Annotated in this window: 47 protein-coding genes and 1 tRNA gene (1 of these 48 running past the window's edge); 37 read left to right on the top strand and 11 right to left on the bottom strand. The window is 39.0% G+C overall.

Annotated elements, in window-relative coordinates; all coding sequences use genetic code 11:
- The 4 genes from thrS to rplT form a co-directional block, all read left to right on the top strand.
- Positions 1-804, top strand: the 3' portion of a protein-coding gene (gene thrS / locus Q1K78_RS09870) for a threonine--tRNA ligase (RefSeq protein ID WP_300177580.1). Its footprint begins 1,125 nt before the window's first position; 804 of the gene's 1,929 nt are visible here — the last part of the coding sequence; the start codon falls outside the window, past its left edge; the stop codon is at positions 802-804.
- A gap of 3 nt (positions 805-807) precedes the next feature.
- Positions 808-1,359: a translation initiation factor IF-3 gene (gene infC / locus Q1K78_RS09865; protein ID WP_083190274.1), complete on the top strand. Its 552-nt coding sequence runs from the start codon at positions 808-810 to the stop codon at positions 1,357-1,359.
- 107 nt (positions 1,360-1,466) lie between these two features.
- Positions 1,467-1,661, top strand: coding sequence for a 50S ribosomal protein L35 (rpmI, locus tag Q1K78_RS09860; protein ID WP_012550352.1), 195 nt, complete (start codon positions 1,467-1,469; stop codon positions 1,659-1,661).
- Between the two features lie 40 nt (positions 1,662-1,701).
- Entirely contained in the window at positions 1,702-2,055 is a 354-nt protein-coding gene (gene rplT, locus Q1K78_RS09855; RefSeq protein WP_012550351.1) for a 50S ribosomal protein L20, read from the top strand.
- Positions 2,056-2,201: 146 nt separating this feature from the next.
- Here rplT and Q1K78_RS09850 read toward each other — a convergent pair whose 3' ends face one another.
- Positions 2,202-2,666 (bottom strand): TonB-dependent receptor plug domain-containing protein, encoded by a 465-nt coding sequence (locus Q1K78_RS09850; protein WP_366899804.1) that lies wholly within the window; start codon positions 2,664-2,666, stop codon positions 2,202-2,204.
- Positions 2,667-2,898: 232 nt separating this feature from the next.
- On the opposite strand from Q1K78_RS09850, the gene pheS reads away from it, so the two are divergent.
- The 5 genes from pheS to Q1K78_RS09825 all read left to right on the top strand — a co-directional run bounded on the left by pheS (position 2,899) and on the right by Q1K78_RS09825 (position 10,283).
- The gene (gene pheS, locus Q1K78_RS09845; RefSeq protein WP_300177574.1) at positions 2,899-3,882 is read left to right on the top strand and encodes a phenylalanine--tRNA ligase subunit alpha; all 984 of its coding nucleotides are present in this window, start codon (positions 2,899-2,901) and stop codon (positions 3,880-3,882) included.
- 17 nt (positions 3,883-3,899) lie between these two features.
- Positions 3,900-6,287, top strand: coding sequence for a phenylalanine--tRNA ligase subunit beta (pheT, locus tag Q1K78_RS09840; protein WP_300177571.1), 2,388 nt, complete (start codon positions 3,900-3,902; stop codon positions 6,285-6,287).
- Between the two features lie 600 nt (positions 6,288-6,887).
- Complete coding sequence (ihfA, locus tag Q1K78_RS09835) at positions 6,888-7,184, top strand: integration host factor subunit alpha (protein ID WP_012550336.1); 297 nt, start codon at positions 6,888-6,890, stop codon at positions 7,182-7,184.
- Between the two features lie 217 nt (positions 7,185-7,401).
- The gene (locus tag Q1K78_RS09830; protein WP_300177558.1) at positions 7,402-8,415 is read left to right on the top strand and encodes a succinylglutamate desuccinylase; all 1,014 of its coding nucleotides are present in this window, start codon (positions 7,402-7,404) and stop codon (positions 8,413-8,415) included.
- A gap of 86 nt (positions 8,416-8,501) precedes the next feature.
- Positions 8,502-10,283: a M3 family oligoendopeptidase gene (locus tag Q1K78_RS09825; protein ID WP_300177555.1), complete on the top strand. Its 1,782-nt coding sequence runs from the start codon at positions 8,502-8,504 to the stop codon at positions 10,281-10,283.
- Between the two features lie 134 nt (positions 10,284-10,417).
- Here the strand turns inward: Q1K78_RS09825 and Q1K78_RS09820 are convergent, their stop codons facing one another.
- Both Q1K78_RS09820 and Q1K78_RS09815 read right to left on the bottom strand, forming a co-directional pair.
- Complete coding sequence (locus Q1K78_RS09820; RefSeq protein WP_300177552.1) at positions 10,418-10,900, bottom strand: YajQ family cyclic di-GMP-binding protein; 483 nt, start codon at positions 10,898-10,900, stop codon at positions 10,418-10,420.
- A 17-nt stretch (positions 10,901-10,917) separates the two neighbouring features.
- Positions 10,918-11,970: a 3-deoxy-7-phosphoheptulonate synthase gene (locus Q1K78_RS09815; protein ID WP_300177549.1), complete on the bottom strand. Its 1,053-nt coding sequence runs from the start codon at positions 11,968-11,970 to the stop codon at positions 10,918-10,920.
- A 208-nt stretch (positions 11,971-12,178) separates the two neighbouring features.
- On the opposite strand from Q1K78_RS09815, the gene Q1K78_RS09810 reads away from it, so the two are divergent.
- Positions 12,179-13,063, top strand: coding sequence for a putative PEP-binding protein (locus tag Q1K78_RS09810; RefSeq protein WP_300177546.1), 885 nt, complete (start codon positions 12,179-12,181; stop codon positions 13,061-13,063).
- Positions 13,064-13,161: 98 nt separating this feature from the next.
- On the opposite strand, the gene Q1K78_RS09805 is transcribed toward Q1K78_RS09810, so the two are convergent.
- Positions 13,162-14,517, bottom strand: coding sequence for a hypothetical protein (locus tag Q1K78_RS09805; protein ID WP_300177543.1), 1,356 nt, complete (start codon positions 14,515-14,517; stop codon positions 13,162-13,164).
- Between the two features lie 89 nt (positions 14,518-14,606).
- Here Q1K78_RS09805 and Q1K78_RS09800 point away from each other — a divergent pair, with 89 nt between their 5' ends.
- Complete coding sequence (locus Q1K78_RS09800) at positions 14,607-15,455, top strand: S1-like domain-containing RNA-binding protein (protein WP_300177540.1); 849 nt, start codon at positions 14,607-14,609, stop codon at positions 15,453-15,455.
- Between the two features lie 179 nt (positions 15,456-15,634).
- On the opposite strand, the gene Q1K78_RS09795 is transcribed toward Q1K78_RS09800, so the two are convergent.
- Positions 15,635-17,188 (bottom strand): diguanylate cyclase, encoded by a 1,554-nt coding sequence (locus Q1K78_RS09795; RefSeq protein ID WP_300177537.1) that lies wholly within the window; start codon positions 17,186-17,188, stop codon positions 15,635-15,637.
- A gap of 197 nt (positions 17,189-17,385) precedes the next feature.
- Here Q1K78_RS09795 and Q1K78_RS09790 point away from each other — a divergent pair.
- Positions 17,386-17,462, top strand: a tRNA-Val gene (locus tag Q1K78_RS09790).
- A 177-nt stretch (positions 17,463-17,639) separates the two neighbouring features.
- On the opposite strand, the gene Q1K78_RS09785 is transcribed toward Q1K78_RS09790, so the two are convergent.
- Complete coding sequence (locus Q1K78_RS09785; RefSeq protein ID WP_300177534.1) at positions 17,640-18,491, bottom strand: WYL domain-containing protein; 852 nt, start codon at positions 18,489-18,491, stop codon at positions 17,640-17,642.
- Positions 18,492-18,684: 193 nt separating this feature from the next.
- Here Q1K78_RS09785 and Q1K78_RS09780 point away from each other — a divergent pair, with 193 nt between their 5' ends.
- The 13 genes from Q1K78_RS09780 to Q1K78_RS09720 all read left to right on the top strand — a co-directional run bounded on the left by Q1K78_RS09780 (position 18,685) and on the right by Q1K78_RS09720 (position 40,066).
- On the top strand, positions 18,685-22,431 hold the full coding sequence (locus Q1K78_RS09780; RefSeq protein ID WP_300177531.1) for an ATP-binding protein: 3,747 nt from the start codon (positions 18,685-18,687) through the stop codon (positions 22,429-22,431).
- A 1-nt stretch (position 22,432) separates the two neighbouring features.
- Positions 22,433-23,077 carry a hypothetical protein gene (locus Q1K78_RS09775; RefSeq protein ID WP_300177528.1) on the top strand — a complete coding sequence of 215 codons (645 nt, stop codon included), beginning with the start codon at positions 22,433-22,435 and terminating at the stop codon, positions 23,075-23,077.
- A gap of 2 nt (positions 23,078-23,079) precedes the next feature.
- Entirely contained in the window at positions 23,080-24,339 is a 1,260-nt protein-coding gene (locus Q1K78_RS09770) for a hypothetical protein (RefSeq protein WP_300177525.1), read from the top strand.
- On the top strand, positions 24,311-25,204 hold the full coding sequence (locus tag Q1K78_RS09765; RefSeq protein ID WP_300177522.1) for a hypothetical protein: 894 nt from the start codon (positions 24,311-24,313) through the stop codon (positions 25,202-25,204). Before Q1K78_RS09770 ends, Q1K78_RS09765 begins: the two co-directional genes overlap by 29 nt.
- Positions 25,205-25,355: 151 nt before the next feature.
- Positions 25,356-28,820: a type I restriction-modification system endonuclease gene (hsdR, locus tag Q1K78_RS09760; RefSeq protein ID WP_300177519.1), complete on the top strand. Its 3,465-nt coding sequence runs from the start codon at positions 25,356-25,358 to the stop codon at positions 28,818-28,820.
- Positions 28,821-28,901: 81 nt separating this feature from the next.
- Positions 28,902-30,392, top strand: a complete 1,491-nt coding sequence (locus Q1K78_RS09755; RefSeq protein ID WP_300177516.1) for an N-6 DNA methylase — start codon at positions 28,902-28,904, stop codon at positions 30,390-30,392.
- Entirely contained in the window at positions 30,389-31,732 is a 1,344-nt protein-coding gene (locus Q1K78_RS09750) for a restriction endonuclease subunit S (RefSeq protein ID WP_300177513.1), read from the top strand. The genes Q1K78_RS09755 and Q1K78_RS09750 overlap by 4 nt, the downstream gene beginning before the upstream one ends.
- Before the next feature lie 7 nt (positions 31,733-31,739).
- A complete protein-coding gene (locus tag Q1K78_RS09745; RefSeq protein ID WP_300177510.1) occupies positions 31,740-32,891 on the top strand; it encodes an AAA family ATPase in 1,152 nt (383 codons plus the stop codon).
- A gap of 14 nt (positions 32,892-32,905) precedes the next feature.
- A complete protein-coding gene (locus tag Q1K78_RS09740; protein WP_300177507.1) occupies positions 32,906-33,601 on the top strand; it encodes a hypothetical protein in 696 nt (231 codons plus the stop codon).
- Positions 33,602-33,632: 31 nt separating this feature from the next.
- Positions 33,633-35,249, top strand: coding sequence for an AAA family ATPase (locus Q1K78_RS09735; protein WP_300177504.1), 1,617 nt, complete (start codon positions 33,633-33,635; stop codon positions 35,247-35,249).
- A gap of 181 nt (positions 35,250-35,430) precedes the next feature.
- A complete protein-coding gene (locus Q1K78_RS09730; protein ID WP_300177501.1) occupies positions 35,431-36,561 on the top strand; it encodes a hypothetical protein in 1,131 nt (376 codons plus the stop codon).
- Between the two features lie 14 nt (positions 36,562-36,575).
- A complete protein-coding gene (locus Q1K78_RS09725) occupies positions 36,576-38,768 on the top strand; it encodes an AAA family ATPase (protein WP_300177498.1) in 2,193 nt (730 codons plus the stop codon).
- The gene (locus tag Q1K78_RS09720; RefSeq protein ID WP_300177495.1) at positions 38,765-40,066 is read left to right on the top strand and encodes an McrC family protein; all 1,302 of its coding nucleotides are present in this window, start codon (positions 38,765-38,767) and stop codon (positions 40,064-40,066) included. The genes Q1K78_RS09725 and Q1K78_RS09720 overlap by 4 nt, the downstream gene beginning before the upstream one ends.
- On the opposite strand, the gene Q1K78_RS09715 is transcribed toward Q1K78_RS09720, so the two are convergent.
- Both Q1K78_RS09715 and Q1K78_RS09710 read right to left on the bottom strand, forming a co-directional pair.
- The gene (locus Q1K78_RS09715; protein ID WP_300177599.1) at positions 40,063-40,569 is read right to left on the bottom strand and encodes a GNAT family N-acetyltransferase; all 507 of its coding nucleotides are present in this window, start codon (positions 40,567-40,569) and stop codon (positions 40,063-40,065) included. The genes Q1K78_RS09720 and Q1K78_RS09715 overlap by 4 nt on opposite strands.
- Positions 40,566-40,838, bottom strand: a complete 273-nt coding sequence (locus Q1K78_RS09710; protein WP_300177492.1) for a DUF1778 domain-containing protein — start codon at positions 40,836-40,838, stop codon at positions 40,566-40,568. Before Q1K78_RS09710 ends, Q1K78_RS09715 begins: the two co-directional genes overlap by 4 nt.
- Before the next feature lie 235 nt (positions 40,839-41,073).
- On the opposite strand from Q1K78_RS09710, the gene Q1K78_RS09705 reads away from it, so the two are divergent.
- From Q1K78_RS09705 to Q1K78_RS09685, 5 genes are all read left to right on the top strand, one after another.
- The gene (locus Q1K78_RS09705; protein ID WP_300177489.1) at positions 41,074-41,526 is read left to right on the top strand and encodes a LysM domain-containing protein; all 453 of its coding nucleotides are present in this window, start codon (positions 41,074-41,076) and stop codon (positions 41,524-41,526) included.
- 257 nt (positions 41,527-41,783) lie between these two features.
- A complete protein-coding gene (locus Q1K78_RS09700) occupies positions 41,784-42,635 on the top strand; it encodes a MurR/RpiR family transcriptional regulator (RefSeq protein ID WP_300177486.1) in 852 nt (283 codons plus the stop codon).
- Between the two features lie 130 nt (positions 42,636-42,765).
- A complete protein-coding gene (dcuC, locus tag Q1K78_RS09695; RefSeq protein WP_300177483.1) occupies positions 42,766-44,127 on the top strand; it encodes a C4-dicarboxylate transporter DcuC in 1,362 nt (453 codons plus the stop codon).
- A 96-nt stretch (positions 44,128-44,223) separates the two neighbouring features.
- Positions 44,224-45,477 (top strand): peptidase T, encoded by a 1,254-nt coding sequence (pepT, locus tag Q1K78_RS09690; RefSeq protein ID WP_300177480.1) that lies wholly within the window; start codon positions 44,224-44,226, stop codon positions 45,475-45,477.
- Between the two features lie 183 nt (positions 45,478-45,660).
- On the top strand, positions 45,661-46,533 hold the full coding sequence (locus Q1K78_RS09685) for a DMT family transporter (RefSeq protein WP_300177477.1): 873 nt from the start codon (positions 45,661-45,663) through the stop codon (positions 46,531-46,533).
- Between the two features lie 84 nt (positions 46,534-46,617).
- Here Q1K78_RS09685 and Q1K78_RS09680 read toward each other — a convergent pair whose 3' ends face one another.
- On the bottom strand, positions 46,618-47,640 hold the full coding sequence (locus tag Q1K78_RS09680) for a Mal regulon transcriptional regulator MalI (RefSeq protein WP_300177474.1): 1,023 nt from the start codon (positions 47,638-47,640) through the stop codon (positions 46,618-46,620).
- Between the two features lie 248 nt (positions 47,641-47,888).
- On the opposite strand from Q1K78_RS09680, the gene malX reads away from it, so the two are divergent.
- The 3 genes from malX (at position 47,889) to manA (ending at position 51,823) form a co-directional block, all read left to right on the top strand.
- On the top strand, positions 47,889-49,466 hold the full coding sequence (malX, locus tag Q1K78_RS09675; RefSeq protein ID WP_300177471.1) for a maltose/glucose-specific PTS transporter subunit IIBC: 1,578 nt from the start codon (positions 47,889-47,891) through the stop codon (positions 49,464-49,466).
- Positions 49,467-49,547: 81 nt separating this feature from the next.
- Complete coding sequence (locus Q1K78_RS09670) at positions 49,548-50,717, top strand: MalY/PatB family protein (RefSeq protein WP_300177468.1); 1,170 nt, start codon at positions 49,548-49,550, stop codon at positions 50,715-50,717.
- The gene (manA, locus tag Q1K78_RS09665) at positions 50,717-51,823 is read left to right on the top strand and encodes a mannose-6-phosphate isomerase, class I (protein WP_300177466.1); all 1,107 of its coding nucleotides are present in this window, start codon (positions 50,717-50,719) and stop codon (positions 51,821-51,823) included. Before Q1K78_RS09670 ends, manA begins: the two co-directional genes overlap by 1 nt.
- A 71-nt stretch (positions 51,824-51,894) precedes the next feature.
- Here the strand turns inward: manA and Q1K78_RS09660 are convergent, their stop codons facing one another.
- Entirely contained in the window at positions 51,895-52,803 is a 909-nt protein-coding gene (locus tag Q1K78_RS09660) for a DMT family transporter (protein ID WP_300177463.1), read from the bottom strand.
- Positions 52,804-52,870: 67 nt separating this feature from the next.
- Between Q1K78_RS09660 and Q1K78_RS09655 the strand changes: the two genes are divergently transcribed.
- The 4 genes from Q1K78_RS09655 (at position 52,871) to Q1K78_RS09640 (ending at position 57,379) form a co-directional block, all read left to right on the top strand.
- Positions 52,871-53,674 carry a helix-turn-helix transcriptional regulator gene (locus Q1K78_RS09655; RefSeq protein ID WP_300177460.1) on the top strand — a complete coding sequence of 268 codons (804 nt, stop codon included), beginning with the start codon at positions 52,871-52,873 and terminating at the stop codon, positions 53,672-53,674.
- Positions 53,675-53,838: 164 nt separating this feature from the next.
- The gene (locus tag Q1K78_RS09650; protein ID WP_300177458.1) at positions 53,839-54,831 is read left to right on the top strand and encodes a 3',5'-cyclic-nucleotide phosphodiesterase; all 993 of its coding nucleotides are present in this window, start codon (positions 53,839-53,841) and stop codon (positions 54,829-54,831) included.
- 457 nt (positions 54,832-55,288) lie between these two features.
- The gene (yciA, locus tag Q1K78_RS09645) at positions 55,289-55,699 is read left to right on the top strand and encodes an acyl-CoA thioester hydrolase YciA (protein ID WP_300177455.1); all 411 of its coding nucleotides are present in this window, start codon (positions 55,289-55,291) and stop codon (positions 55,697-55,699) included.
- Positions 55,700-55,942: 243 nt separating this feature from the next.
- A complete protein-coding gene (locus Q1K78_RS09640; protein WP_300177452.1) occupies positions 55,943-57,379 on the top strand; it encodes an amidohydrolase in 1,437 nt (478 codons plus the stop codon).
- Positions 57,380-57,432: 53 nt separating this feature from the next.
- On the opposite strand, the gene Q1K78_RS09635 is transcribed toward Q1K78_RS09640, so the two are convergent.
- Positions 57,433-57,671 (bottom strand): DUF417 family protein (locus Q1K78_RS09635; RefSeq protein ID WP_300177449.1); only part of this gene is annotated, 239 nt, incomplete at its 5' end.

Below are 57,671 nucleotides of genomic sequence, written 5' to 3'. Positions count from 1 at the left end.
GTTCGTGGCTTTACTCAAGATGATGCTCATATCTTCTGTACTGAAGCTCAAGTACAAGATGAAGTGAAATCATGTATTGAGATGGTTTACGATACATACACGACATTTGGTTTTGAAAACATTGTTGTTAAATTGTCTACACGTCCTGAACAACGTGTTGGTTCTGACGAAATGTGGGACAAAGCAGAAGCAGATTTAATCCTTGCTCTAGAGTCGATGGAAATCGCTTATGAGATTCAAGAGGGTGAAGGTGCGTTCTACGGACCGAAAATTGAATTTACTTTGCATGATTGTCTGGACCGTGCGTGGCAATGTGGTACAGTGCAGCTAGATTTTGCATTACCAGAGCGTTTAGGGGCAACTTACGTAGGTGAAGATAACGAACGTCACACACCAGTGATGATTCACCGCGCGATTTTAGGTTCGCTTGAGCGTTTCATCGGTATCCTAATTGAAGACTACGCAGGCTTTTTCCCTACATGGTTGGCGCCAGAACAAGCGATTGTGATGGGCATTACAGACAAACAAGCCGATTATGTACAAGAAATTGCAAAAAAACTGCAAAAAAATGGATTTAGAGTCAAAGCGGACTTGAGAAATGAGAAGATTGGCTTTAAAATCAGGGAACATACTTTGAAACGTGTTCCGTACATGCTTGTTTGTGGTGACCAGGAAATGGAAGCTGGCGAAATAGCAGTACGTACTCGTAAAGGTAAAGATTTGGGTAAATTTAAAATTGATGATTTTGTTGCATTCCTGCAACAAGAAGTTAGTACCCGAACGCTCAATACTGTGGAGGAATAAGGTATTAAAGGCGGAAAAAGAGCCCAACAGCCGGCAAAACAAAATGCTCATCGTCTAAACGGTGAAATTATTGGCGTTAAAGAAGTGCGCCTTACAGGTCTAGATGGCGAGTCAGTTGGTGTCGTTTCACTAAATGAAGCGTTAGACGTTGCACTTGAAGCAGGTGTCGATCTAGTTGAAATCAGCCCGAATGCCGAGCCACCAGTCTGTCGTGTGATGGACTATGGCAAATTCCTCTTCGAGAAGGCCAAGGCTGCTAAAGAACAGAAGAAAAAACAGAAACAGGTCCAAACTAAAGAAATCAAATTTAGACCTGGGACAGATATTGGAGACTATCAGGTAAAACTACGCAACCTGACTGGTTTCCTTGAAGAAGGCAACAAAGTGAAGGTAACAATTCGCTTCCGTGGCCGAGAAATGGCTCACCAAAACATCGGTGTTGACGTTCTTAATCGTTTGAAAGCGGATACTGAAGAATTTGCAGTAGTCGAATCATTTCCAACGAGAATTGAAGGTCGCCAGATGATTATGGTGTTAGCCCCTAAGAAGAAGTAATTTAGCGCATTCAAGTAGTAAAGTGGGGTAGCTGCTCGCAGTTATCCTGTTTTATTCGCCTAATTACTATATGTTTAATCACGCAACAATGCGGAGTTATATTCATCATGCCTAAGATGAAATCAAACAAAGGTGCTTCTAAGCGTTTTAAGAAAACTGCTGGTGGTATCAAATTTAAGCACGCTACGAAACGTCACATCCTGACTAAACGTACGACTAAAAACAAGCGTCAGCTTCGTCCTAACTCTCTACTTGCAAAGTGTGAAGTAGCAGCAGTTTTACGTATGCTTCCATACGCATAATTTTTAGTTAATTTATTATATTTAGTTTAGGAGAGACACAATGCCTCGCGTAAAACGTGGTGTACAAGCTCGTGCACGTCATAAGAAAGTACTGAAACAAGCTAAAGGTTATTACGGAGCACGTTCACGTGTTTATCGTGTAGCTTTCCAGGCAGTTACTAAAGCAGGACAATATGCTTACCGTGACCGTCGTAACAAAAAGCGTGTTTTCCGTCAACTTTGGATCGCTCGTATCAATGCTGCTGCTCGTCAGAACGGCCTATCTTACAGCCGTTTCATTAACGGCCTTAAGAAAGCATCTATTGAAATCGATCGTAAGATCCTAGCTGATATCGCTGTATTCGACAAAGTAGCATTTGCTGCTCTTGTTGCTAAAGCGAACGCTGCTCTTTAATTAGAACAGTTTCAAGGCTTTAAGACTAAACAAGGAGAGCTCTAGCTCTCCTTTTTTTATGCCTGTAATTTATGATTATTTAAATGATTTATTTCGTCGTGTACAGATACTGATTTAAATTGGTATTGCTTATCAAGACAACATCATTAAGCGGCATAGACGACAGGAAACTTATACATAGGATGCGCCTGTATCATCGTTTTGTGACCATACACATCTTTAATTATCTCTATTGTAATTGCCTCCCAAGGTGTCCCATCCACTTGCAGTTTTCCATCTTTTAATACAATCACTCTATCTGAATATTGAGCGGCTAAATTCAAATCATGTAATTCCACCACTGCGGCTAAGAAAGCCTGATCTTGTGCAAAACGACCAGCACCATTTGCACTAACACCGCGCGTATATTTTAATGCATCTTGAATGTCAGTTGGCATTGTTTGTTCGATATCAGCAGCCGTTACTTTAGAAATCGAGATCGATACATCCTTAATATTTTGATCTGTTCGAGTCGCCGAAACAACGACTTCATCAAATATGGTTCTGTTTGCATTAGAGAAGGTTTCTGCGTAAATATTGGGTGAAAGAGCCGTTAAGATAGAATCGGCCAAAAGTATTTTTTGTTCTAACGCCCGAAAATTTGAGGTAAATAAAAGAGATAATGAGTCAGTGAGAGGGGAGTTAGCTCTGTGTGAGGAGGCAATTGGTTAATAAAAGCACTTTATTTCTATTAGATTGATTATTTTATCCAATTCAGTTTGGATTTAGCGCTGTGATTTATTACTATGTGCTGATATGTATTTTACTCGCAACGGATACCACCAATAAGTGGATGAGGAAACGATGCAACATCTAGACGAGATCATTGCCAATGCAACGGCAGAAATTGAACAAGCAGGCTCTTTAGTCGCTCTGGACGAAGTCCGTGTTCAATACTTAGGTAAAAAAGGGCATTTGACACTTCAGCTTCAAGGTCTAGGTAAACTAGATCCGACAGAGCGTCGTGAAGCAGGTCAACTGATCAATAAAGCAAAGCAAGCGGTTCAAACGTTATTAGTTGAACGTAAAGACTCTCTTCAAACTGCAGAGCTTGAAGCGAAACTTGCTGCTGAAACTATCGATGTAAGCCTTCCAGGCCGTCGTATCGAGAACGGTGGTTTACACCCAGTTACTCGTACCGTTGAGCGTATTGAGCAATTCTTTGGTGAATTAGGTTTCAGCACAGAATCTGGCCCTGAAATCGAAGATGCATTCCATAACTTCGATGCACTAAATATTGCAGACGATCACCCAGCACGTACTGACCATGATACGTTCTTCTTTAACCCTGATTTAATGCTACGTACGCACACGTCAGGTGTTCAGATCCGTACAATGGAAAATGGCAAACCACCATTCCGTTTCATCGCTCCGGGCCGTGTTTACCGTAACGATTACGATCAAACTCACACACCAATGTTCCACCAAGTGGAAGGTATGTTAGTTGATGAGAACGTAAACTTTGCACAACTTAAAGGTATTCTTCACGATTTCCTTTGTAATTTCTTTGAAGAAGAAGTTGAAGTGCGTTTCCGTCCTTCATTCTTCCCATTCACAGAACCTTCTGCTGAAGTTGATGTGAAGCGTAAAGATGGCAAATGGCTAGAAGTATTAGGTTGTGGCATGGTTCACCCTAACGTACTTCGCTCTGTTGGCATCGACCCTGAAAAATACTCAGGCTTTGCGTTTGGTATGGGTGTTGAGCGTCTAACTATGCTTCGTTACGGCGTAAATGACCTTCGTGCGTTCTTCGAGAACGACCTTCGTTTCCTTAAACAATTCAAGTAATTCGGGGCTAGAAATTTATGAAATTCAGTGAATCTTGGCTACGCGAGTGGGTTAAACCTGCTATTAACAGCGAAGAGCTAGCTCACCAAATCACAATGGCTGGTTTGGAAGTTGATGAAGTTGCACCTGTTGCTGGTGAGTTTACCGGCGTTAAAGTAGGTAAAGTGGTTGAGTGTGGTCAACACCCAGACGCAGACAAACTTCGTGTAACTAAAATTGATATCGGCGAAGAAGAGCTTTTAGACATCGTTTGTGGTGCATCTAACTGTCGTCTTGGTCTAACGGTTGCAGTTGCAACGGTTGGTGCTGTACTTCCTGGTGACTTTAAAATTAAGAAAGCAAAACTACGTGGTGTTCCATCACACGGTATGCTTTGTTCTTTCTCTGAGCTAGGTATTGATGTTGAATCTGACGGTATTTTAGAATTACCAGAAGGCTCTACATTAGGTATGGACGTGCGTGAGCTTCTTGAGCTTAACGATGTTGCTATCGATGTTGACCTAACAGCAAACCGCGCTGACTGTTTCAGCATTCGTGGTTTAGCTCGTGAAGTCGGTGTTCTTAACCGTGCAGACGTAGTTGAACCAACGATTGAAGCAGTAGCGACAAGCATCGAAGATACCGTTTCTATTGACGTTAAAGCAACTGAAGCGTGTCCACGTTACCTTGGTCGTGTTATCAAGAACGTAAACGCAAAAGCGGAAACGCCAATTTGGATGCAAGAGAAACTGCGTCGTTGTGGTATTCGTTCAATTGATGCGATTGTAGATATCACAAACTACGTAATGCTTGAGCAAGGCCAACCAATGCACGCGTTTGATCTATCTAAGATCGACGGCGGCATTGTGGTTCGTATGGCTGAACAAGATGAGAAATTAACTCTTCTTGATGGCAACGAAGCAAAACTAAACAGCAATACACTTGTGATTGCTGACCAAAACAAAGTACTTGCAATTGCAGGTATCTTTGGTGGTAAAGAATCAGGTGTAACGTCTGAAACAACAGATATTATGCTTGAGTGTGCGTTCTTCGCACCAGATCACATCCGTGGTCGTGCTCGTGCATACGGTCTACACACGGATTCATCTCTACGTTTTGAACGTGGTGTTGACTCTACATTACAAGCAACAGCGATGGAGCGTGCAACACAGCTTCTTGTTGAACTTTGTGGTGGTGAAGTTGCGCCTATTTCTGCGGCTGAATCTGAAGCAGATCTTCCAAAAGAAAGCACCGTTGAATTACGTCGCAGTAAACTAGACGGTCTATTAGGTCATCACATCCCATCAACAGATGTGGTTGAGATCCTCACTCGTCTAGGTTGTGCAGTTGAAAGCACTGACACAGGTTGGACAGCAACATCTCCATCATGGCGTTTTGATATTGCAATCGAGCAAGACCTAATTGAAGAAGTAGGTCGTATCTACGGTTACAATAACATTCCAAACCAAGCACCTGTTGCTGCACTAAACATGAACGATCACAAAGAAGCAAACCAACCGCTTAAGCGTGTTCGTGATCTTCTTGTTGACCGCGGTTACCACGAAGCAATTACCTACAGCTTCGTAGAGCCTGAGCAACAAAAATTGATCGTGCCTGAGATTGAGCCGTTAATTCTGCCATTCCCAATTTCAGCAGACATGTCAGCGATGCGTCTAAGCCTATGGACTGGTTTGATCAACACAGTTGTTCATAACCAAAAACGTCAACAACCACGCGTTCGTTTATTCGAATCTGGTTTACGTTTTATTCCTGAAGAATCAGCAGAAAACGGTATGCGTCAAGAAATGATGCTTGCTGGTATCATCGCTGGTACTCGTGGTGAAGAACACTGGGATATCGCAACAAACACAGTTGATTTCTTCGACCTTAAAGGCGATTTAGAAGCCGTTCTTGAACTAACTGCTAACGAATTAGCGTATGAGTTTAAAGCAGCACAACACCCAGCACTTCACCCAGGTCAAACAGCAGCTATCGTTGTTGGCGGAAAAGAAGTTGGTTTCATTGGTACAGTACACCCAGAGTTAGAGCGCAAGTTTGGCTTGAACGGTCGTACAATCATGTTTGAAATCGAGTGGGATGCAATCAACACTCGCGTTATCCCTGAAGCGGCAGCAGTATCTAAGTTCCCTGCAAACCGTCGTGATATCGCAATCGTTGCAGATGAAGCAATTGCTTCTGGTGACATCGTTGCTGAATGTTTAGCATCAGGTGGCGAGCTATTAACTAGCGCGAAATTGTTTGATGTTTATCGCGGTCAAGGCGTTGAAGACGGTAAGAAGAGTCTTGCAATCGCACTGACACTTCAATCTATTGAACGTACACTAGAAGAGGCTGACATTACTTCAGCTGTTGACGCGATTGTTGCGGCAATTGGTGAGAAGTTCTCAGCAACACTGCGTGACTAATTAGCTCTTTTTAGCTAAATAGAACAATAAAGATCCAGTATTGATGTAATTCAATGCTGGATTTTTTTTTACCTAAATATAGTTTTTTTATTGAGATGCCCTCAAGTATCAAAAATCATGGATGAATACTTAACCGTTAATGACCGTATCAAATGAGAAGAGTGCAATGCAATTGCAGTATATAATTCTGAAACAGAGCAAAGCATATGTATTTGAATAAGGTGAAGCCTGATACTGTCGATAGCTAAGTTCTTCACAATCAACTAGATGGCTTATTTTTAATTTTATTAATAACAATCTGGCAGCGATCACTGATTTATATACAGATGAATAACCCAAAATTTATTCATTTACTAGTGATATATTTCAAATCAATGACTTAGCATAGGTCGATATAAGATATCTTAGCGTAATTAGCTTATAAGTTTGATCGCTATCTCATAAATAGATCATGATTTTTAAGAAAAAAGTTGGCGAAAATCAGTCGGTTGGCATACACTGTCAAGAGTTGAGCGAATGTTAAGTCATTGTTCTAACTGTTCAGTTTTCAGTTACAGTAAATACTGTAACTCTGTCTAACGTAACTTGAGGGTAGTTTTTATGGCACTCACTAAAGCTGATTTGGCTGAGACCTTATTTGAAAAAGTTGGATTAAGTAAACGCGACGCCAAGGAAACGGTAGAAGTATTTTTCGAAGAGATTAAGCAAGCTCTAGAGAGTGGCGAGCAAGTAAAATTATCTGGATTTGGTAATTTTGACCTACGCGAAAAGAGTGAGCGACCTGGACGTAACCCAAAAACTGGGGAAGATATTCCGATTTCTGCACGTCGCGTGGTAACATTCAAACCGGGTCAGAAACTGAAAGCTCGTGTTGAAGATTTACCAGTAGAAAAATAATCTTGCCATCTTTGGCTAAAGATAATGAAAGCTGTATAGCAGATATCCTGTTGTACAGCTTTTTTATTATCTGCATCTTGGCGTTACTGGGCATAGTAATAGGGTTAGGATATAGTAAGAGGGTTAGCTCACACAGTTGTTCTTAAAATGTTAATTTAGCATGGCTTAAATGGTACAGTTTTTTGGTTGAATATTTTACCAAGGAAGATAAGTACCAATGGATCATATTTCATTTATTCAAAATACCTTAGATTTGTCTGCTCCTATAAACAAAAAAACGTGGCTTCTTGAGAATGGCACTCGAGTTATCCAACACAGCCGTGGGGTTGTAGAGTTTGTCCCCAAATTAGTTAATTTCCCCCAATGTGCCGCCGTATTATCCTCAGGTATTCATGGTAATGAAACATCGCCGATAGAATTGCTTGATGCGATTATTGACGATATTCAAAGCGGTGAATTGTCACTGTCACATCCATGTCTATTTATCTATGGGCATCCAGCTGCAACTCATCAAGATACTCGTTTTATTGATACCAACTTAAATCGTTTATTTAGTCATCATCAAACCCCCAATGACAGCATTTCAGAAATTGCATTAGCGAATCGTTTGATGAAAAGTGTGGATGCTTTTTTTACTAAGCACAATACAGAAGAAAAGTGGCACTTAGATTTGCATTGCGCCATTCGCTCATCTCAGCACTACACCTTTGCGATACACCCATATAATCATCACTATAAACGTTCAGAACTATTATTAGATTTTCTATCTCGCAGTCATATAGAAGCGTGTTTATTTTCAGATGCGCCCGCATCCACATTCAGTTGGTACAGTGCCGAGCATTATGGCGCACATGCTGCTACCGTCGAGTTAGGTAAAGTATCAAAAATGGGAGAAAATGACTTATCTCTACTTTCTGATTTCGACCAACAATTAAGAGCATTAATTAGCAATGCCGATTTTTTTGATATAGAAAAAGACAGTTCATCTTTGGTTGAGTATCAAGTCACCCGCAGTATTATGAAGCAGAGTGATCAGTTTGCTTTTCATTTCCCAAGTGATCTCGCTAACTTTACGTTATTTACCGAAAACGAGCTACTCGCTACCGATGGTGAGGTGGAATATGCAGCACAAACAGGAGGGGAGAGTGTCGTATTCCCAAATGCGAAAGTAGAGAAGGGTCATCGAGCATGTTTATTAGTTCAGAAAATAGAAAAAACTAAGACTCAATAGAGTGAATAGTGAGATTTAGTCATTGAGTGCTTTACCCCATTAATTGAATTGCTATGATGATGAAAACAAAATAAAAGGACATAACCATGACTGCACCAAGTTGGGATCTTTCTATCGCCTTTCAATCACTTGATGATCCAAAGCTCACCGAGACAATTGGTTCTATTGAGCAGCGAATTACTGCCTTTTCAGTCTCTGAAGTGATTCTTGATGTGACTCATCTACAACAAGCCATTCTTGAAAAAGAATCAATATCGGTACAGTTAGCAACAGTCGCTAGCTATGGTAATTGTATTGCTTCTGTAGATGCCTCAAACGCACAAGCCAAAGCCTTAGTAAACCAGATGACAAAGCTATCTTCTGATCTATCTCAAGCGTTCAGCCCCTATCTAGATGCGATTGTGAATGCACCAGAAGTCCTGTTTGAAGAGGTATTGACACTGAATGAGGATCTTGCCGCTCAGAGATTTTTATTAGAAGAAGAAAGAAAATTGGTTGCAGCACGTTTAAGCGTGAAAGAAGAGCAACTATTATCAGCCATGAGTGTCGATGGTAAGAATGCGTGGGGTCGTTTGTATGACAACATTACTGGTTCAATGAAAGTGACACTGCAACTTTCTGATGGCACTGATGAAACAATAGGATTATCACAAGCCGCCAGTATTCTTTATGGCAGTGATATGCTTCGCAGAGAGCCTGCGTGGCGTGCCATTCAATTAGCGATGAAGCAAAACCAAGAGAGCTTTTCTGCCATTTTAAATGCGCTCTCTGGTTGGCGTTTAACTGAATACCAAAAGCGAAGCTCAGCCGCCCCTGTACATTTTCTTGAGCCAAGCTTACATGGCAGTCGAATTGAACAAGCGACGCTAGATAGCATGATGTCAGTAGCGAAGAAGAATCGTTCAGTAGGGCAAAAAGCCGGACGTTTAATGGCAAAAATGTTTGGAACAGAAAAGCTAACCCCGTGGGATCAACAGGCGTCTATGCCACCGTTAGTGGGTGACGCATCGAGCTACAGTTTTGATGAAGCCATTATTATCATTAAAGAAGCATTTGCAGGTGTTTCACAAGAGATGGCTGATTTTGTTGATCTCATGGTGACGAATGGTTGGATTGATGCCGCGCCACAAGAAACCAAACGTCTTGGTGCGTATTGTACAAAGTTCGCAGATTCTCGTACGCCATTAGTCTTTATGACATGGGGCAATAGTATGTCAGATGTGCTTACGTTAACACATGAACTAGGTCACGCTTTCCATAACTGGGTAATGCGAGATATGCCATTGTGTACAACTAAGTATCCAATGACATTGGCTGAAACAGCGTCGATCTTTGCTGAAAATGTCGTACGTGATGCGCTGCTTGCTAAAGCAAAAACCAAAGAAGATAAAATCGAAATGCTGTGGGAGGAATTATCTTCGGCATTAGCATTAACCATTAATATCCCAGTGCGTTATGAGTTTGAAAAAGCATTTTATGAACAACGTGCAACTAAAGAATTAGGCCCAGAGCAGCTGTCTGATTTGATGAGTAAAACGTGGAGTGAATGGTATGGTGATGCAATGTCAGAATCAGATCCTCTGTTTTGGGCAAGCAAACTGCATTTCAGCATTCCAGAAGTAAGCTTCTATAACTATCCATACTTGTTTGGTTACTTATTCAGTATTGGTGTTTATGCACAGCGAGAAGCAAAAGGTGAACATTTCTATAGTGATTACGTAAGTTTACTGCGTGATACTGGCTCTATGCGAGCTGAAGAGGTGGTGCAAAAGCACTTACAGATGGATTTGACAGAAGAGGCTTTTTGGCAACAGAGCTTAGATAGAGTGAGCCAACAAATTGATGAGTTTGAACGATTAATTGGCTAGTTTTAAACTAGAGTCCAACGAACAATATAATCGAAAATAATAAAAATGCGCCTCACTGATAAACAGCAGAAGCGCTTTTTTTTATATCTATTAAACAGGCGTGTTTATTAGATAATTATTGTGTGTGAGCTAGATTAGTCACGGAAGTTCGTGAACTGGAAAGGTTGACCAAAGTCACCTTCACGTACAAACGCCATCGCCGCTTGAAGATCATCACGGTTCTTACCAGTAATGCGAAGTTGTTCACCTTGAATTGCCGCTTGAACTTTAATTTTTGATGCTTTGAGCTCTTTTACTAATTTTTTAGCAATCAGCGTATCAACACCTTGCTTAAAGTCGATATCTTGGTAAAAGTTCTTACCAGAGTGAACGGCATTTTTGACTTCCATTGAACGAGCATCAACACCACGTTTTGCAAGATTACCACGTAAAATATCGACTAACTGAGACAGTTGGAAGTCATCTTCCGCTTTAATCTTGATATTTTCGCCTTTTAATTCAAAGCTTGCATCAACGCCACGAAAATCGAAACGAGTAGCTAATTCACGAGTAGCATTATCTACCGCATTTTTTAGTTCAACATTATCAACTTCAGAAACGATATCAAAAGCAGGCATAGTTTTTAATCCTTAAATTAACGAGATGTTTTAATTGTATTTGATAACATGTCTAACATAGTCACGGTATCTTCCCAGCTTAGGCATGGGTCAGTAATTGACTTACCATAAGTTAGGTTAGTTAAATCAGTCATTGGTTGGTTACCTTCAACAATAAAGCTTTCAGCCATAATACCAACGACTTTATTACTGCCAGACTCGATTTGAGCACAAATATTTTTGGCTACATCAAGCTGACGGCGGTGTTGTTTCTCACAGTTCGCATGGCTGAAATCAACAATCAGGTGAGGTAGTAAACCTACATCATCCAAGCGCTGACACGCATCCGTTACTGAATCAATATCATAGTTTGGTTTATCACTGCCACCACGAAGAATAACATGACCAAATGGGTTACCCGCAGTGCGGTATACCGTCATACGGCCTTGTTTATCTGGAGAATAGAAGAAGTGTGAGGCTTTCGCTGCACGGATCGCATCCATCGCAATTTGCGTATTGCCATTTGTTCCGTTTTTAAAGCCAACAGGACAAGATAGGGCAGATGCCATTTCACGGTGAATTTGAGATTCAGTCGTACGAGCACCAATAGCGCCCCAGGTAATTAAATCTGAAATATATTGGCCCGTGATCATATCTAAAAACTCAGTCGCAGTTGCTAAACCTAGTTTGTTGATATCAAGCAACAATTTACGTGCTTTATGCAAGCCCGTTTCAAGCGCATAGCTACCATCTAAATTAGGATCAGTAATTAACCCTTTCCAACCCACAATAGTACGTGGTTTTTCAAAATAAGTACGCATAACAATGAAAAGTTCATTTTTATACTGATCTTGAATATTGGCTAAGCGTTGCGCGTAATCTAATGCAGCTGCTGTATCATGAACAGAGCATGGGCCCACAATCACTAAAAGACGTTTATCTTTGCCAGTTAAAATAGCTTCAACCTGTGCGCGAGATTGCTCAATATGCTCAGCAACATCGTCGGTAATAGGGTAAGCGGTCGTTAGCTCAGCAGGCGTTGGCATTGGGCCTAAAGGCTGAGTACGAAGTTCATCTGTTTGAAATGGCATAGTTTCGCCTGTTAATTCTTTAATACACCTCAATAAGATAACGGAAAATTCAAAGGGATGAAACCCAAAACTTAATAGAGATAAAGAAGTGAGCGTATAAAGTTACATTATTGTATCTTTTAGACTTGAGTTGTTGCCCGCGAATAGGTATGTTCACATAAATAACATTTAATAATGAAACCAAATCAATGAGTTCATTGGAGCAAGCATGACTGATACTATTTTACCAACGCTGACACGCATGGCGAGTTTGCCTTCTTATCAATCTAAAACAGACTCAGAAGCATCATTGCATGTTTCTATTGCAGGGTTAATTCAAGAGCATTTATTTTATCATCCTAAAGCGGTGATTAAAGCCCCTATAATGAGCGATATTGATGCACAAAGTTTTGCGCTAATTATTGACGGTGCAGTAGATGGAAAAGCGCATTTTGTTGATACCTTAACAGAGGTGATTTTAGCCGCGACAAATGAAGCAACAAAAGAGATCAAAATATCGTTCTCTGATGCAGACAGTGCCGCATTTGCAGGGTTACTTGCCGGTCAACTTGAAACCACAGAAGCAAATCCAGCAATGGGTGTTCGTGGTGTGACTCGTTTTGCCTCTGAGGCAAGCTCTGAGCAATTTGCCCTTGAGTGTGCTGTGATTAAAAAAGTAATGGCAGCAACCACGGCCAGTGTACAACTCGTAGTGCCATTCGTACGTAATTTAAGTGATGCAGCAACCATTATTGACCGCTTAGCCATCTACGGCTTACCGCGTGGCTTAAATGGCCTTAAAGTGCATTTTGTTTGTGATGTACCAGCCGCCGCGTTAATGGCAGATAAATTACTTCAGTATTTTGATGGCATGATAATCAATGTAGATACGTTAACGCAGTTTACCTTAGGGGTAGATAAGCAAAATGAAGCGTTAGAGCATCACTTTGATCCACAAAATGAAGCGGTTCTACATCTTGTAGGTCAGGCGATTCAATCAGCGAAAAAAGCCAATAAGCCAGTAGTCACAACAATTGACGAATTAGCGCAAAACCCTCGTATTCAAGAGTTATTAGATCAGCTAAGCGCAACGGATGTAGTCGTTACCGCGTAACAATACATCAATGTGAATAGTTACAACTAGAGTCTAGTTAATGACTCAAACAAAAACGCCTTTAGATTGCATTATCTAAAGGCGTTTTTTATTTGAATCTATTTATCAATCGCAATCTTTTCAATATCGATAATTTTTGAACGGTTAACAATAATTTTCCAACGATGAAGTCGAGTACTGTAGTCATCCATGGTTTCTCGTACAATCAAATTGATTAAGTGACGCTTCTCTACCGATTCTTTAGTGACTTGGCCATCATTTAATTGATAAATCTTTTGAGAGCCTTTTTCCATTAAACGAGCAATAGGGCGCAGATCAATCAGCATGGTTTCACGAGTTTGTTCATAACCACTCATAAACTTAGTGATTGCCATTTTTGTTTGGCTCTTATACGAAAGAATAACTTCTTCACGCTGTACTACACGATGCTTACGCAGTTTCTGAATATCAGAATCTAATTCAGAAAACGTCATGTAATCAAGCCATTCTAGTTTTCTACCGACATAGGTGTTCGAGGTTGGGTCAAAATAGCGTTTACGCCACTTAGGTTGACCTTTGCGTATCCAGCGCCACATAACATCACGTAAGTCATCTTTAAATACCTCTCGCATGGCATAAATAAATGAAACCGCAAAAATGAAAGAGGCGGTAATCTCACCCAAAAACCCACGAGCTTGTATCACCATTAAAGAAACGAAGATCATAACGACTGCCGTTGCGCCACCTTTTACCACTCGTTTAATGTGTTTACCCAGCGCTAAGTTCCTCTCTTTAAGCACGATAGGAAACTCGATTAAACGACGTAATAGGCGCATCTTATTCGACATTCGAGTCATGTCTTCACGTGCTTTACCTGAGTTATAGCTTTTATCAAGACGGTGCAGAGCTTCTTGCTCACAAATATCAACAAGACGTTCTTTAACTAGTTTGTATTCTTCATTTCTTGGCATATGAGCAAGTAAAGAGAGAAAGCGTTGCTCTGTATACCAAGATAAATAGTTATCAATGTTGGCGTAATAACGCTTTAACGTATCATCATAAGGCACGTTACGACGTAATCTTCTTAGGATATCGATAGCGAGATCTATTGCATCATCTACTTCTTGATGAGTGATTTCTTCACGAGACGTATCATTAAGTTGCTGTACTGACTTTTCTAACGCCAGTGCATATTGATAAGCATATAGACTTAAACTTAAGCGATATTGTTCAGTAGACAGACGGCCACGTTGAGCAAGACGAGAGTGCACAAGAGGGAGGTGATTTTTATCACTGAAATACGTACGTTGGCTCTGAATGGAGTTGTAATAAAACTCAGATTCAGAAACCATGTCTTTGTTCAACCCAAGCTCACCAGGAACAAAAAGAAACATCTCCAGTTCGTGCTGCTTAGATTCTTCAACAATATGTGAGATCTTTAGTGATAAGCCATCTTTCTTACCAACTGTAATCACAGGAAATTCCTATAAAAATGGTAATTCATAAAGCAAGCATATCAGAGTTCAGGTATAATCGACGAGTATTTTATTTAGGAATTGAAGTAATGATTAAAATTGGTCAAATCAACAAATTAGAAGTAACAAAAACCGTAGATTTTGGTGTCTTTTTAGATGGCGGAGATTATGGTTCTATTCTTCTTCCAAGTCGTTTTGTTCCAGAAGGCACAGCAGTCGGTGAAGCGCTTGATGTGTTTATTTATCTTGATTCAGAAAATGAAGTGGTAGCCTCTACAGAAACACCAAAAGCGCAAGTAGGCCAGTTTGGTTTAATGAACGTGATTGGCACCAACAGCATTGGTGCCTTTGTAGATTGGGGTATCGCTAAAAAAGACTTATTGGTTCCATTCAGTGAGCAACGTGGCCGCTTAGATGAAGGCCAAACCATCCTTGTGTATGTATACATCGATAAAGCGTCTAGCCGTATTGTAGGGACTACTCGTTTTAACAAATGGTTAGATAACACGCCTGCTAATTATGAGAGAGGCCAACAGGTTGATATCTTAATTGCAGAACGCACAGATCTTGGCTACAAAGCCGTTATCAATGGCGAGCATTGGGGTTTGATCTTCCACTCTGATGTATTTGGTAAGCTTTTCATTGGTAAGCAACTAAAAGCCTTTATTGCTGAAATGCGTGAAGACGGCAAAATTTCACTGTCTTTACAGCGTCCAGGTGTGGCTCGTATGGATGAGTTAAGTGAGAAAGTAATCGCAACACTAGAGAAAAAAGAAGGTTTTTTGCCTCTAAGTGATAAGTCAACGCCAGAAGCTATCTTTGCTGAGTTCAGAACAAGTAAAGGAACCTTCAAAAAGACGATTGGCGGTCTATATAAAGCAGGAAAAATTACCATTGAAAAAGATGGTATTCATCTAGTAGCGACTCAAGCAGAGTAAGTGACTAGATAATTGCCCTAAAAAAATAGCCCGTAACGATTCCTAGTTACGGGCTTAGGGAAATGACTCTAAGAATGAGCCTTGCGCTAATAAATGGAGAACATTACTTTATTGAGCGTAGTACAGCACCATCACTTGTCCAGTTTCCTCTTTCTATCTCTTACTTTATTTTCTAAACGCTACAATTCACGATAATGAGTGATCTTATCTCGTCCTGTATTTTTTGAATGGGACAGCGCTTTAGCTGCTTGCTCTATCACATCATCTAACAATACATTCGGTTTATTTATTGTTGCTATTCCCGCACTTAAAGTGATTTTTTCATGCTGCGTATTATATTTATCGATTTGATGGCGTACTTCTTCAGTAAAAGTAATGACTTTATTGGTATCACTTTCATTAATAAAGATAATAAACTCCTCACCACCATATCGTGCAGCTAAAGTATTTGGGTATTGTGAAAGCGCTTTCCCAACAATGGCAATGATTTTATCCCCAACAACATGCCCGTAGCTATCATTAATACGCTTAAAGAAATCAATATCTAATAAGATAATAGAGTAGGGCGAAAAAAACGTGGGTTGATGTTTATCACTGATTAATTTAGTGGTTTGTTGATGAAAAGCTCTACGATTTAATAACCCCGTTAGATAGTCGCAATTAAGAACGTTAGCGAGTTTTTTATTCCGATGGCTAAGCAAAAGTAAAAGAATGATGATGAGCGTTGTTAAGCTGGCGATCAATGTTATCAAACTATAAAATAATGTATTCGTTGGGTGATTAAGTTCATCACGTGAAATACCCGAGACAATGACCCAATCTAAATAAGGGTAATAGACATACAATACGTCTTTTTGATACGTATTGTTATCTATTGTTATTTGGTAGCTGTAGTCTTCAACTCTTGCACTATGCGTTGTCGTTTTAGATGAGCCGTTCACCAAGTTCATGTGTAAGTTATAACTATTGGCGGATTGTTGGATCTTGCTTAATAAGCCATCCGCATTTTCACCAATCAAGCTGCGTATGTTTTCACCTTCATAACTAGGGTGAAGGATAAGCTCGCCACTTAAATTTATCACATAGACATAGCCAGTTTTTCCATATTGATATTTATTTAATTTGCCTTTTAATATGGCTTTATCGATGAAGTGCAGAAACTCATTTTTATAAGCACTGGCTGAGATAATAAAATCAAGTTCTTCTATATGAATAGAGTAGGCCAGTTTTTTACGTGGTTTTTCTTCACCAGGATTAGTCCAAAGGTACTCTACAAAGTGATTGTCATTATCAATCTGTTCTTGAATATGACGATATTCATTCAAGTTTCGACCTTGAAAAATAGGATGGAATAGAAGATCACCTTTAGTATTTAGTATGTATGTATAGCCACTGTCTCCTATCTTACTGGAGTTTATATAGTCCTGAATAAGAGCGTTTTTTTGCTCTTTTGTTAGGGTGTCAGAGTTTTCAATTTTAGAAATAAACTCAGTGGAGGTGGAGGCAATACCTCTTAAATATCGCTTGATCGATTCGTTTAACGCGGTATCCACAATATCATAGCTGGCTTCTATCGAGTTGTTGAAGGATTGAAATGAAGAGGTGTGGATCGCCTTCTCTACTGATTGAAAGCTCTGGATGCTAAATGTCAAAGAAGTGATTGCTATTCCAACTAATAATATAATGAGAATAGATTGCAAAATGAAGAATCGTTGGAAACGAGTATGGGGCATAAATAAGTCCTTTTAACAGTATGTGTGATTCTATTTTAAAAGACGCTCTCAAGCAAGTTGTTCTGGTTTTATACTGTTTGCACATAAAATAGCCAAACGATTGATAATCATAAAAAAAGGCTTGCAGAGATAAAAAGAACTCGATATTATCTATCCCGTTCTCAAGGAGAAGTTAATTACTTCCCGGTTAACGATTTGCCCGCTTAGCTCAGTTGGTTAGAGTACTTGCATGACATGCAAGGTGTCACTGGTTCGAGTCCAGTAGCGGGCACCACATTATACGAAAGAGCCCACCTAGTGTGGGCTTTTTTGTGCCTGTAATTCCTGCCTAATTAAACATTTAGCTATTCTTTGTCTATTTCTGTTTTGTGAGATTTATTATTTGAAGCAACACCGTAAGTAACCTTTTATCAATCACATATTTTCGGTGTTACTTCAGCAATTTAAATAACTAAAAAATATTTTTGTCGAAACGTGCGGTTAATTGATGAACTTCCGGTTCTTTTTTGAGTAGCCCTTCATCTTGTGTTGTTCCCATACGACGTAAGTAATAATGTACTAAAGCTTTACGAGTTGTGATTTCTAACTCTTTATTTTCCATAGCATAATCGTCAGCAACGATACATTGTTGTTTTTCAGATAAGTAGGGATTAGGTGTAATAGTTAACTTAACTTGGTGATTCCAATCATCATCATATTCTCGTGTATTTGGTGATTTATCCATTAAGTCAGGTTCATTCCTAAAGCGGCTTAATACGAAGTCGCGATAACTACTTCTATCTTCACAAAATGCTCTCACATGCCATCTAATACCATCATAGACCAAGGTATGAGGGGCAATTATACGGCCTCGAACTTCAGGTGTAGAAAGCGACACGTAATCAATATCGATGCGAAGATTAGCCCTTGCGGCAGCAATTAAACTTCGAACGATTTTTGGTGATATAGCCCTTTCAGGAACATTTAATACTGTCGATTGAGCTTCCCCCCAATTAAAGAATTCAAATGTTTCTTCTTGATTATACTGTTGATGAAGCATCATAAGATATTCATGAGCAGTACCTTGAGTAAATAGAGGCTTAAAGCTATCTGCTGGCCTGTAACCCTTAATTGTCCTATCTAGTATCAATTGATCTTGGCCTGTAAGACTAATGTATTTATTGATATCTCTAGAAGCCTGTTGGCGGCCTATATGAAAAGCGTCACAAAGGTGATTTGTTGTCAGCCGACCTTCCCATTGAGCGATAATTTCAATTAGTCGAAATCTTACTTGTTGGTCCCATTTAATATCTACTTTAATCATGTTCCTGCTCACAAATGTTACATGTTAATGCGTACAGTATATACATGTACACAAAAAGTACATATATTTATTGTGGATATTGATTGGATTGTTTCAGAGTATGACTTAGATTGACCTACTCAGCTCACTGGTGATAGCGGTGATGCAAAACATCTTAACAAGAACGTATAACGCTAAAACACGGAGTAGGGACATGGATATATCAAAGCATAAAAATACGCTCGTAAGAGTCATTGTTAACAAATCACACTTTGGAAATCGACTTGTTGAAATAAAATCTGATGGTCACACGCTATTTACCGGAGAAAACGGAGATGGTAAGTCAACCACACTCAGTCTTTATGGTGCTTTCTATGGTGCAGAGCCGAGCAAACTTGTTGATAGAGATGCAGGAAAACTTCCTTTTGCTAAGTTTTATCTACCACAAAGCAAGTCATTTATTGCTTACGAATATTTAAAAAAAGGACAGCCAAAAATAGCCTTTATCTACAAGAATGGCTCAAGTGGTATTGCTTACCGTTTTGCTGATATATCTGCTGAAGATTTACTATCGCAAGAAAACATTAGTGCACTTGATAACGATTATGAAAGTACGCGAGATTGGTTATCACAACATATAAAAAAACAAGTGGATGTGAGTCAACCAATCACTACGACTCAAAACTACCGATTTGTTATCCAAAATAATCGCCCTCAGCTTGGTAAACGACGTAACTCCAATGGTCAGCTACTCACCATTGCGCAGCGTTATTCACTGTGCGATCCTGAACATTCAATGTTACATATTGATGTTCTAGTATCGACAATGATGCGTAACAACAACATGCTTGATAACTTCCGACATATGATTACTGATGCATTTATCGCTCCTCAGGTGTCACTTTCTAAATCGCCTTACAGTAAAGCAGATATTGATCATCTTGACGCCCTAAAAGCTATTCGTGAACTAGAAAAGCATAAAAAGACGTTTGATAATGCATTAATGCTTAGTCAGCGCATGGATGATTTATACAGTGAAGCAGCAATTGTTCTTAATCAGATGCTTGCCAAACGTGATAGTGAAATTCAGCGTAGAGCTGGAATATTGGACCAATTAGATAAGGCACAAAAGCAGCTAAGAGAATTCAAAGAAAAAGTTGAGGTGCGTCGCTTAGAACTCAATGAATCATTGAATGATATCAACAAAAATCTGCAGTCGATTGACCGTGATCTTACATCAATTCATCGAAAACGTGACCGATTTGAGACAAAAGAAAATATTCAAAAAGTGATTACTGAGAGAGAGCAATCAGAGGTAATTCGTACTCAGCACAAACAAGCGGTCGAGCACTTAAAGATGCTTAGTGAAGGCTTTTATTCAGAAGAGAAACAATTAGAGTCTGAACTTCAAAAGATCAATAATCAGCATCTAAAAATGGCAATCGATATTTCTGAAAAGACCGACTGGCACAAAGAAGAGTTACGAAAGTATCAAGACGGCACTAAAGCGATTGTGAAACAAGCAGAATCTCAGCATTTCAAGAATATTGGTGATATTAACAAGAAGTACCGAGACCTAAGTGGGAAAGCGACTAGCAACCTAGCAGATGCTAAGGTTAACGTTGTGTGTGCTGGTAATATTACTCAAGAAAACAAAAATGAGCTTGAATCGTATCAACAGAAAATTAACTCGATTCGAGAAGATATTGATGAAGAACACCAAAATCTAAGCGTTGCCAACGATAAGGTAATTTCGCTTACTAAAGTTCATAAAGACCTCCTTAATGATATTGATACGGCAGTAAAGACGAAAGCTCGTTATCAAGAAAAGATCAATAAGATTCAAGAAATCTTGAATCCTGCGTCAAATACTTTTGCAGCATTTTTGAATAATGAAGTAGCAGATTGGAAGTCAACCTTAGGTAAAACTATCAATCCTGCTCTATTATCCAATACCAAACTGTCTCCGCAGTTGGGTGATAATTGTGAATACAATCAACACTTTATTTATGGTATTCAACTAGATTTATCTAGTGTTAATTCTGAGCTCTTTCGAGAAGAAGATCAGTTAATTGATGATCTACAAACACTAGAAGCTAAAATTGCAAGTACAACGAAAATTGAAAAAGATCACGAGCGCCGAGCTAAAGAAGTCTATAACGAGCTTATAGGTTTTAAACAAATGGTGTTAATGAAAAGCGATGTCATTAAGAAGCACAACGAGAACGTGAAGCAATTTCAGTTTCAGCTTGACACTAACAAGCAAATATTTGAAGAAGAAGCACGCAAGCGGAGTATGGTTGCGAAGAAGTTTATGAACGAGTGTGAACTTACAGTTAGCAGTATTTCAACGGAGCACGATGATAACATTGCTAATGTAACGAACACTCACAACAATACGGTTCTACAAATTGAATCTGATGCGACACTTAAAGAATCAGAAATCGAAGCGGTGATCGATGGCCTTAAAGAAAGTGTTAAAAATGACAAGAAAGTAACGAATCAACGTATATATCAGCTTAAAGGCGCTCATGCCGATAAGTTAAAGTCTTATGGGATTGACTCAGAGGTTATTTCAAAGGCGAGAGAAATTGTTAGTGACCTCGAGTATCGTATTGATTGTATTGAAAAATCACATGATATTATCTCCGAGTACAATACTTGGCTTATTAAGGATTGGAGCCGTGTTGACATATTGACTCGTCAGGAAAAAGACTTTAACGATCACCAAAAAGAGGTTATTCGCTTAATTGAAAGTCACGTGAAAAAGAAAGCTGAAGACGAAAAATTGTATAAAAGCAAAACCACTCGGTTGAGCCAAGAAAGCCATTGCTGTAATACTAACGCAGATGAATTAGAGAAAGCAGCGACTCGATTGAAAGACATCATTTTACAAAAGTACGTTACTGAAGAGATCGTTCCGGAGCTAGTGAGTGTTGAGGTTACAATCGACCACTCTAGGGGGTTAGTGAAACAAATTAGTTCGAACCGTGACGCAATTATTAAGAGCGTAGATAAGGTTACTGAGGTGTTAAGTGAACTCGGAACCACAAATGATATCTCCCAGTTCTGGGAAGAGGTTAAGCGCAAGCGTAAACAAGAATTAGAGCAGGACTCTCCGGAAAGAGCCTTTGGCAGTGATTTGAAAATTGCATTATTACCGTCGCTGGATCAATTAATTAATATTGTGATCCCAGAGAAACAATCGATCATTCTTGAAGCGATCCGTTCTGTATCGATGAAGTATTCTAATTTCTATCTCACGCTTGAAGATATGAACAAGAAGATCCGTAATGTATCGAATCTGCTTGGTCGTTCGGTAGGGACGTCAAACCCGTTTCCTGCGATTGAAGATGTGCAACTTGGCGTTGTCAGTAAAATCGAGAAATTTGAGAGTTGGAATTCGCTTGGAACATTTAACCATGAATGGGAGAAATGGGCAGAAGCGACAACAGCAACAGTCCCAAGTGATGCGTTTATTAATAACTTTGAGTCAGCATATCGTTCACTATCACTCCTTAAGCTCAGCACCAGTTTAAGCTCACTAGTTGATCTGGAAATTCATATGACTGAAAACGGTACAGAGAGAACTATACGCAATGATTCTGATTTAGCAGGGGTAAGTAGTGAGGGAATATCTAAACTCGCCGTTATCGTAGTGTTTTGTGGCATGGTTCGTTATTTATGTCCAGATCCACAAACAGTAATCCATTGGCCTGTTGATGAATTAGGTAAAATTTCGCTTTCTAATACGAGACTTTTGTTCAATATGATGTCGGAAAAAGGCATCACGCTTATCACTGCTGAGCCTAACTATCGAAGAGAAACGCTAAAGTATTATGTGAACAAACTTCATATTGATCGCCGTTACGGGATAATGACCTATGTAGATGTGCGTAAAAATCAGGGATCGAGCCGATTATTCTCGGCAGTTAATACCCAAAAAGAAAAGGAGGCTTGATATGTCTAGCTTTGAAAGAACCGTTGAACTCCTGATGCAAGACGAAGTGATTTGCAGAACAGCTTATAGTGCTGAGTTTGCATTCTTAACGGATAACATCAAGCGAAGTGAGGTTGATCAATATCTACGTCAAATAGGTCGTTCGCTAGCAAAAACAAGTGATAACCTTGGTTATCTCATGGTGTATTCGAACCTAGATGACAGCGGAAAGAAGCGTCGTGTGGCTGCGCAGTTCAAGAAAATTGAAGGCGAACTATCGACTCTCGTAGATTGGTTATGTTTTGCACGGAATATTAATGAAAACTCAAACCCAATCAGTGCTGGAGAAAGAATTACCGAATCAGAGTTACTTGCTGCTATTGAAACCTCTAGACCTCTTGCTGAACAGCTCACTTCAATTGCGAATAAGCTTGGTCGTTCTATGAAATCCCGTGAGGTAAAAAAGAAGCTGACTTCAGTTCTTAACTATCTTACCGAATCAGGCTACTTTGTTCAGTTAAACACTACAGGTTCGGTTTACGAGGCGACTGCAAAATGGTCATTTGTCTACGATGCGCTCGAGTTTTACATTCAACGACAAGATCCTGAAAGCATTGAAAACGATCAGGCTACCCTTGAAGAATCTCAACAACAGTTAGAGCTCTAAGTATGAATCGACAGCACGAATCAAAACGCGCACTTTCAGCACTCAGTAATCATTGGGAAGCCATTGATTCGGCGTGTTATGAAAATGGGGGAATCATCCCCAACACTGAAGGGGGTGAAGCGGTATCTAAGGCTCTCCTTTCGTCTAAGCTTGCTTATCTCACAGATGATGAGGTAAGTGTTCAGATCCACTCATCGGTGAAGAGAGTGCTTAATCGCGCGACCTCTCGCATCCGATTTAGAGAGAAGCACGGTGAGTTCTCTGGTTTTATTGAGTCCATTGATTTTGCTATCGAACACTATCGTGCGACGAAGCATAACGACACGATGCATGAAGAAGCATTTGAGGAAGTGCGTGATATCGTCGTAGAGATGATTGATGCACTCACCGAAGCTATGCAGATGTTTCACTATGTGGTTAACGATGAGTTTTCAACGGTCTATGATGTTGACAGTAAGATCCATCAGATCACTCGATGTAAAAACGAAGTGGTTAGGCTTAATGATATTCTCGAAAAACTCTCAGTTAAGAATTTACGTGAATGGGTCGTGACTGACCTGCGCCTTGAAAGTCTGATCATGAAACGGCTAAAGGCAAGCGTCGATGAAGCGCTGAGCGATATTGGTGTTTCTAACCGAAAGTTAGTGGAAATGCTTCTTAAAGTCCAACGCAACGAAGAGCGAAAGAAGAAAAATCGACTTATAGATAGTTCTAAAATCCTGTTCGGAGATAATGGTATATTTTCAAATCCGCTTGTTGATCCTGATGACTTACCAGAAAGCTTACGGGTTGGCGGTGTCTTGGAAATTGGTGGGTATCCTTCGATTTATACTAACTTTGATTGCGAGGACCTATATGACATTATTCAATCTGTCGCCAGACAATCTCAGAATAGTAAATTTGAACCAGTAGAAAAGAAATCGAGCGCGACCGAAGATAGCCGAGGAGTCACTAAGTCAATCGAAATTGATGAAATTGATGAAACCCTCGAGGATCTTTTTTCTGCTCTTGGGGCAGGAGCTATCATTGATGATATTACCTCATCTGTAGATCTTCAAAAACGACTAGAATTAGACATTCCTGTTGATGAATGGCTCATGCTTATTGCAACTTACATTAGCGCACAGGGTAAGGCTTCTATGCCGGAATACTATATTGAATATGACTCTCAAGTTTCCATGCCGATGGATGGTAACCTGCAAGTGACTGACATTAAATTTGTAAGGAAATCGAATGAATATCAAAGTCACTATGCTGGCTAAGAAGATCGTAACCTTGCGATTAAGAATGTTTTCTGTCTCTAAAGCGTCTGACCAACTCGTGAATGAAACAGGTATCGAACATTATAAATCCAATGGTCAATACGTTATTAAGCATAGCGAACTCTCTGAAATAGAGCGTTATTATGATGAATTACTAGGTGCTTCATTACGATCGTTTACGTATGAGTCCAACCGGATTGATGCTTCGAAAGTATCTAAAGATGAGAAATCTGCAAAAGGAGGGGTCTTTGAAGCACTTCTTTCCATCGTACCGCTTTGTGATCTTCATTTAACCTCGGGTATTATTCCTAAAGGTATCAAAGCTATCATTTCTGTTCCTTTTGAAAATATTGTTACCGATAAGATCGACAAGCTAATGGTAATAGAGAACTCAGAACTTCTAGTGCAAAGTAGCCGCTTTATTGAAACACTACCGGAAGCATGGAAAATAGATACTCTATTGGTTTATCGAGGTCACGGTGAAAGTCAGAAGCAAATCAAATTATTATTAGAAAGCCTTAAACCTAAAGCGCAGGTTGGATTCTACTTTGATTATGACTTCTCAGGGATGAAGTTTATCAACGCCTATATGAAATATGTAAACTGCCAAGCGAGTATCATTACCCCCAGTTTTGCAAATAAACAGCTCAAGCGTTTAACCAGTAAAGAGAATTATGCTAAGCAGTATATCGAAGGTACACACCTACTGACTAAGACCGGCGATTCCTGTAGAGATTTTGAAACCGTCATCCATCAAGCAACGTTAAACTTGCGAAACTATGAACTTTCGGTTACTCAAGAAAGTTTAATTGCACATGATATCGAATTATTAAGTACGCCATTAAATTGGACCGATGTCAGCTGACATTAGGGCTGAACAACAGAATAGAAAATAGTATTCAGATTAATCTATGAATTGTGTTAACTCTATGAATTAACTAACAGTATTAAAAGTAGTATTATGATAACTTAGTGGTATTAACCGTTGGCTAAAATTAGTGAAAAGGGACTTTTGAGTGAAAAAGAGTAATTTTGAATTTTTAAAGCATCATGATGAATTACTGTTTAGGTTAGCTAACCGAGCAGAGCAATGTTATGTCCCTGATCCAAATACCACTCTAGTCAAGATACGCCAATTAGGTGAAGCATTAGCGCAAAACGTGGCTGCCCGTGTTGGGGTTGAGTATGGCCGTGATGAAAACGGACGAGATATAAAACAGATCGACTTGCTGCGTAATCTCGAATACAAGTTAACGCTTGATCCTCGTATCAACGACTCTTTCCACACCATTAGAAAGCTTGGCAATACCGCTAATCATGACTTCACTTCTTCAAGTCACCGAGATGCACTTAAAGCATTAATGTTAGGACATGCCCTTAGTGCTTGGTACCACACTTTATTTGGTGGCTCTCATGCCAAAGGCTTTAAGCCAGAACCTTTTATAAAACCAGAAGATCCTTCAGAACATGTTCGTCAACTTGAAGACAAACTACAAGCTTTAGAAGTAACACAGAAACGAACCTCAGAACGCCTGCAAGTTGCTGAAGAGCTCAAACAAGTTGAAGCAGAAAAAGCGGAAGCTTTGAAACATCGAGCAGATCAAATGCAGGCGGAAAGCCAGCTTTGGGAAGAGGTAGCAACGGAACACGAATCAACATTAACGAGTTACCGTAAAAAGATGGATGAGGCCAATTTAGACAATTTAGCCAACTTCAATCAACAAGATAAACCAACACAAGCCAAGATTATTGAGCAAGTTGAAAAATCGCGCCTAGAACTCAATGAAGAAGAGACTCGTGTACTTATTGACGAGCAGCTTAATGACGCCCAATGGAAAACCGACACGGTTAATTTAAGATACTCAAAAGGCTCTAGACCCGTAGCCAATGAGAACCGCGCTATTGCTGAATGGCCAACCTCATCAGGCCCAGCGGATTATGTCTTATTCATGGGCTTAACGCCTGTTGCGGTGGTAGAGGCCAAAAAGAGTGCTAAGAATGTTTATGGCGCAATAGATCAAGCTAAGCGTTATGCAAAAGGGTTAACCGATAAAGGTGGAATCATAATTGAAACGACCTACGGTGAGTTCCAAGTCCCGATTGTGTTTGCTACCAATGGTCGTCCCTATTTAGAGCAGCTAGAAGACGAAAGTGGCATCTGGTTTTTAGATGTGCGCGATAGCACTAACCGACGTCGTGCCCTGAAAGGTTGGTATACCCCTCAAGAAATCAAAACCTACTTAAGACAAACGCCACAGCAGGCTGAGCAAGAACTGGATCAAATGGGATTTGATTATGACCTGAAGCTACGTGATTATCAGGTAGAAGCAATTAAGTCTGTTGAAGAAGCCATCAAACAAGGAAAAACCAAAGCGTTGGTAGCGATGGCAACAGGAACCGGTAAAACCAAAACGTGTATAGCATTGGTGTACCGTTTACTCAAAGCCGAACGTTTTCGCCGTATTCTATTTCTTGTCGACCGCTCAGCCCTTGGTGTACAAGCCACGACTGACTTTGGTGAAGTGCGCCTAGAAAACCTAAATACCTTTGCAGATACCTTTGATGTCATTGGCATGGAAGCAGATAAATCGCCCATTACCAAACCAGAAGATGATACCAAGGTTCATGTAGCAACTGTACAAGGCTTGGTCAAGCGTATTTTGTACCCGAACGACGGTGATACCAAGCCGGGAGTTGGTCAATACGACTGTATCGTTGTCGATGAATGTCACCGTGGTTATCTGCTTGATAGAATATTAAGTGACACCGAATTAGAGTTTCGTGATCAAAAAGATTATCAATCTAAGTATCGCGCGGTATTAGAATATTTTGATGCATTCAAAATAGGATTAACCGCAACACCAGCACTGCACACTGTCGATATTTTTGGTGAGCCAATCTTTAGCTACAGCTATACCGAAGCGGTGTTAGATGGTTATCTTAATGATCATCTTCCGCCAGTTCGCATTCATACCAAGTTGGCAGAGCAAGGCATTCATTACGAAGTCAATGAAGAAGTACAAGCTTACAACGTAGAAGACAACACGGTAGAAAAATACAATACGCCCGATGAGCTCGATTTTGATGTCTCGCAATTTAACCGTAAAGTCATTAGCCCAAGCTTTACCAAGCAAGTGACTAAATGGTTGATTGAGAGTGATTCGATTAATCCATACTCAGAAGCGAAAACCTTAATATTTTGTGTCACAGACAAACACGCCGACCAAGTGGTCGAAGCGCTAAAAGAAGCCTGTGAGCATTATCATGGTGAAGTGGAAGACGATGCGATTCAGAAGATCACCGGAGCCAGTGATAAACCACTAGAAAAAATCCGTCTGTTTAAAAATGATCGTCTACCTAATATCGCAGTTACGGTTGATTTATTAACAACAGGGGTGGATGTACCAAAGATCTGCAATCTTGTCTTTTTACGCCGAGTAAATAGTCGAATTTTGTTTGAGCAGATGTTAGGCCGCGCAACGCGTTTGTGTGATGAAATAGGTAAAGGGCCGTTTAGAATTTATGACGCCGTGGATATTTATACCCAGTTAGAAGACGTCAACAGTATGAAGCCAGTCGTTACAAACGTGAATGTGACCTTTACTGAACTTGAAAACGAAATGAAGCAAGTTGACGAAGATGAGCTGCAAACACTGGCTAAAAATCAGTTTATTGCTAAGTTGCAAGTTAAGCGCCGTCACTTAACCGATACTCAACGTGAAAACTTTGAAACCATCGTCGGACAATCGCCAGAAGATTTTATCCAAGACTTAAAGAACCGTCCTTTAAATGAAGTTGCCGAATGGTTTACTCATCATCCGGGGTTGGGGGAGTTATTGGATGCCAAAGTCACAGGAGGCGGAAACCGACCACCCGTGATCATCTCTGAGCATGATGATGAAATTACTGGCATTACTACAGGTTACGGTGATGGACAAAAACCAGCCGATTATCTGCAAGCGTTCAGTGACTTTGTAAAAGCCAATAGCAATAGATTGATTGCTATTCAAACAGTCGTGCAAAAACCGTGGGAATTAACAAGAAAAAGCCTAAAAGAGTTAGCGTTAGAGCTTGAAAAAAACCGCTTTAGAGAACAAGATCTGCAAGTCGCGTGGAATGAAGTAAAAAATGAAGATATAGCCGCCAAAATAATTGGTTTCATTCGCCAAGCCGCACTGGGTGAGGCTCTTATCCCATTTGAACAGCGTGTTGATAAAGCACTCGAAACCATGTTGGCGAGCCAGCAATGGAAGACACCACAAAAGAAATGGTTAGAGCTTATCGCTAAACAAATGAAGGCAACCACGATTGTAGATTTACCCGCGTTAGACCAAGGTATTTTTAAACAGCAACAAGGTGGCATTAAACGCGCCAATAAACTCTTTGAACAACCTATTGAGGATGTTCTACTCCAATTTAATAAAGCACTGTGGTTAGCGCCTCAACAATCAGCGCCACAACAGCAAGCAAAAACGGCTTAGTCATCAATCTAGTTCTGTAATAAACACAGTGCTAGATTGTTGTATTAAAAGCCATTGCATTAATAACAAGGTACGTAATAAATGAGCACTCAAGATCTCGTCGCTAAATTGTGGAATCTATGTAACTTACTCCGAGATGACGGCGTGACTTATCACGAATACCTTAATGAGTTAACGTATCTGGTTTTTCTAAAAATGGTCGATGAAACGGGCCAAGATGAACTGTTGCCAGAAGGCTACCGTTGGGAAAACCTAGAAGCGTATAACTCAGCGACTCGTTTAGAAGCGTACCAACAATTACTTCTTCATTTAGGCACTAATGGCTCACTGATCACCAAAGCCATTTTTAAAGGCGCTAATACCGTTATTCGTAAACCTGCCACATTGAATAAATTGGTGGTGGAAATTGATAAGCTTGATTGGTACAACGCCAAAGCCGAAGGGTTAGGTGATATGTACGAAGGCTTGTTAGAAATCAACGCAGGTGAGAAAAAATCAGGCGCAGGACAATACTTCACACCACGAGTACTTATTGATGTGATGGTTGAGCTAATGAAGCCAAACCTTGATGATGTGATTGTTGATCCAACCGCCGGTACAGGTGGTTTCTTGATCAGCGCGCATAATTATCTAAAAGAACACAACGATATTGACGGGCTAGATACCTTGCCATACGACAAATATCAACATGATACTTTCTTTGGTATGGAATTGGTGCCAGACACTCGTCGTCTAGCCATGATGAACTTAATGTTGCATGACCTAGCGGTTGATGATGAAAACTCAGGGATTCTGTTTGGTGATACCTTATCCAACGAAGGTAAAACGTTACCACCAGCTAGCCTAATTCTTGCTAATCCGCCATTTGGCACTAAACAAGGTGGTGGAGTGCCAACTCGTGATGATCTTGTTTATTACACCAGTAACAAGCAGCTCGCGTTCTTACACCTGATGTACCACAAAATGCTTAAACCGGGCGGCCGTGCAGCGGTGGTATTGCCAGATAACGTATTATTTGAAGGCTCAACAGGCCAAACCATCCGTAAAGACTTGATGGATAAGTGTAACCTACACACCATCTTGCGTTTGCCAACGGGGATTTTTTACGCCGCTGGGGTAAAAACCAATGTGCTGTTTTTCTCTAAATCAGAGGATGTGAAACAAGACAAAGGCCAAACCAAGAACGTGTGGGTGTATGATTTACGCTCAAACATGCCAAAGTTTGGTAAACGTACCGTACTGACTAAAAAGTATTTTGAAGAGTTTTACCAAGCGGTAGGCAGTGATTTAACTCAAGTAGATGAGAAAGCTCGCCAAGCGTTCATTTGCAGTCACAAAGATGATGCTGATGGCTGTCGCTTACGTTGCTTTAGCCGTGAAGCGATTAAAGCCAAAGATGAGTCACTCGATCTAAGTTGGATCCGTGATGAAAACAATGAAGATGCCTCAAAACTACCTGCTCCAGATGTATTAATAAACGAAGCATTGCTAGAAATGGCAGGGGCAATGGAAGAGCTAAAAGCGATTTTGGTGGATTTAGATTCAGCGGGAAATGATGAGGTGACTCTGTGAGTGAGTTACCGAAAGGTTGGGCAACATTCAAACTCGGGGATGTTGCAAGATTTATAAATGGTAGGGCTTATAAACGTTTTGAGATGTTAGATAGTGGGACTCCCATTTTAAGAATTCAAAACTTAAATGGAGGAGATAACTGGTTTTATTCTGATCTAGAGCTGCATGACGATAAATATTGTAGTAAAGGTGATTTACTATATGCATGGTCAGCAACATTTGGTCCATATTGGGCTAGATGGGATCGAGCTATTTATCATTACCATATTTGGAAAATTGAAGAAAAAAACGGCTACTATAAGAGTTTTGCTTATTACCAGCTAATGCATATTACTGAAGCATTAAAAGCCTCCTCTAGGGGCGTAACGATGCCACATATTACAAAGTCTGGAATGGAAAACTGGGAAGTTAGTATTCCTCCATTACCTGAACAAATCCGCATTGCCAACAAGCTAGATTCTATTCTTTCCAAGGTTGATAAAGCACAGGCTCGTTTAAATAAAATTCCAGCAATCCTTAAACGTTTCCGCCAATCGGTATTGGCTGCTGCTACGTCTGGGGAGTTGACGCAATCTGGCTTTACATCTTCAGAATGGCAAAGTGTAAAGTTAATAGATCTTGTTGAAAACAAACCAAGAAATGGTAAATCACCAAAAGGGGTTGATTTTGATACTGGCATTAAGAATTTAACTTTATCGGCTATTACTCCAGGTTATTTCGTTGAAAATAAATATAAATTTGTCGATCTGGATGTCCCAACTGACTCCCACTTATGGCTGAAGAACCAAGATATCCTAATTCAAAGAGCGAACTCTATCGAATATGTTGGGGTAAGTGCCTTATATGAAGGTGAAGATGATCAATATATCTATCCTGATCTGATAATGAAATGTAGATCTAATGCTCGTGTGTTATCAAAATACTTATATTACGCATTGTCATCAGAACCTGTTAGAAAGTATTTTAGAGATAATGCAACAGGTACAACAGGTAATATGCCTAAAATCAATCAGACAGTGGTTTCTGCGGCACCAATAAATTTGCCGCAAATAGACGAACAAAAAATCATTGTTAATAAGGTTGAGAGATTATTTAAGAAGGCCGACAAACTAGAACAACAATACCTAGACGCGAAAGCTCGATTAGATCGCTTAACTCAGTCTATTCTAGCTAAAGCGTTCCGAGGTGAGTTAGTACCACAAGATCCAAACGATGAACCTGCTGAACAACTGTTAGAGCGTATCTTGAAAGAACGCCTTTCTCAGCAACAAAAAGCAGATAAACCAAAGAAAACAGCTAACAAGCGCGCAATCAAAACCAAAGTTGCAGACAAAGGGTAATATGGATATGAATCAATCACTCTCACTAGTCAATATCAAAGCCAACAACTTTAAGTCCTTGGTGGGTTTCTCACTGCCGTTCAGCAAGTTTAATTGCTTGGTTGGCCTAAATGGTTCAGGTAAATCGACGGTATTGCAGTTTATTGATTTTCTCTCTCAGCAAGTGAGTGGAGATATTGATGAGTGGTTGGAAAGCCGTCAGTGGAGTGCAAGAGATCTTAATTCAACGCTTACCAAGCAATCCAATATTACTTTTACAGTAGATCTTGATTTCGCAGGCAAGCCTGTTACTTGGGAAGGCAGTTTCAACCGTAAGGACTTGTACTGTACGACTGAGAAAATCACATGGGGTGGGAAAACGCTGCTTAATGTTGCGGATGGTAAGTTCTCGCTGCCAACAGAAGGTCTTCAAGCGCCTATTACCTTTGATTATCAAGGTTCGATTCTGTCTCAACTAAGAAAAAATCAGCTACCGTTTGAATTAGAAGAGTTTAAAAACTTCTTCAAAGAGCTAAATGCATTAGACATGCTTTCACCCGATATGCTTCGTGACCAACACATCAGTGGTAAAACATTGGGTGCGGGTGGCAAGATGCTATCAAGCTTTATTAGCAACATGGACAAAGACGAAAAATCGGTCTTAGTTGCAACGCTTAAAGGCTTATATCCAAACTTGGTTAAGGTTGATGCCACTGTTCAAAAATCAGCAGGTACAGTAAGGCTTGAGATAGAAGAACAATTTGGTGAGAAAACCATTAAAACCGAAGCAAGGCACATTAACGATGGCTTACTTCGCTTTATGGCTATTTTTGCTCAACTGACTAAAAAGCAAAGTGCGTTATTGCTTGATGAGATAGAAAACGGTGTTAACCCTGAGCTTATTGAAAAGCTAGTGGATAGCCTAGTTGAAGCAAACACCCAAGTCATTGTTACCACCCATAGCCCAATGATCCTTAACTACATGGAAGATGAAGTGGCTAAAACTGGCGTTGTTTATTTATATAAGAATAAAACAGGTGCAACTCAAGCAATTCGCTTATTTGATATTCCATCGATGCAACGTAAGTTGAAATTCATGGGCCCAGGTGAAGCTTATGAAGATACTATGCTTGAGAATCTGGCATCTGAAATCGCCACATTAACATTAATTGATAGCTAAAGAGGGCATTAAGCATGTATTTAGTTGTCAGTGGTGAAGGCGAAACCGATATCGGTAAAAGTAATGAAGCGATTGGGCCGCTTAGTAAACTAATTGATAAGTTTATTGAGCCACATTCTGGTTTTTCATTGCTAGAAGCAGAAATGCTCGAAGTGGTGCATGAAACACGAATTACCGAAATCTCACGCGATAGACAAATCATCAAGCCTTTATCAAGACGTGGCAAGAAAACTCAACACGAAACTCGTGAGTTTTACAGTGCAGCACGTGCTCTAGCTCATGTGGCACAGAACGCGGATATTCAGCCAAGTCTAGCGGTTTTATTCCATGATTCAGACAGCAATAAATGGCCTGATTACAATATCAAACGTCTTTCAATGGAACATGGTTTTGAAGCTCAAGGTTTTGATAATGGTGTTCCTTTTGTTGCTCAGCCTAAATCAGAAGCGTGGCTTTTATGTGCGTTAAAAAACGGTTATCAAAACTGCACGGCATTTGAAGGACGTTCGGGCAATGACGATTCCCCAAACTCTTTAAAAGGTGAGTTGGAAACGCATTTAGGTGAACCCGCAACCCGAGTAAAACTCAATGAGCTTGTCGATGATGGCGAAATCGATCTGGCTCAAATTACCGATATGAAATCAATGACCGATTTCCAAGAGTCGATGAAAGAAGTACTAGGGCGTATGTTGGGTAGGCCAATCGAATAGACATTTTCATAATTACAAATAAGAATTAAAGATGAGATTAAATAGGCTTAAGTTAGTTGGTAGATACAAATCGATAGTAGGTACAGAACAACAACCTTTCATTTACACCTTTAAACCAAATAGCGATGGCTATTCGCCTATATGCTTAGTTGGCCTAAATGGTTCCGGTAAATCAAACTTCATAGAACTAATTGCTGATATCTTTGGCTATGCGGATAGGTATTTCAATCCACAGTATGACTGTGCTGAAGACCTTACTTATGATTTTGAAATTGATTATCAAACTATTGTAGATGGACACGATTTTTTCATCAAAATCAAAAGCACCAGTTCAGAAGTGAAAATGTATTCTTATCCAGGTCTTGAGTACATAGATTTTCTTTCATTTGGCAATGTACAGGAAAATCGCTTTCAGGCAATAGCGGTGACAACAACTATTGATAATGAATATGATAAATTTCTTCCAGATAATGTTCTCGCTTATTCATCCGGTAATAACCAAGGGTTAAGTTCGGTCTTTGCTAAAACTCAACTCCAATATTTTGATGTGATCCGAAAACAAGGAGTCTTCTATCGAGAATATAAGCCTAGGTATGATGAAGTAATGGAAGAGCAGGATGCTGAAAATGATGCGGTTTGGGAAGGATTGTCAAAATATGTAAGCGGTGTTTACAAAAAGAATAAAGGGATATTTAGTATTCCTCGAGCCTATCAAGATAACCTTGAGACATACCTTAATTTTCCAGAGGAACCACTTGAGGCAATGGAGTCAAGTTTGCCTATTGGTTTATTTGTAGACCATTCCTTAAACGATGTATTTTTTGTCTACTTAATGGTTTGTCGTGGTGTAAATAAAAGTAAGTCTCAAAATTTTCGTAGATTCGTTTCTGATAACGTTAATATTAATGGTGTGCGTAGCTTCGAAATTGATTTACGACTTACTGAATATAAAGAGTTTGAAACTGTAGGAAATATTGTCAGAAGGCTTACAGAGTTAAGTTGTGAATCGTTAGGGTTACCAGTTCCACTTATCGACGAAGATATAAGTTTTTCGCCAAAGTTACACTTTAAATTAGGTCGAAAGTTCTTGAAAGCGATGGAACGATTATACCTTGATGAAACTGTATTTTTACATCATTTGCTAACACTTCATCATTTAACTGCTAAAAGGTGGAGTTATGATGAAAAACGTGCGTTAAGAAGCAGTAAGTATGAACGAAACGTACCTAATGTATCTGGCGGTTTGATGCCAATGCGGATCATGAATGTGGAAGTCATGCTTAAAGATCCTCATGTTATTACCACCTATGACAGAATTAGTGATGGGGAACATCAACTTATTCAGATCTTAGGGAGTTTGATTCTATTTGATCATCAACAGACATTATTTATTCTTGATGAGCCAGAGAGTCATTTCAATCCTGAATGGCGTATCGAGTTTATTAATATCATCAACGATTATGTTGATTTATCTAAATTAGAATTGATTATTTCTACACATTCCCCTTTTGTTTTATCTGCCTGTAAGTCTAAGCGAGTTCTGCACTTCATGAATGATCAAGATGGATTTGTAGCAATTCAATCTGTTGGTGACAAAGAGACTTATGGCTCATCCTTGACTCATTACTTACGTCTTTTTTTGGGTTAGATGTTCTTATTTCAAAACGACCATTAGATGAAATACGAGAAGTGCTATCGAAATATGACAATGGTGACCTTACTAGTGCAGCAGCTCTTGAACAACTAGAGAAATTTGGCCAATCATTCGAATTAAATTACAGACGAAACAAAATTCGACGAGAGTTGGATGAGCTGGGAGATGAAGAATAATGCTCTGGCCTGTAGTCAAGCTACCTCAATCAAGTTTGTATTGGCTTGATGAAGTTCACAAAAACTTCTATCGGTTGATGTTCCAAGAAGAAGAGGTTGAGGATTGTTTTCCAGCAGAGTTCCGAACAGTTCTTGATGCAAGTGCGAAAACAAATGAATACTTCAACTGCGTTTATCGGGAATATAATCGGTTATCTGTTGAGCATAAAGAGTCTTTTCGACAAATATACGACCAACAGATAGGAATTCTACCGATCTATTCTGATGTTCAAATCGTGCTATTGAAGCCTAACGTTAAAACCCCGAGTACAACAGAACACAAAGATTTGTGGAGTGCATGTAAAAAACTAGGGGGCTATTTGTATTCAACTACGTTAGGTTTGCAGTGTTTTAGCAATGCATTGGATGAAAAGTTTGGTGAGGTTGAATTCTCAGACATGCATGAACACTACCAAGAGTTTAAGAGGCTAAATACTCCAATATGTTCGTTTTGTGGCTTGTCACCTATGACGGCGGAAGTACTAATCGAACCTGAAGATGGCGCGGATCTTCCAGAAGAAAAGCAGAGACGTGCTTCATATGACCATTATTTGCCCAAAGCCCATTATCCGTTCTTAGCGGTAGATTTCAATAATCTTGTCCCTTGTTGTGATACATGCAACGAAGATTTTAAAGAAGAAAAGGACGCGCTTAGTGAAGAGGGTGATCGCACTCTATCCTTCATCCCTTATTCTCAAGAGCAAGTGCGCCTCCAGGCTTCATATGAGAAGAAAAGAGGGGATTTCTATAAGATGCGTGTGGCAATTTTAGAGACAGGCTGCGCTCTTGAAGAGAAAGGAAAAACGTGGGACCGAGTTTTTGGTGTTTTAGGGCGTGTGAATCACTTGATGGATGAGTCATTTACCGAGGAGTGGTTAGCTCCATTGTTAGCTGATGTGGAGCGAGTTGATATGGCTAAAGGTAAACTACAACGAGAAGCCGAGAGACTTGAGCTCATTAAGACAACTAGGAAAGAGGTTTATTACAAGTCTTTAAGTTTTTCACACCTGGCTGGTTCAGATGATGAAGTTGTCGAAGATCTGCTTCTTGCTATTAAAGATATCTATGAACCCAGACGTAACGCGTTATAAGTAAGGAATACAAATTGGCAATATATTGTGGCGACAAGAATTCTGCTCATTTACTTACCAACATGTCGGAGTTCAAAGAGCGTTGTTTAATTCAAGGTCGCTCTCTGTTCTCTGAGCTCGCCGTGTGGAATTCACTAATGTGCCAAGAGCTCATTGATTATTTTGTTGAAAACTTAGATGAAGGCGATGGTGACTTTTTTGAAAAGTTAGAAACTCAACTGGCAGGCGCTTCTCCAGAAGCGAAAGTACTTGCGTCTGAAATGCTGTGGTTGATGTTTCTTTGCCCAAGTAATACTGGTCCTGAATCTAAGCGCAAAAGCATTGAACGCGTATTTTCGTGGAGTGGATATGAGGTTACTACAGAATCGAGACAAAGATACCTCTCTGACAGCGCTTTAACTGGAATTGGTAGTGCTGGCACCGCATACAATACACTTCGCTGGCGTGAACTTGTTTATGTTATCCGCTTGGTTGAAGCTTTGCTAAAGCTCTCTGAACTGGAGAGAAAAGAGCTTTTGAGTGATGTTGAACGGTTGCCTCGATGGCTGGAATCAATTCCAGAAAATGGTTCGAGACAGTTTCGTCATATGTTTTTGTACCTGTTGTTTCCAGATGCCCATGAGCGCATCTTCGGTAGCACGGATAGAAAGTCTATTTTAACGACTTTATCAGATATCACGAGTGCTCAATATAACCGAATGGATACTAAGGAAGCTGACGCTAAACTGTTGGCGCTAAGGCAATCATTTGAAGCTGAGTACGGTACTCAAGAACTTGATTACTATGTCGAGCCATTACGCTCAAAATGGAAACAGCCTAAAGCTGCTTTAACTGGTGACATAAAAGAACCTGGACAGGAGTATGACGTGAAGACTAATGACGTAAACCAAACGCTTAATACAATCTTATATGGTCCTCCAGGTACGGGCAAAACATACACTACGATCAATAAAGCATTGCAGATTGTAGCGCCTGGTTTTTACCTTGAAAATAAAGACGACCGTGAAAAACTAAAAGCTCGCTTTGACGAACTCCTGAATAATAATCGTATTGGATTTGTGACTTTCCACCAGAGCTTCAGCTATGAAGATTTTGTTGAGGGTTTAAAGGCTGATAGTGAAAACGGTGCGTTAAACTACAGTGTTGAGCCTGGAGTATTTAAAGCTATTTGTGAAAGAGCAGGATCAAGCTCGAATACAGTAGTCTCTGTTGATGAATTTGAAACTTCTTTGTTAAAACTTCAAGAAAGCTCTGAAGAATCAGAGGAACGTTTAGTTTTAACAACCATTAGAGGTAAACGGTTTGAGATAGAGTATTCTGGTGGAGGGACATTTAAAGTGTTCCCTGACTCAACAGAGAATGCTGATCCTAAATATGTAGCTTCTATTGCGAATGTAAGAAAACTCTATTTAACAGGTTCTAAGCAAGGTATTTATAACTCTTCTTATGTTGAAGGTTTTTTGCTTTACTTGAAAAAGCAGTGTGGATTAAAAGAATACACAGAACAAACGAATATAAAGAATCAGAATGCGAAACCATTTGTACTTATTATCGATGAAATAAACCGAGGTAATATCTCTAATATCTTTGGTGAGCTAATTACATTGATTGAACCAAGTAAGCGTAGCGGTGGCACGGAATCTTTGTCTGTGAAGCTACCATATTCAAAGGAAACGTTTTCAGTACCATCAAACTTGCACATCATAGGTACGATGAATACCGCAGATAAATCACTGGCACAGCTTGATATTGCACTTCGTCGTCGCTTTGAATTTGTTGAAATGATGACAAATTACGAGCTACTTAAAGATATTCTTGATATCGAAGGCATTAACGTTGCTAAGCTTGTTAAAACCATGAATCAACGTATTGAATTATTGTATGACCGAGATCATACCATTGGTCATAGCTTCTTCTTATCGTTACGTGATAATCCAAGCCTACAATTATTAGCAGAGATCTTTGAGTTGCAGATCTTACCGTTATTAGAAGAGTACTTCTTTGAAGATTGGGAGCGTGTAGGTCAGGTACTTGGCGATCATTTAAAAGATAATCATGAGCTACGTTTTATTGTCGAGCAATTTGGTAGTAATGATATTGCAGAGTTAATGGGGGCGGATTGGGAAGTGCAAGGAATACCGCCTTATTGCCGTAATCAGGAAGCATTTAAAAATCCTCAAGCGTATATCGGTGTTTATACTCGATGATAAGCAAAAAGACCAATCCTATTGTTAAGGTGCGTGAGTTTGGTTTGTTGCTCAATGGAGGCGACAAATCAGACATTGATTGCCATTCAATAACGAAAAAGGCATTTGAATGGTTATTAGTGAACGGACACAGTGCTAATGACAAATCCGTTGAATTAGTTAGAGTCAAAAAATACGGCAAAGAGATAGCGCTTCAAGTGGTTAACTATGTTGGAGTGCTAGAAACGCCATGTGGCACTCGTATTGAGATTCTACCTAAGATATCAGACCAAGATGAATCAGAGGTTGCGAAGAAAGTATTATTAAAAATGCTTTCAACGGTAAACAAACTGTCTATGCAGCAATTTAAACAATCTTCGTTGAAAATCTTAAAACAGCCATTGTTTGAGGTTCTGATTGGATATTTTTTAAAAGAGGTCGCTGATGTTGTTAAACGGGGAATTCGTAGTGAGTATAAGCGTGTAGAAGCAAAAACACCGTATTTGAAAGGGCAACTTCAAACGTCAAAGCAGCTTCGTGAACGTCCCGGTTGCCAAAATCGTTTTAACGTATCTTATGATCAATTTTCTTCTGACCGCTCAGAAAATAGGTTAATACATTCAGCATTGAAGCAAGTGCTGAAATGGACGAAGAGCAACGAAAACCACCGTTTAGGTAAAGAGTTGTTATTTGTTTTTGATGAGATCTCATTATCATCGAATTATTCTTTAGATTTCAGAAAGTGGTCTGTTGACCGCTCGTTAGTTCACTATCGGAGTGTGAAGCCATGGTGTGAGTTAATTTTGAGTTATCAATCTCCAATTGCTTTGTCTGGTTCGCATAAAGGTATTTCGTTTTTATTTCCAATGGAAACTCTGTTTGAGCGATATGTAGCGATAAAATTGCAAAAAGATCTACCATCACATTTGAAGTTAAAAACACAAGGAAGCAGCCAGTCTTTAGTTTTTCATACCCCACCTAATGCAGAGAAAGAGCAGGGTTGGTTCAAACTAAAACCTGATATTGTAATTAGTGAAAAGCAAACCAATAAAGTGGTTTGTGTTGCTGATACTAAGTGGAAGCGAATATACGAGAGTCAAGGAACTGCTAAAGAAAAATATGGAATAAGCCAATCTGATATGTATCAAATGTTTGCTTATGGTCATAAATACTTAGAAGGCGAGGGGGTAGTGTATTTAATTTATCCTAAGCATGCTCAGTTCAATGATTCGTTAGAGTCATTTAAATTTAGTGAAAAGTTAACGGTTAAAGCAGTCGCGTATGATTTAGATTTAGATAAGTGTGACGTTTCTTTTTAATCAAACTCACCGATACTCGCTCTAATATCAGCAATGGTAATAAACAGTTTGTTATCTGTGTCTTTGAAGGCAGTGAAGCCGTATTTTTCATAGAAATATTCAGCGCCATCTTTTGAATCAACAATGACGACAGGGAAGGCAACGGTTTCACTTGCTATTAATAGTTTTCTAAGTGCGTCAATTAAAAGCCATTCACCGAAACCTTTGCCTTTGTATCTATGGTCAACAGCTAAACGAGCTATTAGACCGCCAGAAGTGACACTGTGATGTTTCTTTTGTAATTTAGATGGTAAATTCTGAATATCAACGGGTGTCATGGTTAATGTGTAATAACCAATAATGTGCTTAGGGCATTGTTCATCTTCAAGAACAAAGGTACGCGTATTGTCTTTCTTAGATTGTTGGCTAGCCATCACTTTCAAGTAATTGTTGAGTGCGGTAATGCCACAATCAAAGCGATTTCGGTCATGTTTAGCTTTTTCTAATTGGACAGTATTCATTATTGAGTTTTATCCATATAACGTGAAGCGGCTTTTTGTAGCTTGTTATTTGGTTTTGCTGGTTGATCTAACGCAGTCATTAGAGTCATAGCATCTTGTTGACTTAGTTTTAAGGCACATTCACGTTCAATAATAGTTTTTGCTTTTTCTACAGCAGCACTAAGCACAAATGAGTTAATGCTAGACATACCGGCAATAGCCGCAGCTTGTGATAGTAGTTCTTGTGTATCAAGATCTACACGTGCTGTAATACGAGGTAATGCAGTAGCCATAATAATATCCATTCAGTGTCAAAGTGGCACAAATAGATTGTAGTCTAATTAATATGCAAGAACAATTTATTGTGTCATTTTTGCACGCAATTGATAACTGTAATTACAACAACACTTAAACTGTCACCAAACAACCAAAAATCACTAATAAAGTCATTTATTACTTGTGCATACATCTTATATTTATGACAATAGTCGTAGTTTTTTATCAAACAAATGAAGTTGTGAGAAAAGTATGAAACAGAACAAAAATATTATTCTGCTAGCGTCGCTAATGTCTACATTAGTTCTTACTGGTTGTGCATCAAATGATGAGCTTATTGCTCAACAAAAAAATCAAACAGAACAAATGGGTGTATTAGAGTCAAAAGTAAGCACGCTAGAATCTCAAATGAATACATTAAAAGTTGATCTACAATCTCAAAAAGAGACGGATAGTGAAATTTACCAAGCGGTTCGTAAGTTAGATGCTGCGCAAGGTGAGTTAAAGGCAGCGCAAGGTGAATTAAAGGCGCAAGCGGAGCAACAAGCTGATGAAGAGGTAATGTATTACACAATTAAACAAAATGATACGTTATATAGCATTGCAAGAAATCAAGGCATTGCGTTAGGAGACTTACTTCAACTAAATCCTAAAATCGATAATCCTAGGCATTTGCTTATTGGCGATGTAATTAATATTAAATAGCTTCAATATTAATTATTCATAACGCTCTCTCTGTAGATAGCATGATTGCAAGGCCACTAAATTTAGTGGCTTTTTTTTTGGATAAAATATGGTCTCATATTGTTGCTTTTATAACGATTACTTTAAAAACATGTTAAATCCTCACTTTTTGTGTGTGTTTGTCACAAATTAAGTATGGGAAAAATTAATTCCCTTGAAAGTATCATGCCATTGGTGGAAATATATCCCATAGATTAAATATTTGGGAAATAATCCCCGTGGATAAAAAAGACTTCATTAACACAGTAAATGGATTAGGAGCGCTAACTGAGGCAGAAAAGCGCATTACCCAGTATTTTATGAAGCATTACACCATGTTGCCATTTGCCAAAATAGATGAGCTATGCAAGCAAATAGGGGTAGGGAAAGCGACACTAGGACGGTTCTTACAGCATTTAGGTTTTAGTGGTTTTCTAGAGTTTAAAAAGCACGTCGCTGATGATTTAGCATTAACACTAACAACACCAGTAGAGCGCTATGAGACACTTCAACCTACTGATAATAAAAATAATGTATTAAAAAATCATTACGATGAAGTCATGTCTAATATGACTAAAACGTTCTCGATGATATCTGAGCCTGACTTTGATCGTGCTATTGAATATATGCAAGATCCTAAAGGGAAGTTATACGTTATTGGAAGTGCGTCATCAGAGGCGTTAGCAAATTATTTTTACTTACTAGCAAGATACTTACGTAAAGATGTGGTGTGGCTAAAAGCCGATATTTCAACATTACCTCATCAATTGGTAGATGTAAGTAAAGACGATATTTTATTTGCCATTTCTTATCATCGATTTTCAACAATTACGATACGTTTAGTTAAGTGGTTTCATCAATTTGGTGGAAGAATTATTTTAGTGACTGATCAGCCTGTAAATCCTTTTGTGGCTTATTGTGATATCCAGTTTTCTGTCGAGAGTGCAAGTGATGGCTTCTTTAATAACAGAGCCTCAGGGTTCGCATTAATTGAAGCTTTTATTAAAGGCTTATCGAAACAAAAAGAAAAAAACGATCGCTTTAAGCGTATCGAAGGCTTATTTGACGAGTTTAGTATTTTTACTAAATAAAGATCCAATGTAATGACATGAAAAATATAACTTCTGTTATTTACTGGCAGGGAATTGTTGCACTTTTAATTTATGCTTATTTATTTAATGAGCATTGCTATTCTATATTTATAATATAATGAGGTTTGTTATGATTACTTTTCTAGCGTTACCAATAATATGTGGTGTCGGGTATTTTATTATAAAAAAATACAATACTCAGGCGGTGTTATTTCTTTCTGGTTTATTAATGATTGCTCTAGGTGTTCTTAATGGAACGACCGATTTTTTACCTAAAGGTGGGACACCAACTGGGTCAATCATTGTTGATTTTTTTGAAGTCATAAAAGTTATTTCATCATCGACTCTTGCAAAACTAGGTCTTATCATCATGGCGGTTGGTGGTTTTTCTAAATACATGGGTCACATTGGCGCGGCAAATGCGATGGTGCAAATTGCGACTAAGCCACTTTCTTATATTAAAAACCCCTATTTAGTATTGGCGTTAGCGTACATTATTGGTCAATTAATCAATATCTTTATTCCAAGTGCAACAGGATTAGCGTTGTTACTATTGATAGCAATGTACCCAGTATTAGTGGGTGTTGGTTGTAACCCAGCGGCATCGGCTGCGGTGGTCGCTACGACTGGTTGTTTAGATTTAGGTCCTGCGTCTTCTGCAGCAAACAAAGCGGCTGAAGTTTCTGGTATTGATGTAGCGACGTACTTTGCAAGTTATCAACTTCCTGTTGCTATGGCAGCGATGGTAGTAATTGCGGCGTTACATTATGTGTGTCAGCGTTATTTTGATAAAAAAGATGCAGAGAAAGGCATTACTCATGAGTTCAATCTTGATGCTAAAGAGCAACGTAAAGCGCCTAAGTGGTTTGCTATTTTACCTGTTCTGCCATTATTGCTTCTATTAACTTTCAGTAAATTTGCGGTGACATCAGTTCGTATGGATGTAGTAACTGCAATGTTTATCTCTCTATTTATCGCAATGGTGTGTGATTATCTTTATACCCGTAATGGCAAAGAAGTCGCGGCTTCTTTAAAAGTGTATTTAGAAGGTATGGGTAACGTATTTACTGGGGTGGTAAGTTTAATTATCTCGGCACAAGTATTCGTTACTGGCTTAACTACGATTGGTTTCATTGCTTTATTACTCGACTCTGCTTCAAATATGGGATTAGGGTATTTAGCCATGGTTCTTGTTCTTGTGGTTATTATTGTTCTGGTCACCATGTTGTCTGGCTCTGGTAACGCATCATTCTTTAGTTTCTCAAACTTAGCACCAGATGTAGCAGCACAAGTAGGTACGGCCGCTGCTCATGTTGCGCTTCCTATGCAATTAGCAGCAGGCTTAATGCGTTCAGCTTCTCCTGTTGCCGGTGTGGTTATTGCGTGTGCGGGTGTCGCAAACGTATCACCAATTGAGCTAGCAAAACGAACCATTATTCCTATGACTGGTGGCTTGGTTACTGTATTAATTTGTTCACAGATTTTAGTGTAGTTTGCAGTTATGCTAATCCGGATAAGTCGTTGTTTAAATACTTATTCGGATTGATATTAAATAGAGATAAATCAGATCCAAGAATTGGAGTTACCCATGGATATCATTGAGCGTTTTTTAAGTTACACACGCATTAATACAACAACAAGCAGAGAGAAAGGCGCGGCGGGTATTATGCCTTCTTCTGATGGCCAAATGGTACTTGCTCAATTGTTAGCAAAGGAACTGACCGCTTTAGGGATGGAAGATGTTGTATTACGTGATTCTGCAATATTGACGGCGACGTTGCCTGCGAATATAGAAAAAAATGAAGATTCAAAATCTATTCCTACGGTTTCTTTCTTTGCGCATTTAGATACGAGTGCAGAGCAAAGTAATGATACAAAAGCACACATAGTGAATTATCAAGGCGGTGATATTTGCTTGAATTCAGGATCAAATATCTTCTTAAAAAAATCTGAGTTTCCAGAATTAGTGGGTTACATTGGCGATGATATTATTGTAACGGATGGAACAAGCTTGTTAGGTGCTGATGATAAAGCCGCGATTGCTGCAATCATGAATGCATTGCAAGTGTTAAAGGCGAACCCTGATATTCCTCATGGAGCGGTGAAAGTCGCTTTTGTTCCTGATGAAGAGCAAGGTTTACGAGGTGCCAAGGCGTTTGATGTAGAAAGCTTTGGCGCTGATTTCGGTTATACGCTTGATTGTTGTGGTATTGGTGAGTTTGTTCATGAAAACTGGAATGCCGGTGATGCAATCATTACGTTTACTGGGCAATCTGCACATCCAATGTCTGCAAAAGGGAAACTAAAGAACTCGTTATTAATGGCTCATCAATTCATTAGTATGGTTCCTGGTGGTGAAGCGCCTCAATATACTGAAGGTCGTGAAGGTTATTACTGGGTGAAAGAGTTATCTGGCAACAGTGCTAAAACGGTACTAAAAATGGATGTGCGCGATTTTTATAAAGATGGTTATCGTGATCGCATGGCATTTTTACAAAATCTGTCAGACAGCTTTGCGAAGTTATGGGGTGAGTCAAGTATCTCTATCAACCTAAGTGATCGCTATGAGAATGTAGCAAACAGTTTAGAAGGGGATGCGAGTTTCCCAATTACTATCGCTAAAGAAGCGTATGCCCGTAATAACATTGAAATGAAAGCGGTGCCTATGCGTGGTGGTTATGATGGCGCGGTATTGTCACAGAAAGGATTGCCATGTCCGAACATATTTACTGGGGCGCATAATTTTCATTCTATTTATGAATATCTGCCTGTTAACTCATTAAAGGCGGCAAGTAATGTGGTGGTAGACGTTATAAAAATCACGGCAGAAGGGTATAAATAGGACTTAGTTGGTGACACTGTAACTAGTGAGGATAAGTAATGTATTAAAGAGCATGTTGGTAATTTAAATATGCTCTTTTTTTATTACGGGTAAATGATAAATTAGTTTATAAATCTGTATGTCTCGCTTGATGCGTATTAAAATACCCACCATTTTCTGTCTTCATCACTATTAAGTGTCTTTATGCTAACTAAACTTCGTGCAGAGCCTGTTTTAATTATCACCACTCTTTTGGCTGGTGCTGGATGGGTGTTCTCAAAAGAAGCCATTCAAGAGTTACCACCGTTTGGTTTTATTGGTATTCGCTTTATTTTCGCATCATTACTTTTATTGCCATTTTGTTTTAGTGCCTTGAAAAAAGCATTATGGCAAGATTGTCTTCGTTCTATGGGGGTTGGCGTATTACTTTCTTCTGCCTTATTTTGTTGGATACATGCTATCTCAATCAGTGACACATTGGGTGAAGGAGCATTTATTATGAGCCTCTCTATGTTATTTGTCCCTTTACTTGCTTGGCCACTGTTTGGTTCTAGGCCACCACGAGCATTTTGGTTCTCTTTGCCAATTGCTATTTCTGGCCTGTTCTTATTAGCATGGAATGACGGGTGGAATGTATCTGCAAGTCAAATATGGTTTATCTGTGCAGCAATAGGCCTTGCGACGCATTTTAATTTTAACAGTAAGTATTCCGCCAGTTTACCGACGATTTTATTAACGACACTGCAATTATTTACGGTTGGTTGCTTGGGTGTCGTGTTATCACTTTTATTAGAAACATGGCCACAAGAGGTGAGTCTAATTACGTGGAAGTGGGTTGTATTAAGTGTGTTACTTGCCACCAGTTTGCGCTATTTATTGCAAACGATAGGACAGAAGTGGGTAACACCAACCAATGCTGCGATCTTAATGTTACTTGAACCTATTTGGACCATGCTGCTGAGTGTTTGGTTGTATGATGAATCGATGCCGTTAAATAAACTGGTTGGTTGTGGTTTGTTGCTTCTGTCTTTAGTTTTCTATCGCTTTAGCCAAGTGAGGCATAAGTTGCGTGGATAGTAGTAAGTCTTTGGGCTGTAATAAAATACGACTAACCCAAATACCTTTTTTATATGTGATTTTTATTTATGAATATGCTTTTAACTAAGCTGAGTCACGAGCAATTAATTCTGGATTTAAAATAAGACTTTGAGGAGCACTGTCTTTGTTGTGGATTTGATGAATTAATCGATGTCCAGCTTGCCGACCAATCTCACGAATCGGGGAGGAGACAAAGGTTAATGAAGGTTGAATTAACTCGGCTTCAGGGACATCATCAAATCCAATAATAGCGATTTGTTGTCCAATGTAGTTATCTTTACCCACACTGCGGTTAGAACGATTAACTCCATAAACAGCACCAAACGCGGTCGATGAATAATGACATAGTATTGCTGTTATTTTTGGATTTTTATTAATTAGTTGATTTACCGCTTCTGCGGCGGCAGTTTGACTTTTATCACATTCGACTACCCATTCAGGCTTAAGGGGCAAACCAAACTGCATTAGTGTACTGCAATAGCCACCTAAACGTTCTGCTCTACTCAATGAATCGCTTTGACCACCTACATAAGCTATTTGGCGATGTCCTTGTTTGATTAAATACTCTGTGGCAATTTTAGCAGCCTGCATATTATCTGGCCCAACAAAGTCAATCTGTTGTCCTACTTTTGCCCGAGCAACACAAACTATTGGTAAGTTTAAATCTTGTATTTTTTGAACATTCGGAACACCAATATCAAGGATAGGGCAAAATACAATCCCTCCAACATTTTGTGCCACCATTGTATTAATACATTGATCAAATTTATCTTGGCTTGTTCCTGATTGGGTAAGAAAAAGCATGTATCCCTTTTCTTCTAAAACTTCACTTAATCCTGCTGCTATTTCAGCGTAATAAGGATCACTGATATCTCTTAAAATTAAGCCAATCAATAATGATTGTTTTGAGCTTAAATTAGAGGCTGTTCTATTTTTAATGTAGCCGAGATCTTGTACTGCTTGATTTACTTTTTGTATTGTTTCAGGCGAGATCCGCCCCTTGTCGCTGAGTGCCATTGAGACAGTCGTTACTGAGACTCCCGCTCGTTTTGCTACATCCTTAATATTTGCTTTTTTATTTGTCATAGCACTTCTTTTATCAAGATTAGATAAAACGTTTTACCTAATGAAACACATTTATTTCAGTCATTCTATCGTAATATTCCATTGAATGGAAAAAGATCGTGATCGTTACCACAAGATTGCTGGTAAAACGTTTTACCAGATTTTGTCAGGTGTATTGTATTGTCCAAGATAAGAGGGAATCTAACTCAATTAAAGAAAGTTAAATTTCTCCTAAGCATTTATTTTAAATTATTAATGAGGGATATTTTATGCAGCAAAAAGCAAATAAAACGACGTTGTGGGAGTTCTTGCAGAGCTTAGGCAAAACCTTTATGGTTCCTGTTGCGTTGCTTGCATTCTCGGGGATATTACTCGGTATTGGTAGCTCTTTTTCAAGTGCAGCACTAAAAGAGGCGATGCCATTTTTTGATAATGTTATTTTCCAATATTTATTCATATGGATGACAAAAATTGGCTTAGTTGCATTTATATATTTACCCGTTATGTTTGCTATTGCCATTCCGATGGGCCTTGCTCGTGAAGAGAAAGGGGTTGCAGCATTCTCTGGTTTAGTTGGTTACGCGGCATTAAATTTAGCAGTTAACTTCTACTTAACGGTGAATGGGGTGCTTGATAATGAAGTGCTACGTGAAGCTTACGGCGTAAAATCTATCTTAGGAACAGAATCTATTGATACTGGTATTTTAGGAGCGGTTATCGTTGGTATTATCGTTGCTAAACTGCACGTTCGTTTCTATACCTTTAAAATGCCTGACGCACTTGCGTTTTTTGGTGGTGCTCGTTTTGTTCCTATTATTTCAACCATTACTTTAGGTGTTGTTGGTTTACTGGTTCCTTTTATTTGGCCTTACTTTGCGGCAGGTATTAACGGTATTGGTCATGTAATTGCTGAGGCGGGTGATTTTGGTCCTTTCTTGTTCGGTATGAGTGAACGTCTACTGTTACCAATTGGTCTTCATCATATTTTAGTTGCGCTTATTCGTTTTACTGAAGCCGGTGGCACAATGGAAGTGTGTGGTGATACGGTATCTGGAGCATTAAATATTTTCTATTCAGAGCTTTCTTGTTCTGAAATTGAAGGCTTTACACCATCAGTTACTGCCTTCTTATCTCAAGGTAAAATGCCCGCGTTTTTAGGTGGACTTCCTGGTGCAGCTTTAGCTATGTACCATTGTGCTAAAGTTGAAAATCGTAGCAAAATTAAAGCGTTATTAGTTTCTGGTGTGGTTGCTTGTGTTGTTGGTGGTATCACTGAGCCACTTGAGTTCTTGTTCTTATTCGTTGCTCCAGTTTTGTATTTTATCCACGCAATTTTAACTGGTTTTGGCTTCATGATTATGGGAATGCTAGACGTTACTATTGGTAACACCGATGGCAACATTATTGATTTCTTAGTCTTTGGTGTGCTTCAAGGTCTGTCTACTAAATGGTATCTAGTTCCTGTGGTTGCAGGTGTTTGGTTCGCAGTTTATTACTTTGTGTTTAAGTTTGCGATTCTTAAGTTCAACCTTAAAACACCAGGCCGTGAAGCGGAAGATGTTGCGATGTCTAGAGAAGAAGCAGCGATTATTGCGACAGCTGGTGGTAAAGGAAAACTTATTCTTGCGGCACTTGGTGGGGCAGAAAACATCACGTCATTAGACAACTGTATCACACGTTTACGCATGACGGTTGCAGACATGAGCTTAGTCGATGATGCGCAGCTAAAACTGTACGGTGCACTTGGTGTGGTTAAGCTTGATCAACATAGCTTACAGGTTGTTATTGGCGCGCAAGTTCATATTGTAAAAAATGAAATGCAATCCTTAATGTCAGCAACAGCTTAATCTTTATAGGTGGAGGTTCTCTCCACTTTTTTTACACTCTTTGTTTTTTAGTTCACATAAATATGAGCTTTTGGAGTCGCTATGTTTACTTTCTCTGAGCAAATCAATCGTAAAGGCAGTTATTGTACTCAATGGGATTATGTTGCAGATCGCTTTGGTGAGGCTGACCTTTTACCATTCACCATATCAGATATGGATTTTGCTGCGTCACCTGTGGTTATGGATGCATTAAAGTCACGAATGGAACATCCTGTATTTGGCTATAGTCGTTGGGACCACAGCGATTTCAAAGGCGCGATTACACATTGGTTTAAAAGTCGATTTAATGCTGAATTTGATGGGAAGGATCTGGTTTATGGACCATCGGTTATTTACATTATTTCTCAGTTGATCCGCCAATGGAGTTGTTCTGGTCAGGGGGTTATTATTAATACGCCAGCTTATGATGCCTTTGATAAAATGATTTTAGGGCTAGAACGAACGATTGTTCCGAATAAATTAACTCGTTCTTCAAATGGTTACCAGATTGATTGGAATTTATTTGAAGCTCAATTATCTGATCCAAACAATACTATTTTATTATTATGTAGTCCTCATAATCCAACCGGTAAAGTTTGGACTGTGGATGAACTTAAACGCATGGCGGTTTTATGTAAAAAACATAATGTGGCTGTTATTAGTGATGAGATCCACATGGACATCTGTTTTAAACCTCATACTCCTTGGCAAGGGTTTGGAATGGGGACTCGTTGGGCTTTAGTTAGCTCTGCATCAAAGTCATTCAATATTCCGGCACTTAACGGCTCTTATGCCTTTATTGCTGATGATGATGCAAGAGATCGTTATTTATTTAACTTAAAACAGGTTGATGGACTTTCTTCTCCTTCTATTCTTGGTGTTATTGGTTTAATTGCTGCTTATCAAGAAGGTGGTCCTTGGCTTGATGAGTTAAAGTCGTATTTATATGAAAATCATCGTTACGTTCAAGAGACATTAGAGATAGAGCTACCAAGTATTGGTTATCAAATTCCCGATTCTACTTATCTTGCATGGATTGATCTTTCTTCTTTATCGCTAGATATGGAGGCATTAAATCAATGCTTAATTAAAAATCATAAAGTTGCCATCATGCAAGGAAGCACTTACGGGGTTGCAGGAAAAGGTTTTGTGAGACTTAACCTAGGCTGTCCGCGCACAAAAGTAGAGCAAGGATTAACGGCTCTTATTTCTGCAATTAAAGAGTTATCCTAATGAACACTGTTTATAACGTTGAAGCAGGACAGCGCCATTATCAATGGGGCTCTCATTTACTTTATGGACTGTTTGGGATTCCGATTAAAGATGATAAACCGCTGGCTGAATTATGGTTGGGTGGGCATCCATCGCTGCCTTCTAAAGTTCAACTTGATGACAATACTTGGCAAGCATTAGATAAGTTTTTAGAGCAAAAACCTCTGAATTTTTTGTTTAAAGTATTGAGTGCCTCTCAGCCTTTGTCTCTTCAGGTTCATCCGAATAACACTCAAGCTAAAGAAGGGTTTGAGCGTGAAAATGCACAGCACATCCCTTTAGATGCACCACACCGAAATTATAAAGACGCTTACGCTAAACCTGAAATGGTCATGGCGTTGTCACCCTTTAAAATTATGGTGGGGTTTAGGTCGCTAGAAGAGATTATTGATAATCTTATTTTAATTCAATCAGATGCATTAAAGACTATCTTACAGAGTGAAACATTTAATCATCAGACCCTATTATTATCCTTGTTGCAATTAGCACAAGAAGATAAGCAGCAGATCATTACGCAGGCATTATCTATTGGAATTGGTCGTAATGATCCAATGTGGCAGCAATTGGTTGAGCTTGCACATTATTATCCAAGTGATATTGGAGTATTAGCGCCACTTTATATGAACTGCTTAACTCTAGAACCTGGTGAGGCGATGTATTTACCGGCAGGTACTATCCATGCGTATACAAAGGGTACTTGTATTGAGTTGATGGGCTGTTCAGATAATGTATTACGAGCAGGGCTTACTCCAAAATATATTGATACTGCTGAGTTAATGGCCTGTACTCAATTTACTTCGTTTATTCCTGAAAAGTTAGTTCCAATGCTTGTTGAGTCAGAACAAATATTACAGCCAACAGAGACTGATTTCGGATTAGCACTATGCCAAGTTACGGAGCATGAACAATTTTTAACGGTGACTTCTCGTTCAATTTTATTGGTTGCCAAAGGACGTGTTCAATTTAATGAGACAGTGTTGTTAGCAGGGCAATCATTATTCATTGAATCAGGTGCTTATCTGGTGTCTGGCGATGGGCTATTAGTTCGGGCTTTTGAATCTAAATAGAAAAAAGAGCCGGTAATGTTATCGGCTCTTTTTTTATAACTAAAGAATGAGTAGAGATATCGTGACTGGTGTTAGTTTTTTGATGGCTTGATTATATTTGGATTAACACCCATTCGAAGAGGTAAGATTTTTACTTGAGCGAGTAATAAACCGATAAAGACAAAAGCCCCACCAAAGAGGTGATATATAGTGGGTGATTGGCCTAAAAAGACAAGACTAATCGCCACTGTAAATATCGGAACTAGGTTCATAAATAAGGTGGCTTGAGCCGCTCCAATTCGCTGAACTCCTTTTAACCAAAACCACGGGGCTAATACAGACGCAAATGCAGCAGCAAACAGAACCATAGGTAAAGCGTTGGTTGTAATAGTGTAAGAGTTACTGCTAAGAAGCAGAGGGAGTTGAAGTAATGTGGCAATTGCAACTTGGCTAAAGATAGATGTCCAAGGCTTAAGAGGTAACTTCCATTTATTCAGCAATATTGAATAAAGAGCATAGGCTAAGCTTGAAATAAACATTAAACCGTCGCCTTGTTGAATTCCGTTTGTGAGTAAATTAACAGGGTTACCTTTACTGAGCATATAGACCAAGCCAGAAAGAGAAATAACGGCACCGATTAATGCTTGTTTTTTTAGTTTATTACCTAATAAAGGTACAGCCAGAAATAGCCCAAATAGTGGCATGAGCGATAAAAATACGGCGATATTTGTTGCGCTTGTTGTGTGAGCTGCATAGTAAGCAAGGCATTGATTTAACACCATACCCAGCGAGGCGAGAACAGTGAGTTTGCCTAAGTTACTTACGATTAATTGTCGTTGTTGCCATACGGGTTTAATGCAAAATGGCAACAAAATAAATAAGGCAAAAAACCAACGATAAAAAGCAATGGCTCCGGGCTCTATTGCGCCAGTGGCTAGTTTGCTTACTACTGCGTTTGCAGCCCAAATAAAGACAGCAACAATTGGGAAAAATAGATTCATAGTTATCTCTGTTATTGATAGTTAACAGAATTGTCACACTAATACAGAGAGCAGTGGTATACCATTTATGACACCGGATATAGCGATTACGACAGATAAAAAATTCATGCCTAAATTGACAGAAACACTGCCAACAGATGTGTTTTGTCACTATTTTTTTATTGAAGCGAAAACAGAAACCTTATCGCATTCACACTCTTGGGGGCAGTTGCATTTAATTAAGCAAGGTGTGTTAGAAATGGAAGTGGCTCAACAGAAAATGGTGTGTCCTGCAAACTATACGATTTGGACTCCTCCTCACCAAAATCATCAGGCATTTAATCGGAATGATATCGAATATTGCGCCATTAATATTACGGCAGAGTTGAGTGAAAAGTTTCCTAAACACGCGTGTATGATCCCATTAACACCGTTATTAAGAGCCATAATTGATGACTTGATTGAACGGAAAACAACGATGGTGAGCTCAGAAGAAGATAAATGCCTTAGCTATGTGCTTATGGATAGATTAGTAAAAATAAATCCAATTGAAATTTATTTACCATCAACTCAAGATAAGTTGTTAGCGCCTATTTTGACCCAACTGGAAGAAACGCCTGAAGATGATTCGAGTTTATCCGTTTGGGCTAAACGTGTATTTAGTACAGAAAGGACGCTAGCCAGACGTTTTCAAAAAGAATTAAAAATGAGCTTTAATGATTGGCGGCAGAGAGCAAAATTAGTTAAAGCTATGACACTACTGAAAGAATCCATAAGCATTAATGAAATAGCGTATCAGCTGGGTTATAGCCAAGGGTCTTCTTTTATTAAAATGTTCCGAAAGCATACTGGCGTTACTCCTGAGCAATTTAGGAAGAATAATGAAAGATAGTTAAGAAGGTTTTTTGTCGAAGTGAGTATATTTTTATGATAAAGATGTTAGCGTTATCTTAAAAATGATGGTTATTTTTGACTTAAATATTTAATACAACAATCACAATTATCATTGTATTATTCGGTTATGCACAAGGGTGTGCGATATCAATAAGGTTGGATATGTTTAAAAATAAATTAGCGGTGTTATTTACGTGTTTGTCTGTCTTTTCTTTCTCGGCTCAATCAATTAGTTTTGAAACTGTAACGTTAGGGAGTAAAGGCGGGATACAGGATGGAAATTTAACGGCTTTTTTAATTAAAAGTAAGGAAGATTCTAATTTTGTTATGCTTGATGCGGGCTCTGTTGTTAATGGATTGATTGTCGCAGAGAAAAAAGGAGCGTTTCAAAATATAGCACTACCAACTGATTCAGTTTATACAAAAGTAGGGTATTTACTAAATGATAAAATCAAAGGGTATTTGATTACTCATGCTCATCTAGATCACGTAGCGGGTTTAATCATTTCTTCTCCAGATGACAGTAAAAAGCCAATTTATGGGTTAGAAGCAACTAATAAAGATCTGATGAAAAATTATTTCAACTGGTCAGCATGGCCAAACTTTGGCAATAAAGGCAGTGGTTTTAAGATTAACAAATACAATTATGTCGATCTTGAGCCAATGATGTGGAGTGCGGTTTCAAATACAAGCATGACTGTAATGGCATTACCACTTGCTCATTCTGGTGGGCAATCTACGGCATTTATTTTAAAAAATAATGACGGTGATGTATTTGCCTATTTTGGTGATACTGGTCCCGATGATGTTGAAAAAAGCTCAGCATTAAAAACAGCGTGGACAACACTAGCTCCTTTTGTAAAGCAAGGGAAATTGAAAGGCATTATTATTGAAGTTTCTTTTACCAATGAAACGCCTGACAAGTCCTTATTTGGACATTTAACGCCTAATTGGTTAATTAAGGAATTAACTGTATTGGAGGGTATGAATGGAAAAGGCTCATTAAATGATCTTAATGTTGTAGTAAGCCATATCAAGTACAGCTTAAAAAATAGCGAAGACCCAAAAGTGATTATCAAACAACAACTAGCTAATGCAAATAAGCTAGGTGTGAATTTTATCTTTCCTGAACAGGGGGATTCATTACTGTTTTAATTAAGATGAAATTAGTGATGATTTTAATCTAGTGTCTATTTAAATTCATCTACCAAAAGCGTTGCCTGTTCTTAAATATCGGCAGCGCTTTCTTTTTTAGTGCGTATTGTGTTCGTACGAAATTATTGTCGATTAAAATACGAATTTGACTGTAGCTTTCATAAGCAAGTAGCTTCCATTTGGAGGCATTCCAATAGCGGTTATAGATGTGCTTGGTGGCAGCTATGGCAGCAGTGCCATAGCTGCCATAGGGTAATTAATTGCATTCAATTTTTCAGGGCGATGTAATCGAACAATCATAATATGATGCTGTTGTTCAATGTGAAGATGGTGATATTTCATAACAATCCTTGTTTATTTTTCATTCCTCCGACCAGTATAGTAAAGAAAAAGGATCCTGCGTACACTTTTATAAATGTGATAGAATTCACAAAATTAATTTGTTTAGGATATCCTTTTGCGAACTTCAATAAAGACAGATCAAGTGCCTAAAGGCCAACTTCTTCTTCGTACACTTTCAATGCCTGCCGACACTAATGCGAATGGTGATATTTTTGGTGGCTGGATAATGTCGCAACTTGATTTAGCGGGTGCTATTTTAGCCCAAGAGATCTCAGGTGGACGTATTGTCACGGTTTCAGTATCGAGTATTACTTTTAAAAAACCAGTGAGAGTAGGCGATGTGGTGTGTTGCTATGGTGAGTGTACTAAAATTGGTCGAACATCAATGTCGATTGATTTAGAAGTGTGGGTTAAGCCAATTAAAGAAGATGAAGTAAGCCATCGCTTTCAGGTATGTGAAGCGACGTTTAATTACGTAGCGATTGATTCAAATAGTAAACCTCGTCCAATTCCTAAGCACTCGTAAATATTAAGCCTTATTGGTATTAAGTAGAGCCTACAAGGAATATTGTCGTGAGCTCTGTTTAACATCAAAAAATAATAGCCTGTTTAATTTATATTGAGCAGGCTTTTTTAGTGATATTAATATGAAAAGTTTGTATCAAGAAAGTAACTCTAATGATAAATTAATTACTTATAAACATAATAGGTAGGTTTATGTATTCGCTATAAATTTACCTTAAATTTCTCATTAGGTTAAGGTTTAGGAATGAAGCTTAAAAGCTTGGTATTAAGTATTAGTGCGGTATTGCTTTCTGGTTGCTCATTAATGAGTGAGAAACAAACGTATAACGCAGATATGATCATCAATAATGGACAAGTGCTAACGGTTAATGCCGAGATGCAGGTCATTGATGATGGTGTGGTGGTGATTAAAGATGACAAGATAATTGCGATTGGCCATGCTGATTTATTAACGCAGTATCAAGCACCAAAAATGATAGATGCAGAAGATGGTATTGTGATGCCGGGGATGATCAATGCTCATAATCACCTGCCAATGATCGCGTTTCGTGGGTTAGGCGAAGAGGGGATCTCAAATCGTTTATTTGCTTACTTTTTCCCGTTAGAGTCTGAAAAACTAAGTCGAGAGCTTATTTATAATGCGACTAAGTTAGGGACTATTGATTTAGCCCAAAGCGGTGTTACTACGTATGCTGATATGTATTACCATATGGATGAAATGGCGAAAGCAACCAAAGAGGTAGGTTTAAGAGCGGTACTTGGTGAGACGGTAATTAAATTCCCAGTAGTAGATGCAAAACAACCTTATGGTGGGATTGAATACGCGAAAGGGTTTATTGAAGAGTATCAAAATGATCCATTAATCACGCCTGCTTATGCACCTCATGCCGTTTACACTGTGAGTAAAGAAAAACTCCAAGAGATCAATCAGCTATCAAAAAATTATGATGTGCCGGTATTAATACACGTTGCAGAATTCCCAAATGAAGAAACACGCATTAAAGATCCAACTCAAGCAAAATCGCCTGTTGAGTATTTAGACGAGATAGGTGTGCTTGATGAGCGAGTTGTGATTGCTCATGGAATTCATTTATCAGAAAACGATCAAGTTTTACTTAAAGAAGCCGATGCGGGTATCTCATACAACCCAATGGCGAACGCAAAGGGCGCTACAGGTATTGCCCCTGCGTGGGATATGTATCGTGCTGATATGAGAATTGGCTTAGGGACTGACGGGCCAATGAGCTCAAACCAAGTGGATTTATGGCGTACATTAAGTTACGCGGCAAATATGCAGCGTCTTAAAAACTCAGACAGAACCATCATGATCCCAGAGCAAGTCATTGAAATGGCGACCATGGGTGGGGCAAAAGCCCTTCATATGGAAGACAAAATAGGCTCTTTAGAAGTGGGTAAAAAAGCAGACATCATTATTATTGAAACACAATCAGCCAATATGATGCCAAGTTATGACCCATACGCGACATTGGTGTATCAAGCAAACCCAAGCAATGTAAATACCACGATAGTGAATGGCAAAGTGATCATGGAAAACAGAGAAATGCAGACAGTCGAGCTAGATGATATTCGAGCAAGTGTTGATCAGTTTAAAAATGACATTGCGGCATTCGCTAAAGAATTGTCTAAAAAAGCAATAAAATCAAAAAGTTTAATGGATTAATACAAAATTAACTGCCGACTTTACATAATGTTGAGTCGGCTTTTTTATAAGTATTAGATATGCTTTTTATTATGTTCAATGACTAATAATGATATCGAAATAAACACAATATCTTTTAATAAGAAAAAGTTAGTTATTAGTACACCATCAACCATTTTCCATGTATTTGGGGTTGTGGCTAAAAAGCTCAATGTTGTAATAAAGGTAAGTAAAGCAAGGATCCCAGAAAAGTAGCCAACTTTAGGATTAAAGAATCCTACGATAAGCCCTACAGCAATGATTATTTCAGTTA

Origin of the sequence: uncultured Aliivibrio sp. (assembly GCF_946479765.1) — a bacterium.
GTDB lineage: Bacteria > Pseudomonadota > Gammaproteobacteria > Enterobacterales > Vibrionaceae > Aliivibrio.
The sequence above is the reverse complement of the archived record's forward strand: the minus strand, read 5'-3'. Positions and strand labels throughout refer to the sequence as shown.

Coding starts and splice junctions, on each gene's coding strand:
- Q1K78_RS09685 (WP_300177477.1), top strand. CDS start 45,661: ATGCTAACTAAACTTCGTGCAGAGCCTGTTTTAATTATCACCACTCTT.
- Q1K78_RS09795 (WP_300177537.1), bottom strand. CDS start 17,188: ATGCCCCATACTCGTTTCCAACGATTCTTCATTTTGCAATCTATTCTC.
- pepT (WP_300177480.1), top strand. CDS start 44,224: ATGGATATCATTGAGCGTTTTTTAAGTTACACACGCATTAATACAACA.
- ihfA (WP_012550336.1), top strand. CDS start 6,888: ATGGCACTCACTAAAGCTGATTTGGCTGAGACCTTATTTGAAAAAGTT.
- Q1K78_RS09640 (WP_300177452.1), top strand. CDS start 55,943: ATGAAGCTTAAAAGCTTGGTATTAAGTATTAGTGCGGTATTGCTTTCT.
- Q1K78_RS09770 (WP_300177525.1), top strand. CDS start 23,080: ATGAATCGACAGCACGAATCAAAACGCGCACTTTCAGCACTCAGTAAT.
- Q1K78_RS09755 (WP_300177516.1), top strand. CDS start 28,902: ATGAGCACTCAAGATCTCGTCGCTAAATTGTGGAATCTATGTAACTTA.
- Q1K78_RS09650 (WP_300177458.1), top strand. CDS start 53,839: ATGTTTAAAAATAAATTAGCGGTGTTATTTACGTGTTTGTCTGTCTTT.
- Q1K78_RS09820 (WP_300177552.1), bottom strand. CDS start 10,900: ATGCCTGCTTTTGATATCGTTTCTGAAGTTGATAATGTTGAACTAAAA.
- Q1K78_RS09655 (WP_300177460.1), top strand. CDS start 52,871: ATGACACCGGATATAGCGATTACGACAGATAAAAAATTCATGCCTAAA.
- pheS (WP_300177574.1), top strand. CDS start 2,899: ATGCAACATCTAGACGAGATCATTGCCAATGCAACGGCAGAAATTGAA.
- Q1K78_RS09830 (WP_300177558.1), top strand. CDS start 7,402: ATGGATCATATTTCATTTATTCAAAATACCTTAGATTTGTCTGCTCCT.
- Q1K78_RS09740 (WP_300177507.1), top strand. CDS start 32,906: ATGTATTTAGTTGTCAGTGGTGAAGGCGAAACCGATATCGGTAAAAGT.
- Q1K78_RS09705 (WP_300177489.1), top strand. CDS start 41,074: ATGAAACAGAACAAAAATATTATTCTGCTAGCGTCGCTAATGTCTACA.
- Q1K78_RS09815 (WP_300177549.1), bottom strand. CDS start 11,970: ATGCCATTTCAAACAGATGAACTTCGTACTCAGCCTTTAGGCCCAATG.
- Q1K78_RS09735 (WP_300177504.1), top strand. CDS start 33,633: ATGAGATTAAATAGGCTTAAGTTAGTTGGTAGATACAAATCGATAGTA.
- Q1K78_RS09810 (WP_300177546.1), top strand. CDS start 12,179: ATGACTGATACTATTTTACCAACGCTGACACGCATGGCGAGTTTGCCT.
- Q1K78_RS09825 (WP_300177555.1), top strand. CDS start 8,502: ATGACTGCACCAAGTTGGGATCTTTCTATCGCCTTTCAATCACTTGAT.
- rpmI (WP_012550352.1), top strand. CDS start 1,467: ATGCCTAAGATGAAATCAAACAAAGGTGCTTCTAAGCGTTTTAAGAAA.
- Q1K78_RS09765 (WP_300177522.1), top strand. CDS start 24,311: ATGAATATCAAAGTCACTATGCTGGCTAAGAAGATCGTAACCTTGCGA.
- Q1K78_RS09670 (WP_300177468.1), top strand. CDS start 49,548: ATGTTTACTTTCTCTGAGCAAATCAATCGTAAAGGCAGTTATTGTACT.
- Q1K78_RS09775 (WP_300177528.1), top strand. CDS start 22,433: ATGTCTAGCTTTGAAAGAACCGTTGAACTCCTGATGCAAGACGAAGTG.
- dcuC (WP_300177483.1), top strand. CDS start 42,766: ATGATTACTTTTCTAGCGTTACCAATAATATGTGGTGTCGGGTATTTT.
- Q1K78_RS09800 (WP_300177540.1), top strand. CDS start 14,607: ATGATTAAAATTGGTCAAATCAACAAATTAGAAGTAACAAAAACCGTA.
- Q1K78_RS09660 (WP_300177463.1), bottom strand. CDS start 52,803: ATGAATCTATTTTTCCCAATTGTTGCTGTCTTTATTTGGGCTGCAAAC.
- pheT (WP_300177571.1), top strand. CDS start 3,900: ATGAAATTCAGTGAATCTTGGCTACGCGAGTGGGTTAAACCTGCTATT.
- rplT (WP_012550351.1), top strand. CDS start 1,702: ATGCCTCGCGTAAAACGTGGTGTACAAGCTCGTGCACGTCATAAGAAA.
- manA (WP_300177466.1), top strand. CDS start 50,717: ATGAACACTGTTTATAACGTTGAAGCAGGACAGCGCCATTATCAATGG.
- Q1K78_RS09745 (WP_300177510.1), top strand. CDS start 31,740: ATGAATCAATCACTCTCACTAGTCAATATCAAAGCCAACAACTTTAAG.
- malX (WP_300177471.1), top strand. CDS start 47,889: ATGCAGCAAAAAGCAAATAAAACGACGTTGTGGGAGTTCTTGCAGAGC.
- Q1K78_RS09680 (WP_300177474.1), bottom strand. CDS start 47,640: ATGACAAATAAAAAAGCAAATATTAAGGATGTAGCAAAACGAGCGGGA.
- Q1K78_RS09720 (WP_300177495.1), top strand. CDS start 38,765: ATGATAAGCAAAAAGACCAATCCTATTGTTAAGGTGCGTGAGTTTGGT.
- Q1K78_RS09730 (WP_300177501.1), top strand. CDS start 35,431: ATGCTCTGGCCTGTAGTCAAGCTACCTCAATCAAGTTTGTATTGGCTT.
- Q1K78_RS09780 (WP_300177531.1), top strand. CDS start 18,685: ATGGATATATCAAAGCATAAAAATACGCTCGTAAGAGTCATTGTTAAC.
- Q1K78_RS09785 (WP_300177534.1), bottom strand. CDS start 18,491: ATGATTAAAGTAGATATTAAATGGGACCAACAAGTAAGATTTCGACTA.
- Q1K78_RS09710 (WP_300177492.1), bottom strand. CDS start 40,838: ATGGCTACTGCATTACCTCGTATTACAGCACGTGTAGATCTTGATACA.